This is a genomic window from Micromonospora sp. NPDC126480 (assembly GCF_040302465.1).
Classification (GTDB): Bacteria; Actinomycetota; Actinomycetes; order Mycobacteriales; family Micromonosporaceae; genus Micromonospora.
The window spans coordinates 1-54,088 of sequence record NZ_JBEORU010000018.1 but is presented as its reverse complement, the minus strand read 5'-3'; the positions used below and the strand labels follow the sequence as shown (position 1 = coordinate 54,088).

General features: G+C 72.1%; 60 protein-coding genes and 2 pseudogenes (1 of these 62 cut by a window edge). 38 read left to right on the top strand and 24 right to left on the bottom strand.

All coding sequences use genetic code 11. From position 1 onward, the window contains the following. Window positions 1-465 carry the 3' portion of a DUF402 domain-containing protein gene (locus ABTW87_RS18130; RefSeq protein WP_350651976.1) on the top strand. It extends 42 nt beyond the left edge of the window, so only the last 465 of its 507 coding nucleotides appear in the window; its start codon lies off the left edge, out of view; the stop codon is at window positions 463-465. A gap of 18 nt (window positions 466-483) precedes the next feature. Here the strand turns inward: ABTW87_RS18130 and sigJ are convergent, their stop codons facing one another. Beyond that, complete coding sequence (sigJ, locus tag ABTW87_RS18125) at window positions 484-1,440, bottom strand: RNA polymerase sigma factor SigJ (protein WP_350651975.1); 957 nt, start codon at window positions 1,438-1,440, stop codon at window positions 484-486. Window positions 1,441-1,676: 236 nt separating this feature from the next. Here sigJ and ABTW87_RS18120 point away from each other — a divergent pair, with 236 nt between their 5' ends. The 3 genes from ABTW87_RS18120 to ABTW87_RS18110 all read left to right on the top strand — a co-directional run bounded on the left by ABTW87_RS18120 (window position 1,677) and on the right by ABTW87_RS18110 (window position 4,379). Then, entirely contained in the window at window positions 1,677-2,612 is a 936-nt protein-coding gene (locus ABTW87_RS18120) for a PPK2 family polyphosphate kinase (protein WP_350651974.1), read from the top strand. 131 nt (window positions 2,613-2,743) lie between these two features. Further along, window positions 2,744-3,370 carry a DUF47 domain-containing protein gene (locus ABTW87_RS18115; RefSeq protein WP_350651973.1) on the top strand — a complete coding sequence of 209 codons (627 nt, stop codon included), beginning with the start codon at window positions 2,744-2,746 and terminating at the stop codon, window positions 3,368-3,370. A gap of 4 nt (window positions 3,371-3,374) precedes the next feature. After that, the gene (locus ABTW87_RS18110; protein WP_350651972.1) at window positions 3,375-4,379 is read left to right on the top strand and encodes an inorganic phosphate transporter; all 1,005 of its coding nucleotides are present in this window, start codon (window positions 3,375-3,377) and stop codon (window positions 4,377-4,379) included. Between the two features lie 71 nt (window positions 4,380-4,450). Here the strand turns inward: ABTW87_RS18110 and ABTW87_RS18105 are convergent, their stop codons facing one another. Continuing rightward, window positions 4,451-5,419: a Gfo/Idh/MocA family protein gene (locus tag ABTW87_RS18105; RefSeq protein ID WP_350651971.1), complete on the bottom strand. Its 969-nt coding sequence runs from the start codon at window positions 5,417-5,419 to the stop codon at window positions 4,451-4,453. A 71-nt stretch (window positions 5,420-5,490) separates the two neighbouring features. Here ABTW87_RS18105 and ABTW87_RS18100 point away from each other — a divergent pair, with 71 nt between their 5' ends. Beyond that, window positions 5,491-6,417, top strand: coding sequence for an NUDIX hydrolase (locus ABTW87_RS18100; RefSeq protein ID WP_350651970.1), 927 nt, complete (start codon window positions 5,491-5,493; stop codon window positions 6,415-6,417). A 111-nt stretch (window positions 6,418-6,528) separates the two neighbouring features. Here ABTW87_RS18100 and ABTW87_RS18095 read toward each other — a convergent pair whose 3' ends face one another. Continuing rightward, window positions 6,529-6,879: an ArsR/SmtB family transcription factor gene (locus ABTW87_RS18095; protein WP_350651969.1), complete on the bottom strand. Its 351-nt coding sequence runs from the start codon at window positions 6,877-6,879 to the stop codon at window positions 6,529-6,531. 62 nt (window positions 6,880-6,941) lie between these two features. Here ABTW87_RS18095 and ABTW87_RS18090 point away from each other — a divergent pair, with 62 nt between their 5' ends. The 7 genes from ABTW87_RS18090 (at window position 6,942) to ABTW87_RS18060 (ending at window position 13,600) form a co-directional block, all read left to right on the top strand. Then, window positions 6,942-8,093: a flavin-containing monooxygenase gene (locus ABTW87_RS18090; RefSeq protein WP_350651968.1), complete on the top strand. Its 1,152-nt coding sequence runs from the start codon at window positions 6,942-6,944 to the stop codon at window positions 8,091-8,093. Window positions 8,094-8,191: 98 nt separating this feature from the next. Next, window positions 8,192-8,836, top strand: a complete 645-nt coding sequence (gene phoU / locus ABTW87_RS18085) for a phosphate signaling complex protein PhoU (RefSeq protein ID WP_350651967.1) — start codon at window positions 8,192-8,194, stop codon at window positions 8,834-8,836. A 195-nt stretch (window positions 8,837-9,031) separates the two neighbouring features. Next, the gene (locus ABTW87_RS18080) at window positions 9,032-9,994 is read left to right on the top strand and encodes a PstS family phosphate ABC transporter substrate-binding protein (RefSeq protein WP_350651966.1); all 963 of its coding nucleotides are present in this window, start codon (window positions 9,032-9,034) and stop codon (window positions 9,992-9,994) included. 1 nt (window position 9,995) lies between these two features. Then, on the top strand, window positions 9,996-10,943 hold the full coding sequence (gene pstC / locus ABTW87_RS18075; protein ID WP_350651965.1) for a phosphate ABC transporter permease subunit PstC: 948 nt from the start codon (window positions 9,996-9,998) through the stop codon (window positions 10,941-10,943). Further along, on the top strand, window positions 10,940-11,860 hold the full coding sequence (gene pstA, locus ABTW87_RS18070) for a phosphate ABC transporter permease PstA (protein ID WP_350651964.1): 921 nt from the start codon (window positions 10,940-10,942) through the stop codon (window positions 11,858-11,860). The genes pstC and pstA overlap by 4 nt, the downstream gene beginning before the upstream one ends. 8 nt (window positions 11,861-11,868) lie before the next feature. Next, window positions 11,869-12,789, top strand: coding sequence for a phosphate ABC transporter ATP-binding protein PstB (pstB, locus tag ABTW87_RS18065; protein ID WP_350652040.1), 921 nt, complete (start codon window positions 11,869-11,871; stop codon window positions 12,787-12,789). Between the two features lie 58 nt (window positions 12,790-12,847). Then, on the top strand, window positions 12,848-13,600 hold the full coding sequence (locus ABTW87_RS18060; protein ID WP_350651963.1) for a winged helix-turn-helix transcriptional regulator: 753 nt from the start codon (window positions 12,848-12,850) through the stop codon (window positions 13,598-13,600). Here the strand turns inward: ABTW87_RS18060 and mshD are convergent. The 3 genes from mshD to ABTW87_RS18045 all read right to left on the bottom strand — a co-directional run bounded on the left by mshD (window position 13,581) and on the right by ABTW87_RS18045 (window position 16,242). Further along, window positions 13,581-14,504 carry a mycothiol synthase gene (gene mshD / locus ABTW87_RS18055; protein ID WP_350651962.1) on the bottom strand — a complete coding sequence of 308 codons (924 nt, stop codon included), beginning with the start codon at window positions 14,502-14,504 and terminating at the stop codon, window positions 13,581-13,583. The genes ABTW87_RS18060 and mshD overlap by 20 nt on opposite strands. Window positions 14,505-14,528: 24 nt before the next feature. After that, window positions 14,529-15,395 carry a polysaccharide deacetylase family protein gene (locus ABTW87_RS18050; protein ID WP_350651961.1) on the bottom strand — a complete coding sequence of 289 codons (867 nt, stop codon included), beginning with the start codon at window positions 15,393-15,395 and terminating at the stop codon, window positions 14,529-14,531. Window positions 15,396-15,522: 127 nt separating this feature from the next. Then, a complete protein-coding gene (locus ABTW87_RS18045; RefSeq protein WP_350652039.1) occupies window positions 15,523-16,242 on the bottom strand; it encodes a winged helix-turn-helix transcriptional regulator in 720 nt (239 codons plus the stop codon). A 242-nt stretch (window positions 16,243-16,484) separates the two neighbouring features. On the opposite strand from ABTW87_RS18045, the gene ABTW87_RS18040 reads away from it, so the two are divergent. The 5 genes from ABTW87_RS18040 (at window position 16,485) to ABTW87_RS18020 (ending at window position 19,864) form a co-directional block, all read left to right on the top strand. After that, window positions 16,485-17,480 carry a hypothetical protein gene (locus ABTW87_RS18040; RefSeq protein WP_350651960.1) on the top strand — a complete coding sequence of 332 codons (996 nt, stop codon included), beginning with the start codon at window positions 16,485-16,487 and terminating at the stop codon, window positions 17,478-17,480. A 70-nt stretch (window positions 17,481-17,550) separates the two neighbouring features. After that, on the top strand, window positions 17,551-18,336 hold the full coding sequence (locus ABTW87_RS18035) for an LmeA family phospholipid-binding protein (protein ID WP_350651959.1): 786 nt from the start codon (window positions 17,551-17,553) through the stop codon (window positions 18,334-18,336). A 64-nt stretch (window positions 18,337-18,400) separates the two neighbouring features. Continuing rightward, on the top strand, window positions 18,401-18,478 hold the full coding sequence (locus tag ABTW87_RS18030) for an Ms5788A family Cys-rich leader peptide (RefSeq protein WP_311202345.1): 78 nt from the start codon (window positions 18,401-18,403) through the stop codon (window positions 18,476-18,478). A gap of 212 nt (window positions 18,479-18,690) precedes the next feature. Further along, a complete protein-coding gene (locus tag ABTW87_RS18025; protein WP_350651958.1) occupies window positions 18,691-19,539 on the top strand; it encodes a sulfurtransferase in 849 nt (282 codons plus the stop codon). A 1-nt stretch (window position 19,540) separates the two neighbouring features. Beyond that, window positions 19,541-19,864, top strand: coding sequence for a DUF1416 domain-containing protein (locus tag ABTW87_RS18020; RefSeq protein WP_350651957.1), 324 nt, complete (start codon window positions 19,541-19,543; stop codon window positions 19,862-19,864). Between the two features lie 63 nt (window positions 19,865-19,927). Here ABTW87_RS18020 and ABTW87_RS18015 read toward each other — a convergent pair whose 3' ends face one another. Together ABTW87_RS18015 and ABTW87_RS18010 are read right to left on the bottom strand one after the other, a co-directional pair. Next, on the bottom strand, window positions 19,928-20,185 hold the full coding sequence (locus tag ABTW87_RS18015; RefSeq protein ID WP_350651956.1) for a hypothetical protein: 258 nt from the start codon (window positions 20,183-20,185) through the stop codon (window positions 19,928-19,930). Then, the gene (locus ABTW87_RS18010) at window positions 20,182-20,496 is read right to left on the bottom strand and encodes a DivIVA domain-containing protein (RefSeq protein ID WP_502891603.1); all 315 of its coding nucleotides are present in this window, start codon (window positions 20,494-20,496) and stop codon (window positions 20,182-20,184) included. The genes ABTW87_RS18015 and ABTW87_RS18010 overlap by 4 nt, the downstream gene beginning before the upstream one ends. Before the next feature lie 196 nt (window positions 20,497-20,692). On the opposite strand from ABTW87_RS18010, the gene ABTW87_RS18005 reads away from it, so the two are divergent. Continuing rightward, a complete protein-coding gene (locus ABTW87_RS18005; protein ID WP_350651954.1) occupies window positions 20,693-20,932 on the top strand; it encodes a winged helix-turn-helix domain-containing protein in 240 nt (79 codons plus the stop codon). A 3-nt stretch (window positions 20,933-20,935) separates the two neighbouring features. Here the strand turns inward: ABTW87_RS18005 and ABTW87_RS18000 are convergent, their stop codons facing one another. Further along, a complete protein-coding gene (locus tag ABTW87_RS18000) occupies window positions 20,936-21,580 on the bottom strand; it encodes a class I SAM-dependent methyltransferase (protein ID WP_350651953.1) in 645 nt (214 codons plus the stop codon). 210 nt (window positions 21,581-21,790) lie between these two features. Between ABTW87_RS18000 and ABTW87_RS17995 the strand changes: the two genes are divergently transcribed. Together ABTW87_RS17995 and ABTW87_RS30235 are read left to right on the top strand one after the other, a co-directional pair. Beyond that, window positions 21,791-22,090, top strand: coding sequence for a type II toxin-antitoxin system Phd/YefM family antitoxin (locus ABTW87_RS17995; protein ID WP_350651952.1), 300 nt, complete (start codon window positions 21,791-21,793; stop codon window positions 22,088-22,090). Continuing rightward, window positions 22,087-22,251: pseudogene (locus ABTW87_RS30235) on the top strand (type II toxin-antitoxin system RelE family toxin); the annotation flags it as partial. The gene ABTW87_RS17995 and the pseudogene ABTW87_RS30235, both read left to right, overlap by 4 nt. Before the next feature lie 179 nt (window positions 22,252-22,430). On the opposite strand, the gene ABTW87_RS17990 reads toward ABTW87_RS30235, so the two are convergent. After that, a complete protein-coding gene (locus tag ABTW87_RS17990; protein ID WP_350651951.1) occupies window positions 22,431-26,801 on the bottom strand; it encodes a S8 family serine peptidase in 4,371 nt (1,456 codons plus the stop codon). Between the two features lie 258 nt (window positions 26,802-27,059). On the opposite strand from ABTW87_RS17990, the gene ABTW87_RS17985 reads away from it, so the two are divergent. Continuing rightward, window positions 27,060-27,515, top strand: coding sequence for a winged helix-turn-helix domain-containing protein (locus tag ABTW87_RS17985; protein ID WP_350652038.1), 456 nt, complete (start codon window positions 27,060-27,062; stop codon window positions 27,513-27,515). 118 nt (window positions 27,516-27,633) lie between these two features. Here the strand turns inward: ABTW87_RS17985 and ABTW87_RS17980 are convergent, their stop codons facing one another. Continuing rightward, window positions 27,634-28,260, bottom strand: a complete 627-nt coding sequence (locus ABTW87_RS17980; RefSeq protein ID WP_350651950.1) for a hypothetical protein — start codon at window positions 28,258-28,260, stop codon at window positions 27,634-27,636. Between the two features lie 313 nt (window positions 28,261-28,573). On the opposite strand from ABTW87_RS17980, the gene ABTW87_RS17975 reads away from it, so the two are divergent. Then, a complete protein-coding gene (locus ABTW87_RS17975; RefSeq protein ID WP_350651949.1) occupies window positions 28,574-29,380 on the top strand; it encodes a hypothetical protein in 807 nt (268 codons plus the stop codon). 126 nt (window positions 29,381-29,506) lie between these two features. On the opposite strand, the gene ABTW87_RS17970 is transcribed toward ABTW87_RS17975, so the two are convergent. Both ABTW87_RS17970 and ABTW87_RS17965 read right to left on the bottom strand, forming a co-directional pair. Continuing rightward, on the bottom strand, window positions 29,507-30,244 hold the full coding sequence (locus ABTW87_RS17970) for an AfsR/SARP family transcriptional regulator (RefSeq protein WP_350651948.1): 738 nt from the start codon (window positions 30,242-30,244) through the stop codon (window positions 29,507-29,509). Window positions 30,245-30,383: 139 nt separating this feature from the next. Further along, window positions 30,384-30,605 (bottom strand): transposase, encoded by a 222-nt coding sequence (locus tag ABTW87_RS17965; RefSeq protein ID WP_502891608.1) that lies wholly within the window; start codon window positions 30,603-30,605, stop codon window positions 30,384-30,386. Between the two features lie 392 nt (window positions 30,606-30,997). On the opposite strand from ABTW87_RS17965, the gene ABTW87_RS17960 reads away from it, so the two are divergent. Next, window positions 30,998-31,846, top strand: coding sequence for a hypothetical protein (locus ABTW87_RS17960; RefSeq protein ID WP_350651946.1), 849 nt, complete (start codon window positions 30,998-31,000; stop codon window positions 31,844-31,846). 15 nt (window positions 31,847-31,861) lie between these two features. On the opposite strand, the gene ABTW87_RS17955 is transcribed toward ABTW87_RS17960, so the two are convergent. The 3 genes from ABTW87_RS17955 to ABTW87_RS17945 are packed head-to-tail and all read right to left on the bottom strand — an operon-like array spanning window position 31,862 to window position 34,718. Then, window positions 31,862-33,919: an amylo-alpha-1,6-glucosidase gene (locus ABTW87_RS17955; protein WP_350651945.1), complete on the bottom strand. Its 2,058-nt coding sequence runs from the start codon at window positions 33,917-33,919 to the stop codon at window positions 31,862-31,864. Further along, complete coding sequence (locus tag ABTW87_RS17950) at window positions 33,916-34,296, bottom strand: SCP2 sterol-binding domain-containing protein (RefSeq protein WP_350651944.1); 381 nt, start codon at window positions 34,294-34,296, stop codon at window positions 33,916-33,918. Before ABTW87_RS17950 ends, ABTW87_RS17955 begins: the two co-directional genes overlap by 4 nt. Before the next feature lie 47 nt (window positions 34,297-34,343). Next, a complete protein-coding gene (locus ABTW87_RS17945) occupies window positions 34,344-34,718 on the bottom strand; it encodes a DsrE family protein (protein WP_350651943.1) in 375 nt (124 codons plus the stop codon). A 13-nt stretch (window positions 34,719-34,731) separates the two neighbouring features. Between ABTW87_RS17945 and mtfM the strand changes: the two genes are divergently transcribed. Both mtfM and ABTW87_RS17935 read left to right on the top strand, forming a co-directional pair. After that, entirely contained in the window at window positions 34,732-34,836 is a 105-nt protein-coding gene (gene mtfM / locus ABTW87_RS17940; protein ID WP_350651942.1) for a small membrane protein MtfM, read from the top strand. Beyond that, window positions 34,833-35,426, top strand: coding sequence for a heme-binding beta-barrel domain-containing protein (locus ABTW87_RS17935; RefSeq protein ID WP_350651941.1), 594 nt, complete (start codon window positions 34,833-34,835; stop codon window positions 35,424-35,426). Before mtfM ends, ABTW87_RS17935 begins: the two co-directional genes overlap by 4 nt. A gap of 2 nt (window positions 35,427-35,428) precedes the next feature. On the opposite strand, the gene ABTW87_RS17930 is transcribed toward ABTW87_RS17935, so the two are convergent. After that, complete coding sequence (locus tag ABTW87_RS17930) at window positions 35,429-36,295, bottom strand: aminotransferase class IV (RefSeq protein WP_350651940.1); 867 nt, start codon at window positions 36,293-36,295, stop codon at window positions 35,429-35,431. 112 nt (window positions 36,296-36,407) lie between these two features. Here ABTW87_RS17930 and ABTW87_RS17925 point away from each other — a divergent pair, with 112 nt between their 5' ends. The 4 genes from ABTW87_RS17925 (at window position 36,408) to ABTW87_RS17910 (ending at window position 39,949) form a co-directional block, all read left to right on the top strand. Next, a complete protein-coding gene (locus tag ABTW87_RS17925) occupies window positions 36,408-36,836 on the top strand; it encodes a Fur family transcriptional regulator (protein WP_350651939.1) in 429 nt (142 codons plus the stop codon). After that, the gene (ygfZ, locus tag ABTW87_RS17920; protein WP_350651938.1) at window positions 36,833-37,942 is read left to right on the top strand and encodes a CAF17-like 4Fe-4S cluster assembly/insertion protein YgfZ; all 1,110 of its coding nucleotides are present in this window, start codon (window positions 36,833-36,835) and stop codon (window positions 37,940-37,942) included. The genes ABTW87_RS17925 and ygfZ overlap by 4 nt, the downstream gene beginning before the upstream one ends. A 111-nt stretch (window positions 37,943-38,053) precedes the next feature. Next, the gene (locus tag ABTW87_RS17915; RefSeq protein ID WP_350651937.1) at window positions 38,054-38,896 is read left to right on the top strand and encodes a beta-keto acid cleavage family enzyme; all 843 of its coding nucleotides are present in this window, start codon (window positions 38,054-38,056) and stop codon (window positions 38,894-38,896) included. A 93-nt stretch (window positions 38,897-38,989) separates the two neighbouring features. Beyond that, window positions 38,990-39,949, top strand: coding sequence for an asparaginase (locus ABTW87_RS17910; RefSeq protein ID WP_350651936.1), 960 nt, complete (start codon window positions 38,990-38,992; stop codon window positions 39,947-39,949). A gap of 26 nt (window positions 39,950-39,975) precedes the next feature. Here the strand turns inward: ABTW87_RS17910 and ABTW87_RS17905 are convergent, their stop codons facing one another. After that, window positions 39,976-40,773 (bottom strand): alpha/beta fold hydrolase, encoded by a 798-nt coding sequence (locus ABTW87_RS17905; RefSeq protein WP_350651935.1) that lies wholly within the window; start codon window positions 40,771-40,773, stop codon window positions 39,976-39,978. A gap of 113 nt (window positions 40,774-40,886) precedes the next feature. Between ABTW87_RS17905 and ABTW87_RS17900 the strand changes: the two genes are divergently transcribed. The 6 genes from ABTW87_RS17900 (at window position 40,887) to ABTW87_RS17875 (ending at window position 45,933) form a co-directional block, all read left to right on the top strand. Then, the gene (locus tag ABTW87_RS17900) at window positions 40,887-41,549 is read left to right on the top strand and encodes a helix-turn-helix domain-containing protein (RefSeq protein ID WP_350651934.1); all 663 of its coding nucleotides are present in this window, start codon (window positions 40,887-40,889) and stop codon (window positions 41,547-41,549) included. Beyond that, on the top strand, window positions 41,546-42,274 hold the full coding sequence (locus ABTW87_RS17895; protein WP_350651933.1) for a hypothetical protein: 729 nt from the start codon (window positions 41,546-41,548) through the stop codon (window positions 42,272-42,274). The genes ABTW87_RS17900 and ABTW87_RS17895 overlap by 4 nt, the downstream gene beginning before the upstream one ends. A 69-nt stretch (window positions 42,275-42,343) precedes the next feature. Next, window positions 42,344-42,661, top strand: a complete 318-nt coding sequence (locus ABTW87_RS17890) for a DUF2516 family protein (RefSeq protein WP_350651932.1) — start codon at window positions 42,344-42,346, stop codon at window positions 42,659-42,661. Further along, window positions 42,658-43,545, top strand: a complete 888-nt coding sequence (locus ABTW87_RS17885; protein WP_350651931.1) for an alpha/beta fold hydrolase — start codon at window positions 42,658-42,660, stop codon at window positions 43,543-43,545. The genes ABTW87_RS17890 and ABTW87_RS17885 overlap by 4 nt, the downstream gene beginning before the upstream one ends. 11 nt (window positions 43,546-43,556) lie before the next feature. After that, entirely contained in the window at window positions 43,557-44,294 is a 738-nt protein-coding gene (locus ABTW87_RS17880; RefSeq protein ID WP_350651930.1) for an alanyl-tRNA editing protein, read from the top strand. Window positions 44,295-44,457: 163 nt separating this feature from the next. Next, window positions 44,458-45,933 (top strand): PhoX family protein, encoded by a 1,476-nt coding sequence (locus tag ABTW87_RS17875; protein ID WP_350651929.1) that lies wholly within the window; start codon window positions 44,458-44,460, stop codon window positions 45,931-45,933. A 131-nt stretch (window positions 45,934-46,064) separates the two neighbouring features. On the opposite strand, the gene ABTW87_RS17870 is transcribed toward ABTW87_RS17875, so the two are convergent. After that, window positions 46,065-46,757 carry a nucleotidyltransferase domain-containing protein gene (locus tag ABTW87_RS17870; protein ID WP_350652037.1) on the bottom strand — a complete coding sequence of 231 codons (693 nt, stop codon included), beginning with the start codon at window positions 46,755-46,757 and terminating at the stop codon, window positions 46,065-46,067. A gap of 76 nt (window positions 46,758-46,833) precedes the next feature. Between ABTW87_RS17870 and ABTW87_RS17865 the strand changes: the two genes are divergently transcribed. Continuing rightward, window positions 46,834-47,754: an SDR family oxidoreductase gene (locus ABTW87_RS17865; RefSeq protein WP_350651928.1), complete on the top strand. Its 921-nt coding sequence runs from the start codon at window positions 46,834-46,836 to the stop codon at window positions 47,752-47,754. On the opposite strand, the gene ABTW87_RS17860 is transcribed toward ABTW87_RS17865, so the two are convergent. The 5 genes from ABTW87_RS17860 to ABTW87_RS17840 form a co-directional block, all read right to left on the bottom strand. Beyond that, window positions 47,745-48,731 carry a helix-turn-helix transcriptional regulator gene (locus tag ABTW87_RS17860; RefSeq protein ID WP_350651927.1) on the bottom strand — a complete coding sequence of 329 codons (987 nt, stop codon included), beginning with the start codon at window positions 48,729-48,731 and terminating at the stop codon, window positions 47,745-47,747. The two genes, ABTW87_RS17865 and ABTW87_RS17860, sit on opposite strands and share 10 nt — an antisense overlap. Before the next feature lie 69 nt (window positions 48,732-48,800). After that, window positions 48,801-49,442, bottom strand: a complete 642-nt coding sequence (locus ABTW87_RS17855; protein WP_350651926.1) for a response regulator — start codon at window positions 49,440-49,442, stop codon at window positions 48,801-48,803. Continuing rightward, a complete protein-coding gene (locus tag ABTW87_RS17850) occupies window positions 49,439-50,725 on the bottom strand; it encodes a sensor histidine kinase (RefSeq protein ID WP_350651925.1) in 1,287 nt (428 codons plus the stop codon). Before ABTW87_RS17850 ends, ABTW87_RS17855 begins: the two co-directional genes overlap by 4 nt. Further along, window positions 50,722-51,471 (bottom strand): ABC transporter permease, encoded by a 750-nt coding sequence (locus ABTW87_RS17845; protein ID WP_350651924.1) that lies wholly within the window; start codon window positions 51,469-51,471, stop codon window positions 50,722-50,724. Before ABTW87_RS17845 ends, ABTW87_RS17850 begins: the two co-directional genes overlap by 4 nt. Then, window positions 51,468-52,376 (bottom strand): ABC transporter ATP-binding protein, encoded by a 909-nt coding sequence (locus ABTW87_RS17840; RefSeq protein ID WP_350651923.1) that lies wholly within the window; start codon window positions 52,374-52,376, stop codon window positions 51,468-51,470. Before ABTW87_RS17840 ends, ABTW87_RS17845 begins: the two co-directional genes overlap by 4 nt. A gap of 149 nt (window positions 52,377-52,525) precedes the next feature. On the opposite strand from ABTW87_RS17840, the gene ABTW87_RS17835 reads away from it, so the two are divergent. Then, entirely contained in the window at window positions 52,526-53,308 is a 783-nt protein-coding gene (locus ABTW87_RS17835) for an EI24 domain-containing protein (protein ID WP_350651922.1), read from the top strand. 2 nt (window positions 53,309-53,310) lie between these two features. Next, window positions 53,311-53,827 (top strand): annotated as a pseudogene (locus ABTW87_RS17830) (O-acetyl-ADP-ribose deacetylase). Window positions 53,828-54,088: the final 261 nt, after the last annotated feature.

The window sequence follows — 54,088 nt, the reverse complement described above, 5'->3', positions numbered from 1 at the left end:
GGCAGCGCCCACCGCGACTACCCGGCCCGCCGGCTGACCGAGGACGACCTCGGCGTCTGGCTCGGCGTGACCGCCGGCACCCCGTCGGTCTACCACGGCCGGCCCTCGGTCGAGCAGATTCCGTTCGTCCTGCTGGTGCCGCACCACGCCTGGTGGACGGGCATGTTCAACCCGCCGCCCCGCACCAGCGAGGTCTACTGCGACATCGCCAGCCCGGCCCGCTGGGAGGACGACGAGACCGTGCACCTGGTCGATCTCGACCTCGACGTGGTGCGCCGGCGCGGCACCGGCCTGGTCGAGCTGCGGGACGAGGACGAGTTCGCCGATCATCGTGAGCGGTTCGGCTACCCCGACGAGGTGGTCACCGAGGCGCACGCGGCGGCACGCTGGCTGTTCGACGCGCTCGGCGACGGCACCGAGCCGTTCGCCACGTCGTACCGGAAGTGGCTGGCCCTGGTGGTCTGAGCCGCCCGCCGGCGCCGCTCACCAGCGCGGTGGCCAGGCGTCCTCCGGTCCGAGCGGCGGCAGGTCACCGAGCTTGTCCGGGTTGAGCTGGTTGAAGATGCCGGTCACTCGGCCGTCGGCGACGGCGAGCGCGCTGACCAGCCGCAGCGGACGGCCGTCGCGGAACACCGTCTCCATCTGGAACCCGAGCACACCGTCGACGAGCACGGGGCGGGCCCGCAGCGTGCCGCCGTAGCGGCCGGACTGGCCGAACAGGCCGAGGACGAAGCGGCCCACCTTGTCGGCGCCGTACACCGGGTTGCGGCCGGCCGGGAAGTGCCCGCCGCCGTCGCCGATCAGCACGACGTCCGGCGCGAGAACCTTGAGCAGGGCGTCCAGTTCACCGGACTGCGCGGCGGCGGCGAACGCCGCCACCACCCGGCGCTGTTCGGCCGGGTCCGCGGTGTGCCGTGGGGCGTCCGGCGCGCTGACCGCCCGGCGGGCGCGGGACGCCATCTGCCGGGCCGCGACGTCGGTGGTGCCGAGCACCTCGGCGACCCGCGCGAACGGCACGGCGAAGACGTCGTGCAGCACGAAGGCGACCCGCTGTTCCGGGGTGAGCCGTTCCAGCACCACCATCAGCGCGCTGCCCACCTGGTCAGTGCGGACCGCCCGCTCCGCCGGGTCGGGCGCGAAGCCGTCGCCGGAGGGCGCCGGCGTCACCAGGGGCTCCGGCAGCCACTGGCCCGGGTACGCCTCCCGGCGTACCCGGGCGGAGCGCAGCACGTCGAGGCAGATCCGCGCGCAGGTGGTGGTCAGCCAGGCGCCGAGCTGGCGGATCTCGGCGCGGGCCGCCGGGTCGGCGAGGGCGGCGGCGTACCGCAGCCAGGTCTCCTGCACCGCGTCCTCGGCCTCGCTGCGGCTGCCGAGCATCCGGTACGCGACCGCGGTCAGCCGCCCCCGCTCCGCCTCGAACTCCGTCACCAGATCCGCCACGCGCCGCTCCTCCCCGCCCAGGCACAGATCCTCCCGCCCGGGCACAGATCCTCCCCGCCCACCGGACGCCTCGACCGCCCCGAACGTGACAGGTCCCGCGCACCCTACCGCCGATCATGGAGTCGTGGTGCTGCCAGAAGCCGCAGAAGCGAGCATATCGCCCACCACCACTCCATGATCGACGGGGCGGGGACGCTCGGCGCGCGCGGGGCGGTCAGGTGGGTGAGGATGCGGGGGTGGACGGTGACGGTGCGGGTGGTGGGACGGTGGTGCGGCCGGTCGGTGGCGGGATCGGGGAGTTGCTCCGGCTGCCGCCGGGCGGGCCGGTCGACCTGGGCGCGATCGATCCGGGGGCGACGCCGGGGCTGCCCGGCGGTGACGTCACCGGGGAGCGGCGCAAGGCGTGGGCCCGGGCGCAGGTGGGGCTGCTCGGTGCCGAGCTGGGCCGGCAGCAGGAGATGCTCTTCGCCAACGCCAAGGCGGGGACCTCGACACGTCGGGTGCTGCTGATCCTCCAGGCGGTGGACTGCGGCGGCAAGGACGGCACGGTGAAGCGGGTCGCCGGTGCGTTGAACCCGCTCGGCCTGCACCTGCGCTCGTTCGGCCCGCCCACACCGGAGGAGCTGCGGCACGACTTCCTGTGGCGGATCCGCCGGGCGTTGCCGCCGCCCGGGTACCTGGGTGTGTTCAACCGCTCGCACTACGAGGACGTGCTGGTGGCCCGCGTCGAGTCGCTGGTGCCGGAGGCGATCTGGCGCGACCGGTACGACGAGATCAACGCGTTCGAGCGGGAACTGGTCGACAGCGGCGTGAGCCTGGTCAAGGTGCTGCTGCACATCTCGTACGCCGAACAGGGCCGGCGGCTGCTGGAGCGGCTGGACGACCCGCGCAAGCACTGGAAGTACGACCCCTCGGACATCGACGCCCGGGCGCGCTGGGACGACTACCGGGCCGCGTACGCGGAGGCGCTGAGCCGGTGCGGCACGGACGTCGCGCCCTGGTTCGTGGTGCCGGCGGACCGCAAGTGGTACCGGGACTGGGCGGTCGCGCACCTGCTGAGGGAGACGTTCGACACTCTTGCTCTCGGGTATCCGCCTGCCGGTTTCGACGTCCGGCGGGAACGGGAGCGGCTGCTGGGGTCTGTGCAACGGATGAAGGTGAACGGAAGGTGAACGACCAGTAAATGCAGTCTGGCCACTGGTGGGCCGGCGAATTCCCCGATCTGGCGGCACCTAGCATTCCCACTCGGGTCACCCGACGGGGCGGCCGCCACCCCTTCCACCGACACGACGAGGTCCGTGCTGTGAAGTTTTCCTTCCGCCCGAACGAGGGCGCCTTCTACGAGCTCTTCACCAGGGCCGCACAGAACCTGGTCAAGGGCACCGAGCTCCTCAACGAGCTGGCCCTGCCCGGCGTGGAGGTGCAGTCGGTGAGTGAGCGGCTCACCGAGGTGGAGCACGACAGCGACCAGATCACGCACGAGCTCTACAAGAAGATCAACTCCACCTTCATCACGCCGTTCGACCGGGAGGACATCTACCGGCTCGGGTCGCTGCTGGACGACGTCATGGACCACCTGGAGGCGGTCGGCAACCTGCTCTACCTCTACGGCCTGACCAAGCTGCCGTCGCTGCCCCGGGAGATGCACGAGCTGGTGAACGTCCTGGACCAGCAGGCGAAGCTGACCGCCGAGGCGATGCCCCGGCTGAGGTCGATGAAGGACCTCGAGGACTACTGGATCGAGTGCAACCGGCTGGAGAACGACGGCGACCAGGCGTACCGGATGCTGCTGGTCCGCCTCTTCTCGGGCGAGTACGACGCGCTGACCGTGCTGAAGATGAAGGAGGTCGCCGACGAGCTGGAGGCCGCCTGCGACGCCTTCGAGCACGTGGCGAACACCGTCGAGACCATCGCGGTCAAGGAGTCCTGAACCTGTGAGTCCCGAACTCATCGCCGTGCTGGCGGTGATCGGGGTGGCCCTGGTGTTCGACTACACCAACGGCTTCCACGACGCCGCCAACGCGATCGCGACAAGCATCTCCACCCGGGCGCTCACCCCCCGGGTCGCCCTGGCCATGGCGGCGGTCGGCAACTTCATCGGCGCGCACTTCGGCGCCGAGGTCGCCAAGACCGTCGGCAGCGGCCTGGTCGAACTTCCGACCGGCGTGTCAAGCCTCGGCATCGTCTTCGCCGGCGTGATCGGCGCGATCACCTGGAACGTCATCACCTGGTACTTCGGCCTGCCGTCGTCCTCGTCGCACGCGCTGATCGGCGGCCTGGTCGGCTCGACGATCGCCGCGGCCGGCACGGTGCTCTGGACCGGTATCGGCGAGAGCGTCATCATCCCGATGATCCTGTCGCCGATGGTCGGCTTCCTGCTCGGCTACATCGTGATGATCGCCGTGCAGTGGATCTTCCGGAAGGGGCACCCGGGCAAGCTCAACCGGGGCTTCCGCTGGGCGCAGACGGCCTCCGCCGCGGCCATGTCGGTCGGTCACGGCATGCAGGACGCCGCCAAGACCATCGGCATCGTGGTGCTCGCCCTCTACGTCGGCGGCTTCCAGGACGACCCGACCTTCATCCCGGAGTGGGCGTTCTGGACCTCGGCAGCGGTCCTCGCCGCCGGCACGTACGCCGGTGGCTGGCGGATCATCCGCACCCTCGGCCGGAAGATCATCGACCTGCGGCCGCCGGAGGGCTTCGCCGCCGAGACCGTGGCCAGCTCGGTGCTCTACTTCAACGCGCTGGTGCTGGGCGCCCCGATCTCGACCACGCACACGATCACCTCGGCGATCATGGGTGTGGGCGCCACCAAGCGGCTCTCGGCGGTCCGCTGGGGCGTCGCCGGCAATATCATCGGGGCGTGGATCCTGACCTTCCCCGCCGCCGGCTCCATCGGCGCCCTGATGTACTTCCTGTCCCGCCCCTTCTTCAGCTGAGGTGTAAGGAAGGGCCCCTTGTTAACGCCTGGCGTTGTACAAGGGGCCCCTCTTAACACCCCACCGCGCGCTCACACGTACTCGACGCCGATCTGCGCCCGGATCCCGTCCAGCAGGGCCATCACCTCCAGCGTCGCCGAGTGCGGAACCAGCCGGCTCTCCAGCCGACCCTCGGCGAGGCAGCGCTGCACCTCGACGGCCTCGTACTGGTAGCCGTTGCCGACCAGTTCGGTGGTGAGGACCTCCGGCTCCGCACCCGGCCGGTGCAGCGTCGCCGAGCCGGGACGGTAGAACGGCTCGGGCAGGTCGATCCGGCCGCCGGTGCCGGTGATCGAGGCGGTCAGCGCCGTCGCGCCGACGATGCCGCAGCTCAGCGTGGCGACGGCGCCGGAGTCGTAGCCCAGGATGATCCCGGTGTTCTCGTCCACCCCCTCGGGGCTGATCTTTGCCCAGGCATGCACGTGGTCGGGCATCCCGAGCAGCAGGTGGGCCAGGCCCAGCGGATACACCCCCAGGTCCAGCAGCGCCCCGCCACCGAGGGCACGCGCCCGCATCCGGTGCTCCGGGGGGAACGGGCCGGCCGCGCCGAAGTCGCCCCGCACGCTTGTCACCGTGCCGATCGCCCCCTCCGCCACCAGCTCGCACACCTGCCGGATCAGCGGGTTGACCCGCATCCACATGGCCTCCATCAGGAAGACCCCGGCGGCGTGGGCGGTCTCCACCAGCTCCCGGCTGGTGGCCAGGTCGAGGGTGAACGGCTTCTCCAGCAGCACGGCCCGGCCGGCCCGCAGGCAGGTCAGGGCCGCCTCGTGGTGGGCGGCGTGCGGGGTGGCGACGTAGACGACGTCCAGGTCCGGGTCCGCGGCCAGTTCCGCCCAGGAGGCGTACGCCCGGGGTACGCCGTGCCGGTGCGCGAACCGCTCCGCGCTCTCGGCGGTACGTGAGCCGACCGCTACCAGTTCGGCGTCGGGCACGAGCTTGAGGTCTTCGGCGAACCGCCCGGCGATGTGTCCGGTGGCCAGGATGCCCCATCGAGTCATGCCGGTCACGCTAGCGAAAGATCACCGGGGAGCCGGCTGGCGTACCGGCAACCGGGAACTACGCTCGCCGCATGACGATCGACTCCGAGGGCTTCCCGGCCCCGCCGGCCCTGGTCGAGCACGCCCGCCGGTTCCACGCCGAGGGCGCCGTCCCCGCCGTTCCCCGGGTCGCGGCGACCGTGCTGCTGCTCCGGCCGGCCGGCGAGGCCGCCCCGGCAGTCGCCCCGGCAGCCGGCCCGGGTGCCTCGGCGGGCGGCGGGGCGGTCCCGGCGGGCGGGGCGGCAGCCACCGGCCGGGACGGCTTCGAGGTCTACCTGATCCGCCGGGTCGCCGCGATGGCCTTCGGCGGCATGTACGCCTTCCCCGGCGGCGGGGTGGACCCGTCGGACTCGCAGGCCCACGTGGGTTGGGCCGGACCCACCCCGGCGGAGTGGGGCGCCCGGCTGGGGCTGGCGTCGGAGGCCGCCCAGGCGGTGGTGTGCGCCGCCGCGCGGGAGGTGTTCGAGGAGGCGGGTGTGCTGCTCGCCGGCCCCGACGCCGGCACCGTGGTCGGCGACGTGTCCGGGGACGACTGGGAGGCGGCCCGGGTCGCGCTGGAGCGGCGGGAGGTGGGTTTCGCCGATCTGCTGGCCGACCGCGGGCTGACCCTCCGGTCGGACCTGCTGCTGCCGTGGAGCCGGTGGATCACGCCGGAGTTCGAGCCGCGCCGCTTCGACACGTACTTCTTCGTGGCCCTGCTGCCGGCGGGGCAGCGGACCCGGGACGTCTCCGGTGAGGCCGACCGGACGCTGTGGGTCGAGCCGGCGGACGCCTGTGCCCGGGCCGGCGCCGGCGAGCTGACGATGCTCCCGCCCACCCTGGTCACCCTGGGCCAGGTCGCGGCCTGTGGCGACCTGGCGGGTGTCACGGGCGCCGCGTCGGGACGGGACGCGAGCACCCCGGTGACCCCAAGGCTGGAGGCGGCGCCGGACGGGCACATGCGGTTCGTGCTGCGCTGACGCCGAAGGGCGTCGAGGCGGTCCGCCCGATCCGGGACGAGATCCGGGACCGGGCCCGGGCGCTGGTGCGCGACCTGGTCTGCGAGTCGGGCCAGGCGTGACCGGTGCCGGTCAGCAGCAGGTGCTCAGGTAGGACTGGAGGTCGGTGAGGGCGGCGACGGCGCCGTCGCGGTCGGCCCGGTAGAAGACGGTCTTCCCCGCGCGCCGGGAGGCGACGATGCCGCCCCGTCGCAGCAGGGTCAGCTGCTGTGAGGCGGTGGCCTGGCTGATGCCCGTACGCTCGGCCACCTCGCCGACGGACAGCTCGGCGCCCGCGGCGAACAGCATCATGATCCGTTGCCGGGTGGGGCTGCCGAGCGCCTTGAGGAACTCGTGGGTCTGCGGCGTCAGCCCGGGCGTGGCCGCGATCGGGCGGTCTGCCGGGGTGGTCCCCGTCGACCGGCCGCGTGCCGTGTCGTTCATCCTTCCAGCCTTCCGCATCACAGTCATATTGTCATTCAACGAAACAACAATATGATGCGGTCATGAAGACGTCCACCGAGCCCGTGGTCATCGTCGGTGGCGGGCAGTCCGGCCTCGCCGCCGCCCAGGCCGCCCGATCCCTCGGCCTGCGGCCCGTCATCCTCCACGCCGGCGCAACACCGGTCGGCTCCTGGCCGGACTACTACGACAGCCTCACCCTCTTCTCCCCGGCCCGCTACAGCACGTTGCCCGGGATGCCGTTCGACGGGGACCCGGACCGTTACCCGGCCCGCGACGAGGTGATCGCCTACCTGAGCCGGTACGCGGCCGCCCTCGACGTCGACATCCGTACCGGCGTCCGGGTCACCGCCGTCGAGGCGTACGCGGGCGGCGGGTTCCTGGTCCGAACGGGCACCGGGAAGGAGATCCTGGCGGGGGCGGTCGTGGCGGCGAGCGGCTCCTTCGGCAACCCGTACGTGCCCGACCTGCCCGGCCGGGCCGCCTTCGCCGGCGACCTGCGGCACGTCGCCGGCTACCGCCGGCCCGACGCCTACGCGGGGAAGCGGGTGATCGTCGTCGGCGCCGGCAACTCGGCCGTCCAGGTCGCCCTCGAGCTCGCCGCGCACGCGCAGGTCACCCTCGCCACCCGGGAGCCCGTCCGGTTCCTGCCACAGCGGGTACGCGGTCGGGACCTGCACGAGTGGCTGCACCGGACCGGGCTGGACCGGCTGCCGAGCGCCGTCGTCACCCGGCTCGTCCGGCACGCCGCGGTGCTCGACGCCGGGGAGTACCGCCGAGCCCTCGCATCCGGCCGGATCTCCCGGCGCGAGATGTTCACCGCCTTCACCGCCGAGGGGGTCGTCGGGCGGGACGGCAGCGTCGAGCCGGCCGACGCGGTCATCTTCGCGACCGGCTACCGCCCGGACCTGGCGTACCTTGATCCGCTCGGTGCCCTCACGCGCGGCCTGCCAAGGCAGGTGGGCGGCCTCTCCCGCGCCCGCCCGGGGCTGGCCCACCTCGGGTTGGAGTTCCAGCGGTCGTTCGCCTCGAACACCCTGCGCGGCGTCGGGCGGGACGCCGCCCACGTCGTGCGTGCCCTCGCCGCGCACCTCGCCGGCCGGCGCTGGCCCGTCCCCGTCGCACCTCCGGCGCCGGGCGGTGGGCCGGGCGAGCGGTCCGCCCGTGATTCGGCCCGCCTGCCCCGAAACCGGTAGGTTGCAGTCCATGCCGACAGGGCCGGCCATCGTTCGCCCCGGCGTCCGAGGCGGGGAACGGCAGGCGGGGCCACTGGTCAGCCGGGGGAGGGCACGCCATGAGCCGGAGCAGCTACGACGAGCAGCTCGACCGGCTGACTGGTGCCCTGGCGACGATGAGCCGGGAAGCGGTGACGGCGATCCGCGGCGCGGGAAGGGCCCTCCTCGACGTCGACCGGGACGCGGCCGAGGCGGTCATCCGTGACGACGTGACTCTCGACGAGCTGCGCCGGGACGTCGAAGCGACCATCCCGGAACTGCTGGTGCGGCAGCAACCCGTCGCCTCGGACCTGCGGCTGGTGCTGTGTGCGATCCGGATCTCCGGCGATCTCGAGCGGATGGGCGATCTGGCGGTGCACATCGCCAAGATCGTGCTGATGCGGCACCCGGTCACCGTCGTCCCCCCGCCGGCCACGGCGGTGCTGACCGGGATGGCCGAGGCGGCGGCGCGGATCGCGGAGAAGGTCAGTGTCGTGCTGGCCACCCGGGACCCATTGGACGCCATGCAGCTCGGCCTGGACGACGACGAGGTCGACACCGCCCAGGCGCGGCTGCTGTCCCAGCTCGTCTCCGGTTGGCCGTACGGGGTGGAGAACGCCATCGACCTCGCCCTCGTCAGCCGGTACTACGAGCGCTACGCCGACCACGCCGTCAACGTCGCGCGACAGGTTGTCTACCTGGTCACGGGCACGATCCGGCTCTGATTGGCCCTTCGGTAACGGACATCGGGGTCGCTGCCACCCCCAAGCATCACAATTCCGGGTTCCACGGCCACGCGCCGAGCTGCGGAGTTCATTTGTCGTTCACTCAGCGCCGGTCGACCGGCTACCTCGGCCTCCTAGCTTGACTTTCCGTACGGCCCGGTCGGGCTGACGCACCCCTATAGAGAGGCTTACCTGGTGAACCGCAACGTGCTTTCGCGGCGCGTCCTCGCCGGCGTCGCGCTCGCCGCGCTCGCGCTTGCCGGCTGTAGCAACAACGCCGAGAACAACGACGCCACCGGCGGCGAGAAGCTCTCGGGTGAGGTCAAGGTCGACGGTTCCAGCACCGTCGCTCCGCTGAGCGAGGCCGCCGCCACCTTCTATGGTGAGAGCCAGAGCGGTGTGAACGTCTCCGTCGGCACCTCGGGGACCGGTGGTGGCTTCGAGAAGTTCTGCAAGGGTGAGACCGACATCTCCGACGCCTCCCGTCCGATCAAGGACTCCGAGAAGCAGGCGTGCGAGGCGGCCGGCATCAAGTACAAGGAGCTCATCGTTGCCAACGACGCCCTCACGGTGGTCGTCAGCAAGGACAACAACTGGGCCGACTGCCTCACCGTCGACCAGCTGAAGAAGATCTGGGAGCCGAACTCCAAGGTCACCAACTGGAACCAGGTCGACCCGAAGTTCCCGAGCGAGCCTCTGAAGCTCTTCGGCCCGGGCACCGACTCCGGCACGTTCGACTACTTCACCGACGAGATCAACGGTGAGGAGGGTGCCAGCCGCACCGACTACACCGCGTCGGAGAACGACAACGTGGTCGTGCAGGGTGTCGCCGGCACCAAGGGCGGCCTGGGCTACTTCGGGTTCACCTACTTCGAGGAGAACGCCGACAAGCTCAAGGCGCTCAAGGTCGACGGTGGCGCCGGCTGCGTCGAGCCGAGCCTGAAGACCGCGCAGGAGAACAGCTACAAGCCGCTGTCCCGGCCGCTGTTCATCTACGTCAGCGACGCAGCGGTGAAGAAGCCGCAGGTCGCGGACTTCGTGAACTTCTACATCGAGCGGATCGACGACATCGTCAAGGAGGCGAAGTACGTCCCGCTGACCGAGCAGCAGAAGGGCACCCTCAAGTCCGAGTTCGACGCCCTGAAGACCGCGGTCTGACGTGACCACCAGCACCTCGAACGCCGGTTCCGCCGCAGGCAGCGCCCTGCGGCGGGGCCGGCGCCGCCCCGTTGACAGCATCGTCAAGGTCCTGCTCGTCGCCGCGGCGCTGGTCTCGGTCGTGACCACCGTCGGCATCGTCATCGCCCTGGTGCAGCCGACGATTGAGTTCTTCCAGCAGGTCAGCATCGTCGAGTTCGTCACCGGCACCAGTTGGACGCCGACCTTCGCGCAGAAGGCGTACGGCGTGCTCCCGCTGGTCGGGGCGACGCTCGTGGTGACCGCCATCGCCCTGGCCATCGCCGTGCCGCTCGGTCTGGGCTCCGCGATCTACCTGTCCGAGTACGCCAACCCGCGTACCCGCAAGGTGCTCAAGCCGATCATCGAGCTGCTCGCCGGCGTGCCGACCGTCGTGTACGGCTTCGTCGCGCTCTTCGCGCTCAATCCGCTGCTGCAGAAGTGGTGGCCTACCGACAACGGGCCGGCCTTCCAGAACCTGCTCATCGCGGGCATCGCGATGGGCATCATGATCGTGCCGACCATCGCCAGCATCTCCGAGGATTCGATGGCCGCCGTGCCACGGAGCCTGCGCGAGGGCGCGTACGCGCTGGCCTCGACCAGGATGCAGGTGTCGACCCGGGTGGTGGTGCCGGCGGCGATCTCCGGCATCGTGGCGGCGATCGTGCTGGGCATCTCCCGCGCGGTCGGCGAGACGATGATCGTCACGATCGCCGGTGGCCTGACCTCCGACCGGATCGTCCTCAACCCCTTGGAGGGGGCCGCGACGATGACGGCGTTCATCGCCAACATCTCCTCCGGCGACATCCCGGTCGGCTCCCTCGACTACGACTCGGTCTTCGCCGTCGGCGCGCTGCTGTTCCTCATCACGTTCGCGCTCAACGCGGTGTCGATCCGCATGGTCCGTCGCTTCAGGGAGGTCTACGAGTGAGCGCCCCGACCCTCACCACCGACACCCGGCCGGATCCCTCCGCGCCGGGCAGTGCGCTGACCCAGCGCCGCAGCCGGCCTGGGGAGGTCGCGTTCCGGTTGGCCATGCAGGCGTGCCTGGTGATCGCCTTCGGTGTGCTGGCGGCCCTGCTCGCCTGGGTGCTCGTCAAGGGCTGGAACCGCCTGGACTCCCGCCTGTGGACGGAGATGCCCACCGGCCTGGTCAGCCGACTGGACGGTGCCGGCGTGCAGTCCGCACTGGTGGGCACGCTCTGGATCATCTCGCTGGTCGCGGTGATCTGCCTGCCGATCGGCATCCTGTCCGCCATCTACCTTGAGGAGTACGCGGACAACACCCGCTGGTACAACCGCCTGCTGGAGCTGAACATCCAGAACCTCGCGGGCGTGCCGTCGATCATCTTCGGCATCCTCGGTCTGGGCATCATCGCCCGGACCCTCGGCCTCGGTTTCACCATCATCACCGCCGCGATCGTGCTCTCGCTGCTGGTGCTGCCCGTGGTCATCATCGCCTCCCGCGAGGCGATCCGCGCGGTGCCGCAGTCGATCCGGCAGGCGTCGTACGCCCTCGGCGCGTCCAAGTGGCAGACCGTGTACCGGCAGGTGCTGCCGTCGGCGGTCCCGGGCATCGCCACCGGGTCGATCCTGGCCCTGTCCCGGGCGATCGGTGAGGCCGCCCCGCTGATCGTTCTCGGCGCGGTCACCTTCATCACCTTCAATCCGGATGGGTTGGACAGCCGCTACACCGCGCTGCCGATCCAGATCTACACGTTCATCACCCGCTCCCAGGCGGAGTACACCGAACTCGCGGCCGGGGCGATCGTCCTGCTGCTCGCGATCGTGCTCGCGATGAACTCGATCGCCATCTTCGTCCGCAACCGGTTCGAGAAGCGCTGGTGAGCACGTCGATGACCTACCAGCCGCTCCACCGTCGCTCCCCGCACGATTCAGAGGTGACCACCGTGAACCACCCCGACACCACCACCCGTCCCGGGGTCAACATCGCCGGGACGGGCGCTCAACGGACCGGGATGCGGCAGCCCGACGTGGCGGCCCCGGTCATGGAGCTGTCCGGCGTCAGCGTCTACTACGGCGAGTACGAGGCCGTGCGTGGCACGTCGATGCCGATCCAGGAGAAGCAGATCACGGCGATGATCGGGCCCTCCGGCTGCGGAAAGTCGACAATCCTGCGGTCACTCAACCGGATGAACGACCTCATCCCTGGCGCCCGGGTCGCCGGCTCGGTCACCTACCACGGCCAGGACCTGTACGCCAAGGACGTCGACCCGATCGAGGTCCGCCGCCGCATCGGCATGGTCTTCCAGAAGCCCAACCCGTTCCCGAAGTCGATCTACGACAACGTGGCCTACGGCCCGCGGGTCACCGGCATGAAGGTCGCCAACATGGATGACCTGGTGGAGAAGGCGCTGCGAGACGCTGCGCTCTGGGACGAGGTCAAGGACAAGCTCAAGACCAGCGGCCTGGCCCTCTCCGGTGGTCAGCAGCAGCGGCTGTGCATCGCCCGGACGATCGCCGTCCGCCCCGAGATCATCCTCATGGACGAGCCCTGCTCGGCGCTCGACCCGATCGCCACGGCGAAGATCGAGGATCTGATGTTCGAGCTGTCGGACAACTACACGATCGTCATCGTCACGCACAACATGCAGCAGGCCGCCCGGGTCAGCCACTACACCGCGTTCTTCACCGCGGAGGTGGACGAGAGGCAGGAGCGCCACGGTCGCCTGGTCGAGTTCAGCCAGACGGGCAAGCTGTTCACGAACCCGGCGGACAAGCGCACCGAGGACTACATCACGGGCCGCTTCGGATGATCGACGGGCCCCCGGCCACGGCGGTCGAGGGTTTGAAGTTGAACCGGAGCCGGTGCCGATGAACAACCTCGTCGGGATCACCAAGGGCGACATCCGATCCGACGGGCGCTTCGTGCTGCTCGTCGTGGACGACGACGAGACGGTGGGAGCCGAACTGGTCGGACATCTGGCGACACATCGCGTCCACGGCCATCACTTCCCGCACGCCGCGGAGGCGTTGTTGGCTGCCGGTGCTCTTCAGCCTGACGCCGCAGTCGTGGCCGCCGGGCTGACAACGATGACCAGCACCGAGCTGGTCCGCCTGCTGGCCGGGCGGGCCGGCATCCCGACCGTCGTCGGGGTCGGGGACGAGGACGGGGCGGTGGTGGTCGCGGCGCTCAAGGCTGGTGCGACGGCCTGCGTGCGGCGTCCATACCGGGCCGACGAGGTGATGCCGATTCTGCGCGCGATCAGGCCGGAGACCGCCGGTAGCCTCGATCCACCGATCGAACTCGGCGGCCTCCGAGCGGATCCGGCCACCTACGAGGTCACCCTGCACGGGCGGCCACTGGCCCTGCCGCTGAAGGAGTTCAAGCTCCTCTACTTCTTCATGACCCACGCCGACCGGACCGTCACGCGGGAGCAGTTGCTGTCCGCAGCGTGGGGCGGCTCGACCGGTGACACCTCGAACACGCTGACGGTGCACGTCAAGCGCCTGCGTAAAAGGCTCATGACCGACGCCCGGCATCCGTTGATCGTGACCGTCCGAGGGCTGGGCTACCGCTTCGTGCCGGGGGCGGTGGCGGCGCCGGTCAGTCCAACCGGTAGTTGACGTGCGCGGACCAGCGGGCGAAGCCGAGCCGCTCGTACAGGGCCACCGCCGCGACGTTCGACTCGTCGACGTAGAGCATCACCCGGTCCAGCCGCCGCCGGTCCCGCAGGTACGCCAGGCCGGCGGCGGTCAGCGCCTTGCCGAGCCCGCCGCCGTGCGCGCCGGGGTCGACGCCGAGCACGTACACCTCGCCGATGCGGCCGGAGCCGGGGCGCTCGTGGACCTTGGTCCAGTGGAAGCCGATCAGCCGCCCCGCCGAATCGACGGCGAGCAGGAAACCGGCCGGGTCGAACCACGGCTCGTCGAGGCGTACTCGCAGGTCGGCGGCGGTCCACCGGCCCTGCTCGGGGTGGTCGGCGAACGCCCGGGCGTTGAGCGCCAGCCAGGCGTCGTCGTCCGCGCCGGGCCGGTAGGCGCGCAGTGTCACCCCGTCGGGCAGGCGTGGCTCGGGGATCGGGGCGGTGAGCGGGCGGCGTAGCTGCCACAGCACCCGGGCCCGGCGGAAGCCCAGGTCCACCGCGAGGGCGGCGGCCGACGGGTGGTCGCCGTGTGCCCAGGCGCGCAGCGGACCGGTCGCGGTCGCCAGCACCCCGCGCGCCAGGGCACGTCCGGTCCCCCGCCGGCGGTGGGCGGGGTGGACCACCAGCTCCACCCCGATTCCGCCGGCCGGGTCGGTGGTGTCCAGGTGCGCGTACCCGGTCAGGGTGCCGTCCTCGGCGCGGGCCGTGAGGTGCGCGGCCGGCGCGTCCGGGTCGCGGAGCCGCAGCAGGGTGTGCTCGTCGAACGGGTCGGCGCCGTCGGCGTCACCGGCGGCCCGGGCGAGGGCCAGCACGTCGGTGATCTCCGCGGGGCCGAGTCGGTCGGCCCGGAGCACCCGGTCGCTGGTGGGTTCGGCGCTGCTCATCGGCTCACCGTAGCCCGCCGCCCGTCACGTCGTGCCGGGCGGCAGCGCCTCCACATGGAACCGGCTGGTGAGGTCCGGCAGGATCCGGTACAGCGCGTCCACCGTGCCCTGCCGGTCACCGCCGGCGTCGTGCAGCAGCACGACCGCGCCGGGTTCCACGCCGGTGAGCACCGTCGACGCGATCCGGCCGGCGCCGGGCGCGCGCCAGTCCGCCGGGTCGACCGTCCAGTGCAGCGGCGTCATGCCGAGCTCCCGGGACACCGCAACCACCGCGTACGTCCATGCCCCGCCCGGCTGCCGGTAGTAGGCGATCGGCGCGTCCGGCACGGCCGCCCGGATCGCCTCGCTGGTCCGGAGGAGGTCGGCCTGGATGCGCTCCCGGGACCGGGAGCCGAGGGCCACGTCGTGGTTCCAGGAGTGGTTGCACAGGGTGTGGCCGTCGGCCACGATCGCCCGGATCAGGTCGGGGTGGGCGCTCGCCATCTCGCCGACCACGCAGAAGGTGGCCGTGACGTGGAACTCCCGCAGGATCGCGAGGACCTGCGGGGTGTACCGGGGGTCGGGCCCGTCGTCGAAGGTCAGGGCCACCGTGGAGGTTCCGGTGGTGCTGCGGGCACCGTAGGTGGCGATGCCGTTCACGACGGTCGGCTCGGGGCTGGGCTCCGGGTCGGGGCTCTGCCCGGTCCCGGCCGGGCCGCGCCCGTCCGGCCCGTCCGTGCTGCGGGCGCGCTCCTGGTCGGCGTAGTGCGGGCCGGTGGCGGCGGTGGTGACCCCGGCGGGCGGCCGGTCCGGCACCAGGCTGCGGCCGATCGCGTACGCGGAGCCGAGCAGCGCGATGAGCACAAGCGTCACGGTGCCGAGGGACCGGGCGGCCGGCGACAGCCGCTTCATCCCGCCCACCCGTGCCGAACAGTCGCCCCCGTGGTCATTGCACGCACCGTCGCCCCCTCCGCCCCGTTGCCGGCAATCAGAATAGAGCCGGCCACCTGGGCAAAAAGGGCGAATAGGTGAGGACAGATCAGACGGTGACCGGTGCCGGCTCCGTATCCGGAAGCGACCGCGACGGCGGTACGACGAACTTGTAGCCGACCTGGCGGACGGTGCCGATCATTGACTCGTACTCCGAGCCGAGCTTCGCCCGCAGCCGCCGGACGTGGACGTCCACCGTGCGGGTGCCGCCGAAGTAGTCGTACCCCCAGACCTCGCGCAGCAGCTGGTCCCGGGTGAACACCCGGCCCGGGTGCTGCGCCAGGAACTTGAGCAGCTCGAACTCCTTGTACGTCAGGTCCAGCGGCCGGCCCTTGAGCTTGGCGGCGTACGTGTCGGGGTCGATCGTCAGCTCGCCGGCCCGGATCGAGCCGCCGGTGCCCGCGATCGCGTTGCTCAGCCGGCCGACGGCCAGGCGCAGCCGGGCCTCGACCTCGGCCGGGCCCGCCGAGGCGAGGATGACGTCGTCGACGCCCCAGTCGGCGTTCAGCGCGATCAGGCCGGCCTCGGTGACGACCGCGACCAGCGGCACGCCGAGCCCGGTGGCGTGCAGCATGCGGCAGGTCGCCCGGGCCTCGCTCAGCTCGGAGCGGGCGTCGACAAGCACCGCGTCCGGGCTGGGGCCCGCGACCAGGGTGCGCACGTCGCGTGGCGCGGTGCGGACCGAGTGCGGTAGCAGGTCGAGTGCCGGCAGCACGGCCGACGGTTCACCTGCGCGCGCCGTGACCAGCAGCAGGATCTCCACGATCACCTCCGTCCCGGCGGCGTGGTGGCCGCGCGACCAGCGGCGCACTCCTCGCGGGTGGCGCTGGGAAACTGCGTGGGTCCCGGCGTCGCTGACGGGCGGGTAACGGCTTGAGCGTAACCGATCGCCCCGGCTGAGCCTTCCAGTCGTTTCCTGTTTGCCCGTTGTGCCCTTGATCGCGGCGCAGGTTTTAACGTCGCCGAAACCGTGCCCTCCATGCCGGCCGCCGGGTCTGGCACGATCGGTGGGTGTTTCCCTCCAGCACGCCTGAGACCGGCCCGTCGACCACGCCGCGACCCGGTGACGACGAGGAGCGGCCGGAACGCGGCGGCCCCCGCCGGGCCCGGCGCGACGGTGAGCCGGGGCGCCGCCCGGTGCTCGACCCGGGCGACGAGAAGGACGAGGTCGCGACCCCGCCCGTCGAGGTGCGGCGCTCGCTGTCGTTGAGCGTCGCCGGCTTCGCCGCGCTGCTCGGGACGGGTCTCGTGCTGGCGGCGCAGACAAGCGGCCCGGGCCACCGGTTGCCGTTCGCGGCGGTGGTCCTCGGAGTCCAACTGCTCGCCGTGCTGGCCTGGACGATGGCCGCCCGGCCGCCGGCACTGGCGGTGGTGGCCGGGGTCAGCGCCGTCGCCGCGGTCGCCGCCGACACCGTCGCGGTGCGGAGCGGCGAGGCCCGGCTGATGCCACTCCTGCAGGTGTTGCTGGCCGGCCTGGTGGCCGCCGTCCTCGGCCAGTTGGTCCGCCGGGTGGACCGGGTACGGGTCACCGACTCGCTGCGCGGAACCGCGTTGATCGTGGCCGGCGTGGTCGCGTTCGGCACGCTCATCGTGCTCAGCCGGATCCCGGGCGGCACCCAGGCCAGCACGGTCTGCCTCGCCGCGGCCGGCGTCGCGCTCACCGTCGCGCGGTTCACCGACGGGTTCGCCGCCTGGCCCCGGCTGGCCCCGCAGGTGCCCCGTGGCGCGGCCGGCGTGGTCGGCGGCGCGATGGTCGGCACCCTGGTCAGCGCGGTCCTCGGCAGTTACCTGGTCGCCCCGTTCACACCGACCCGCGCCGCGATCATGGGCCTGGTCGCGGCCGTCGCCGCCGTCCTGGCGGACCTCGCCGTCGGGTACGCGGAGGCGGGCCGCCTGATGGCCGGTGAGCAGCCCACGATGTGGGTGGCCCGGCACATGCAGGGGCCGCTCGCCGGCTTCGCCCTGGCCGCGCCGGCCGCGTACGCCATGTGCAAGTTGGTGCTCTGATTGAGATCTCGCCCGTTCGGGTAGGACGGCTGTGCCGCGACGCGGCACCGGCTGGACGACAGGAGGCGCCGTGACGCAGGAGTACGCGTACCAGGATCGGCCCCGGCGGCGGGGACGTCGGGCTCTCGTCGTCCTCGTCGTCCTGCTCCTGGTCCTGGCCGGGCTCCTGGCGGTGGCGGACCGGGTCGCGGCCGGGATGGCCGAGCGGACGATCGCCGACCAGGTGCGGCAGGAGATCGCCAAGCAGGACGCCCAGTCCTCCCCGCCGGAGGTCGAGGTGGCCGGCTTCCCGTTCCTCACCCAGGTGCTCGACGGCCGGTACGAGCGCATCTCGATCGGGCTGCGCGAGGTGCGGGGACCGGTGCAGGGTGACGTCGTGGCACTGCCCACCCTCGACATCGACGCCCGCAACGTGACCGCCTCGCTGGACACCCTCCGCTCCGGGCAGGGCGAGGTGGTCGCCGAGACCGTCGACGGCACCGGCATCATCAGCTACGACAGCCTCGCCGCCCTGCTGGACCGCGAAGGGCTGCAACTCGGTGAGCGGGACGGCCGGCTCGCGGTGACCGCTCCGGTCGACATCCTGGGGCAGCGGCTGACCGTCACCGGCGCCGCCGACATCGAGGTCAACGAGCAGGGCGAGGTGGGGCTGCGGTTCAACGACCTGACCGCCGAGGGGCTGCCCAACGTGCCGCTCGCCCGCACCCTGCTCAACAACTACGCGCAGAGCATCTCGATCGACGTGCCCCTGCCGGAGCTGCCGTTCCAGCTCACCGTCCGGGAGGTCCGGCCGTTGCCGGAGGGGCTCCAGGTCGCCGCCGAGGCGGCCGACGTGCCGATCAACGCGGTGAGCTGAGCCACGTCCCGGATGCTGGTCGGCGCGGTCACACCAGGCGGGATCGCTGGTAGGCTCCCTGGCCATGGGGACGCTCCTCACCAAACGGCGCGCGGTCGACCTGTGCCGCGTGGCCACCTGCCTGTGTCGCCCCGTCATCTGACGGCGGGGCTGTCCTCGGCCGCCTGAGCGGCCTTCCGGCACTTGGGTCTGCGTACCCTTCCGGTGCTCCCACCGCAACGCCCGGCAGCGGCGCCGTCGCACGAACCCGTGAATCCGTTTCAAGAAGCCATGGGTCCCGCGCGCGGAGCGCCACCGACACTTATCGTTGCCCGCGCGCTGGCTCACCATCCATCCTCACCAGGGAGTGATCTGATGAGTCGCGACACCGCACTCGTCTCGGCCGACTGGGCCGAGAAGAACCTCGACGCCCCGGGCGTCGTCTTCGTCGAGGTCGACGAGGACACCTCGGCCTACGACGCGGGCCACCTGCCCGGCGCGATCAAGCTCGACTGGAAGACCGACCTGCAGGACCCGGTCCGCCGGGACTTCGTCAACAAGACGCAGTTCGAGGCGCTGCTCTCCGAGCGGGGCATCGCCAACGACGACGTCGTCGTCCTCTACGGCGGCAACAACAACTGGTTCGCCGCGTACGCGTACTGGTACTTCAAGCTCTACGGGCACGGTGACGTCAAGCTGCTCGACGGCGGCCGCAAGAAGTGGGAGCTGGACGCCCGCCCGCTGGTCAAGGACGCGGTGTCCCGCCCGGCGACGCAGTACGTGGCGCAGGAGCCGGACAACACCATCCGGGCCTTCCGCGACGAGGTCGTCGCCGCCATCGGCACGAAGAACCTGGTCGACGTGCGCAGCCCCGACGAGTACGCGGGCCGGCTGCTCGCCCCCGCCCACCTCCCGCAGGAGCAGGCACAGCGCGCGGGCCACGTGCCCACCGCGCTCAGCGTGCCGTGGTCCAAGGCGGCAAACGAGGACGGCACGTTCAAGTCCGACGACGAGCTGCGCAGGATCTACGCCGAGGCCGGGCTGGACGACGGCAAGGAGACCATCGCGTACTGCCGCATCGGCGAGCGCTCCTCGCACACCTGGTTCGTGCTCCAGGAGCTGCTCGGCCACCGCAACGTGAAGAACTACGACGGTTCCTGGACCGAGTACGGCTCGCTGGTCGGTGTGCCCGTGGCGCTCGGCGACGAGCCGGGGGAGGCCTGAGATGACCGCTCCCACCGCCGCCGGCTGCGCCGCCCCCGACCAGGCCGCCCCGCTGCCCGCCAGCCTCGACCTGGAGAAGGAGACCGTCATCACCGGTGTCGTCAGCTCCGCCGAGGGCGAGCCGGTGCCGGGCGCGTACGTCCGGCTGCTCGACTCCACTGGTGAGTTCACCGCCGAGGTGGTCACCTCCCCGGCCGGGCAGTTCCGCTTCTTCGCGGCCCCCGGCTCGTGGACGCTGCGGGCGCTCTCCCGCCACGGCAACGGCGACACCGCCGTGACCGCCGCCAGGGGCATCAACGAGGTGGCCGTCACGGTCGCCAACTGACCCACGCTCTGACCGGCTCGCGGCCCGCCACCCCGTTTCCGGGGCGGCGGGCCGCAGCCGTCGTCAGGAGCAGCCGCCGTCGTGGCCGGGCGCCAGCAGGCAGCGCCGGCCGGCGGCCATCAAGCGATCGCAGAAGACCTCATGGTGTACGTCGGGTGCGCCGTCCACGGACACCGTCGTCTCCCCGGTCACCAGTTCGGGCACGAAGTCGAGGGAACGGGCGAACGCGCGGGCGAGATTGTGGGCCGCAATCGGGCCGGCCGCCCGGATGGTCAGGTGGACGACGAAGCGCGGGCGGTCCTCGACGTGCGGGGCGGTCACGCCCGCACACCCGGCGTGAACCGGGACTGCCAGTCGCGCAACGCCCGCTTGATGCGGATGTTCTCGTCGCGGGTGCGTCCCAGCTCGGCGTGCAGGGCGGCCAGGTCGTCGGCGACCCGGCGGAGGAACAGCTCCACCTCGGTCGCGTCGACACCGCGCCGCACCCGCGCGAACTGCCGCTCCCGCACCTGTCCCGGGCTCAACGGCCGGTACGCCGCCGACCGGTAGTGCCCGCCCGCGTTGCCGGTTCCGACCGGCACCGGAGCCCTGTTTCGGCGAAAGCGTCGGAACGGGTTGCGCACGTCGACCACCTCTCCCGAGCGACCGGTGGGCCGGGGTGAGCCTGTCGTGCCCACCCCGACCGGGGGATCGAGCCCTACTCGTTGCCACGCGAGGAGCGCTCGCCGCTCAACTTATATGAGGAAGGCAAGGTATGCAAGGAAGGGATGGAGCTTGTCGCCCTTGTCTTCCTCGTGATCGAATCGGAGGTGCCACGCGAGGAGTGACATGCCAGCGACACCGGACTACATCCGGATCTCCGACGAGATCATCGCCGACGTCAGGTCGGGCAGGTACAAGGCGGGGGACAAACTGCCCTCGATTGCTCAGCTCTGCGAGCTGTACCGCGTCAGCCCGTCCACGATCCAGCTCGTCAACGTGCGGCTGGAGGCGTTGGGGGTGATCGACCGACGGCAGGGCAAGGGCATCTTCGTGACCGATCCGAAGACGTGGCTCCGTAAGCCGTAAGGCTCACTCGGCAGCCGAGGGCGGGCGGCGCAGCGTCAGCGACTGGAACCGGTAGCCGCGGCCGGTGTCGACGGGGTGGAAGTCGACGACGCTGAACCGCGCGTCGACGGCGAAGCCGAGCAACTGCTCGTCGGTGCGCCACGAGAAGAAGCGCGGTGGCACGTGCTCATCGCCGTCGATCGGGCCTTCAACGCTCTCGTTCCCGCCGTACACGCCGACGAAGAACAGCCCGCCGGGGCGCAGGACCGCCCGGACCGCCGCCAGGACCGCGGGCAGGTCGCGGTTGGGCACGTGCAACAGGCAGTTCATCGCGAACACCGCGTCGAACGATCCGGGCGGGAAGTCCAGGTGCAGGAAGTCCCTGACGTGGGCCTCGATGCCCTTGGCCCGGCAGTGCTCGACCATCGCCGCCGACAGGTCGGCCGCGACGACGGCGAAGCCCTCCGCCTGGAAGTAGGCGCTGTCCTGCCCGGTTCCGGCGCCGATCTCCAGGAGCCGCGCGCCGGGTGCCAGCCGCTGCCGGAACGCCTGCCGCTCCGCCAGCTTCCACGGCTCCTTGCGCTGCCCGTCACGCCAGCCCGCGCGGGCGTCGTACGCCGCCCGCAACGGACCGAGCACCTCGTCGTACCGAACACCCATACCGACCATTGTCGACGGGCGCCGGCGACCGCGCCGCCCCGCGCCGCCTCCTCAAGATCCGCACAACTTCGGGGAAGATGCTGCCTCGATCACGCGCGAGGCAGCATCTTCCCCGAAGTTGCGGCGGACGAGTGCGGCGATGATCGAAACCCATCTGAGGTTGGCGGCCCTGCTTCTCATCGCGAAGATCAAAGGGTACCGCATGGTACAGTTCGACCCATGGCAAGGATCACGCTGCGAGAGTTCCGCGATGGCGCGGGCCGGGTGCTGGACGGGGTTGAGCGCACCGGGGAGCCTGTCATCATCACCAAGTACGAACGGCCTGTAGCCGTACTGGTCGGCATCGACGAGTGGGAGGAGATCGAAGCGTTCCGGGACCGCAGGGACGCTGCGGTGATCGCTCGTTCCCGTGCCGAAGGTCAGTTCGTGCCGCTGTCGGCGGCCCTGGAGGCGCTCGGGGTCGATCCTCGTGAGGTGGAGGCGCTGCTGGCCGACAGGGCCGGCGGTGAGGCGGCGTGAAGGTTCAGATCGACCGGGACGTGCTGGTCTGGCTGCACAAGCAGCCACGCAACGTCTTCCTGACCGTCCTGAGCGCGATCCTCGGCCTGGTCTCCGATCCTGCGCCGGGCACCGCAAGGACGTCTACTCGTAAGCCGCCCGGGCCCGGCGGCCTTATCCGGCCGCATCGGGCTCAAGGTCAAGGGCCACCACTCCCCGGGTGGGTAGGACGCCGCGGTTGTGCGATTGAACCGAGAGAGGTGGCCCCCCGTAGCTCGGCGCTCATCGGTGGTGATCCCGATGATGACCGGCGGGCATAGTGGTGGCCGGCGGTCCCGGAGGGCCGCCGGCCACCACTACCTCAGATGCCCGTTGCCCTGGTGCAGGCTGTCACCGGGTCCAGGCTGAAGTCGAGGGTGCCGACGAAGCCCGCCTCGACCCGGGTGCGCTGCACCTCGGGGATCCAGCCGTCCTTGGCGACGATCACGTCGTAGCGGCCCTTGGGCAGCCACCACGCGTACCGGCCCTGACCGTCGGCGGTGAGCGTGTAGCCGGCGCTGCCGCCGACCAGGTTCACCCGCACCGTCGCCGGTACGCCGACCGTCACCCCGCCGCAGGTCACCCCGGTGACCGTGCCCTGGAGCTTGCCCCAGCTCGCCGGCGGCGACACGTTCATCTCCACCTTGACCGGCGGGACCGGGTACGGCACGTCGGCCGCGAAGGCCAGCTCACCCGCGTACCGTCCGGGCTGCGCCACGCCGGCGGCGGCCGTCGCCGCGAGCGTGACGGTCACCCGGCGGGACTCGCCCGGCGCCAGCGTGAAGCTGGCGGGCGAGGTGGTCAGCCAGGGCAGGTCCGCCTCCTCCGCGCACTGTTCCAGGCCGCCGAGCCGCTCGCTCTGCACGGAGCCGACGAACGAGGTGGGCGAGCCGCCGATCCGGTACGCCCCGCACGCGGCGGCGCCCCGGTACCGGGAGAACTCGGTGTTCGGCAGGTTCTGCCAGCTACCGGTCGTCGGGTCGTACCCGACCGTCCGGTTGGTCACCGCGGTCGACCCGCCGGTGATTCCGCCGGCCAGCACGAGCATCCCGCCGGCCGACGCGTACTGCGAGCCCCACAGGTCCAGAGGCAGGTCCGCGATCCGGGTCCAGGTGTCCGCCGCCGGGTCGTACCGGTAGGCGTCGGTGTAGTCGCTGCCGCCGGTGCCGCCGGCGCAGTACACCTGGGCCCCGATGCCACCGCAGCTCAGCCAGGCGACCGGGTGCGGGTAGGGCGCGCCGGTGGTGAAGCTTCCGGTGTCCGGGTCGAACACCACGAGCCGGTCGGTCTCCGCGCAGGCCCCGTCGGTGCAGCCGCCCACGAGGTAGACCTTGCCCCCGGCGACCGCCGTTCCGGCTGCCGCGACCGGCGTCGGGTTGGTCGCCCCGGGGACGGTGCTCCAGGTGCCGGTGGCCGGGTCGAACGCGTCCACCGTGGCGACGGTGTCCTCGTCGGCGCCCCAGCCGCCGATCACGTAGATCTTGCCGTCCATCGCGGCCACGCCCGGCTTCGAGCGGGCGCCCGGCAGGTCCGGCAGCCCGGTCCACGCGTCGGTGTCCGGGTCGTAGACCCAGGCCTTCCGCTCGGCGGCGGTGCCGCTGCCGCCACCGATCGAGTACACCTTGCCGTCCAGCCAGGCGGCGGAGTTGTCGAAGACCGCCGTGGGCAGGTCGGCGATCCGGGTCCAGGCGTCGTCCGCCGAGGTACCGACCTCCGGCGTGCCACCGCCGTACGCGGTGCCGGTGCGCGCCTTGCTGATGCCCTTGAGCGTGACCTCGCGCAGCGGCGCGCCCTTCCGGTTCAGCAGTTCGAACCGGCCGGCCCGCTCCAGCACCTCGACGGTCGCCGGCGCGGTGCCGGTGTTCTTCACCGTCACCCTCGTGCTGCGGGTGCTGCCGTACGGCTGGTGGGACTCCACCTGGGTGGGCGTCACGGTGAGGCGCCCGGCGGCCAGCGCGAAGTCCGCCCGCCGCACGTCGTCGGCGACGACCGTGACGTCCCGGGTGACCGGCGGGTACGGCGTCCGGGCCGCGGTGAACGGGTGGGTCCCGGTGAGGCCGGAGAAGAGCCAGTAGAAGCCGTCCGGCTCGTTGGGGTCGTCCGGCGTGGCGGCCGAGACGCCCTTGTCGGCGGGCTGGTCCACGCTGGTCACGGTGACGCCGTTGAGCGGCGTGCCGGTGTTGCGGTCGGTGGTCGTGCCGACCACCAGACCACCGGGCACCGGGGTGCAGTCCCGGTTGACCAGGGCGACGTCGTCGACCTGCCACCACCAGGCGAACGTGCCCTTGAAGCGGAACCGGATCCGGACGTCCGCGGCGCCGGCCGCCGCGGTCAGCGGTACCTCCTCGACCCGCGGGCCGCGCCGGCTGGCGGTCTGGTGCCAGACGTTTGTCCAGTTCGCGCCGCCGTCGGTGGAGACGTCGATGTCGGCGGTGTCGGTCACCCCGACGGCCCGCCAGTCACTGCGGAATCGCAGCACCGGCGCGGGCGCCCCGGACAGGTCCACCGCCGGGGTCACCAGGTCGGTGTCCTGGGTGTTGCCGGAGCCCAGCGCGTCACTGTCGATGATCGCGAAGCCGCCGGTGCCGCCGGTCAGGTTGCCCCGGTTGCCGGGGTCGTCGAACGCCCAGCCGCCCTTGTCGGTCCGGTTGACCACGGACCAGCCGTCCGGCGTGGACGTGCCGTCGAAGCTCTGCGACAGCAGCGGGGCTCCGAAGCTGCCGGTGTAACCGGCGGCGGTGCAGGCCGGCTCGACCGGGACCGCCACGTCGACCGTGGTGGCGTCGGCGCCGACCGGAACCTCCCGGGTGACCGTGCGGTAGCCGGGGTAGCGGGCGGTGACGGTGATCCGGTACGTGGCGTCCCCGGCCACGGTGACCGACCAGCGCCCGGTCACCGGGTCGGTGAAGACCGGGCCGCCCGGCCGGCCGGCGACGTCGACGCGGGCGTAGAGCGGCCAGCCGTGCCCGGACCCGTCGGTGACCCGGCCGCCCAGCGTGACCGTCGGGCTGGCGACCAGCGCGAAGTCCCGGGTGACCGCCGCGCCCTCGGCGACGGTGACGGTGGCCGACTGGCTCGCGAAGCCGTACGCGGTGACCGTCACCGTGGTCTCGCCGGCCGGGACGGTCAACGCGTACCGGCCGTCGGGGCCGGTGGTGACGGTGCGGGTGCCGTCGCCGACGGTCGCCCCGGCGACCGGGTCGCCGTCGGCGGCCGCGGTCACCGTGCCGGTGACCCGTCCGACCGCGCCGCGCGGGGCGGTGCGCACCGCCTCGTACGCGTCGAGGCGTCCCTCGCCGAAGACGTTGTTGTCGGCGGCGGTCCCGCCGCAGGCGGTGGCGTCGACGTCGCGCGCGGTCAGGTCCAGCAGCGCCTCGGTGGCGGCCAGGTCCCCGCGCAGGCTGGGCGCGGCCGACCAGACCAGTGCCACCGTGCCGGCGACGTGCGGTGCGGCCATCGAGGTGCCGTTGAACGCGGCGTAGCCGCCGCCGGGCACGCTGGACCGGACCGCCACACCGGGGGCGGCGATGTTCGGCTTGAGCGGGTCGGTGCCGGAGCCGCGACCGGAGAAGTTGGCGATGGTGCCGTTCGACGCGTACGCCCCGACCGCGTACGAGGTCTCGTAGTCGCCGGGGGAGCCGGCGCTGCCGCAGGCCGGGCCGTCGTTGCCGGCGGAGAAGACCGGGAAGATGCCGGCGGCCCGCCAGGCGGCGACGGTCTGCTGGTACCAGGGGTCGTCCCCGTCACCGCCCCACGAGTTGTTGACGATGTCCGGACGCAGGTCGGGCCGGGGGTTCTGTCCGTTCAGGTCGGTCGGGGCCAGGATCCACTGGCCGGCGGCGAGCAGCGACGCGTCGGAGCAGGTGTTCGTCTCGCAGCCCTTCGCGGCCATCCAGCGGGCGCCCGGGGCGACACCGATCTGGTTGCCGGCCCCGTCGTCGCCGACCATCGTGCCCATCACGTGGGTGCCGTGGTCGTTGTTGTCGCAGGGCGCCGGGCTGGGGCAGACGCCCGCCGGGTCGTACCAGTTGTAGGCGTGGTCGAAGCTGCCGCCGAGGTTGCCCCGGTAGGAGCTGACCAGCGCGGGGTGGTCGTACTGCACGCCGCTGTCGATGTTGGCCACCACGACGCCCTCGCCGCGGTCGCCGAACTCGTCCCACACCCGCGGTGCGCCGATGTCGGTGAGGCCCCACTCGACCGCGTTGGTGCCGGCCCGGCCGGCCGGGGCCGGCGTCGGCCGGACCAGCGGGTAGCTGCGGGTGGGCTCGATGCGGGCGACCTCGGGCCGGCGCGCGATCTCGTCGATCAGGGCCCGGTCGCCGCGGACGCGGAGGGCGTTGGCGATCCAGTACGACGTGTGTTCCGCCTTCCGCGCGTCCAGCAGCTTCCGGAGGTCACGCTGGGTGCGTTCGGCGGTGCCGGTCAGCAGCTGGTGCACGGCCCGAGCCCGGCCGTCGGCGTCCCGCAGCTTCGCGGTGTCGGCCAGCGGTGCGGTCTCCCGCAGGTACACCAGGAACGTCGTGCTGCCGGTGGCGGTGAGCCCGTCGAGCAGGCCCGGCGCGACGGTCGCCCGGGCCGGTGTGCCGGCGGGCGACGCGGCGAGCGCGGGCTGGGCGGTCAGCCCCAGCACGAGCGCGCCGAGCGCGACGGCGACCCGCCAGAGGCGGGGCCGCGCGGATGGTCGTACGAACACTGTTCCCTCCCCACGTTCCGCGGATCCGGTCGGTTCCGGCCCCGCGAAAGCCATGCTCGTGGGATTACAGACCACGATCAATGAAATGTTTCGGTCAGTACCTGGTCAGTGACGGGGCGCGATTCTGACCGATACGCTGACCCACGGGCGCCCGTCGATGTCGTCGACGGGTGGGGGCTTTTCACGTCAGCGCGGACGGCCCGGGGAGGCAGCGTGTCCGGTGGGGGAGTTCCGATCTTCGTCTGTGTCAGTCCCGACGTGGCGGTGCGCGAGCACGTGCTGCGCCGGCTCGACGGGGTGGGCCCGGTGGTGAGCTGCGCCGACCTCGCCGAGCTGCGGGCGATGCTCTTTCCGGAGCCGTCCGCCGACCTGCCACCGGCCACCACACCGGCGTCGGTGGAGCCGCCGGTGCGCTGCGGTGAGCTCGTCGTCGACCGGCCCGGTCACCTGGTGACCTGGCGTGGCCGACCGCTGGCGCTGACCCGCACCGAACGGGAGCTGCTGGCCCGGCTGGTGAGCCCGCCGGTCCGGGTGTGGAGCTACGAGCGGCTCTTCGCCTCGGTCTGGGGCGGCGCCTATCTGGGCGACACGGCGATCCTGCACTCGGCCATGAAGCGGCTCCGGCACAAGCTGCGCCTGCTGTCCGGCGGCCCCCGGGTGCAGACGGTGCGCGGGGTCGGCTACCGACTCGTCTGCACCCCGGAGAGCGGGTGAGGACAGGCCCTGCTCGACGCCGGGCAGCTCGGAAAGGGTCAGGGTCGCCACTCACACCGACCGCACGCGCAGGCTGCCGCGCGCCAGCCGGTGCAATCAGGCCCTTGGACGTCGAAGATCAACTTAACCCCGCCAGGCTGGCCGCGATCGACAAGAGAATCGCCCATATCAAGCCGATTCCCCCGCCCAGCGGCGCTCGTTCGGTGCGTGGCGGCCAGGACCGTGGCCGCCAAACCGGTTGCGGTTCCAGCACGAGGTAGAGCAGAACGCCCACCTGGCCGACGGTGAATAGCCAGAACCACGCCCAACGATTGGCGTATCGATGGTGGGCGCTGAAAAGCATGATCAGGAACGTCCCGAACCAGGCGGCCACAGTTGCTGCCTGGAGCGGTTCCCAGGCGACCTCGGCTGGCCACCAGCCGGGCTCGTGGTCTTCGCGGATGCTTACCGGCACGTGATGACCTGACGCGCGGATCTGGCGGTCCAGCCACGCTAGCGCCGCATCGCTCCGCGGAGCGACGGCGGACGGCTGCTCGCCGCCCCCCGTCAACGACATTAGTGACGTCGTACTCCACCGCCACCAGCCGTTCGCCCACCGGACCCTGCCGTCGCCGCGGTCGTAATCCAGATAGGTGACCCGACCTGCGGCGAGATCTGCGGCCAGATCCGGCTCGGACCGCTCCGCCGGGCGGACCGAAGCCACGACGGCGACCGCGCCGACGAGAAGGACCAAGAGCAGAAGCACGCGGGACGCGGCACTGGCCCAATCGCCAGACCGCCAGCCGCGGGCGGCTGGGGGCCCGGCACTTGAAACTGATTCGGATGCGACCACGGCGACCTCCGACCACGTGCGCAGGCTGATCAAGAGTGTGTCACATAAACGGCTCCCGGCGGCCAGGGTCCCTGCCTCGCGACGCGGATGCTCGGTACCTCGATCGTCAGTGGCTGCGGTTGAGCCGAGCGCGCATCGTGTTGGTCGCGGACCCTGGGCAATATACACGCCCTATACCAACATCGAGGACTGTCACCATGGCCAAACACAACTACGGGGAGGATAAATGGCTTTCAGATTTGCGCGAGCAGGTGTGGTAACTGCCGTCACCGCAGCGATCGTTGCGCTTGCGGCACCCCCTGCTAGCGCCTACACCTCTGACGATCTCTACCTCTTCAGGTCGTCCAACGACTGCCTGTGGGGACAGGCCGTAGTCGACTGGAAGGGCACCGCCGGCATAGCATCGGATGTGGCGAACGTCTCCTCAAGCTGGGCTTGGTATCCGCCAATGTACTGTGCCTGGCTGTACGATCGGCCGGCTGGATGGCTGGCGACATCGATTCAGAACTGGAAGTGGAACGGCAGCAGCTGGTACCTGTGTAGAGATAGCGGGTTCCTGTACAACCGTTCCCAGTCGGCCTCCAATTCCTACACGTGGAAGCTAGGCATCGCCTGTGGCACCGGCTGGTCGGGCACTATGGGTCAGGTTTTCGTTTGGCGGGATAATAGTTGGCAGGGTGGCTCGGTGTGGTCCGGCGCCGAGCGCTTTACAATCATCTCAGGAGCCGGAACCAACAACGCCGACGCCGCCGACGTGCCTCCTCTGCCCGCTTGGGTCATGCCTGATGGAACTGTCGATGTCGCTAAGCTTCCCGAGACGGTTGGCGTGGTCGGGCCTGATGGCAGGCCTACCGGTCAAATCGTGAATCCGAAGGAGTTGGCGGCGCCGCCCTTGCTCTCGACTGCCCCCGGCCCGCGCGTCGATCCGCCCGGCGTCGTCCGGACCTCTAACACCGTCGTGCCAGAGAGTGGCCCGCAGTATACCGTTGAGAAGGTGACGTTGACGGACGTGTACCGAGGGCGCCTCGGTTAGGCCACGGTCCGTGGATTTAATCGCGCTTGGTCGACGTTTCCCCGGTATCCGACCGGATACCGGGGAAACGTCGGGACCAAAGGTACCGGTATGCCCGCTCTCAGGTCGCGTAGGTGAAGGAGATCGCTAACTTGCCCCGCGAAGAATGTCCCGGTGCACTCGCTGTAGCTTATCTCCCGGCTCGATCCCGAGTTTCTCGCAGAGCAACTTGCGCGTCTCACGGAAGATCTGAAGAGCGTCTGCCTGTCGACCAACTCCCTGGAGCGCGGCCATGAGATGGGCTCGTATCCCCTCGTGATACGGGTGCTTAAGTTTCAGTCTTGTTAGTGGGTCGATTACATCTGCGTGCCGTCCTAACAGCAGTTCCGCCTCCGCCCATTTTTCATAAGTGGTGAGATGCAGTTGGTCCAACCGTGCAATCTCATTGGCGATGAACTCGCACTCGGCAAACTCTGCGAACGCATCCCCTCGCCACAGATCTAACGCGGCCCGCAGGAGGTTGGCTGCTGATTCGGGACAGGCGTTGTCCAGCGCTCGCCCTCCCTCTTCGGTCAAAGCCTGAAAGCGCCTCGCATCAAGGGCTGCATCCCTGGCAATCACATAGCCACCCAAGCTGCTCGTGATCGCCGCAGTTCCGAGTGCGTGGCGTAACCGATGCACGTACAGTTGGACGTTGCGTCGTGCTGACGCCGGTGGATTAGCGTAACCCCAGACGGCGTCGATGAGCTTCTCGGTCGAGACGGCCTGCCCGGACTGCGCCAGTAACACCGCGAGTACAAGTCGTGGCTTGTGCGCCGTGTCGATAGAGACGGGATGGCCGTCGGAAGTAACCTCGAGTTGTCCTAAGACGCGAAACTCCAGCAATGATCAGGCCCCTTCCCCGTAGTCAGTGCAGCTGATCGTTCGACGCCTGTGCATGTCGTTAATATCAAAGATTGCCATGAACGGCAACGTCAAATATGAATCGACACCTAAATCGACGATTGACGGACCTAGTGCCCCGTCATGCAGCCTGGAACGGGTAATCCGGGTGGCGGATCTTGGATCCGGTGGCGAATGCGGTTTTCGGCTTCGCGTGCTGGTTGCGCCAGCGGATGTAGTCGCCGATGGCGGCGTCCTGTTCGGCGTGGCTGCGGTGGTCGGTGCCGTTGAGGGCGAAGTACCGGACCGCGGCGAACTCGGCTTCGATCCAGTTCAGCCAGGACGCGTAGGTCGGTAGGAACACCAGGTCGACCTGGTTGGCTGCGCACCAGGCGCGGACCTCGGGGTGCTTGTGCGGGTCTATCCACCGGCCACCACCTCCCATAAACGTCGGGAGACAGCCTGACTGACAGGTCCTCGAAAGCGATGGATTACACGATCAACGTTCAAAGACGCGGCACTAGCCGGGCAGCCGGGCGGAATGCAGTCAGGCACTCTGGGCATATCGCGCATAGCGGCATTGCTAAAGGACGTGGCTCGCCCTTAATGATCAGCCTGGGTTACGGACGGTCGAAGCCCGCGTTGTCAAACAGCACTACTGGCCGGAAGGCGCCAGTGCAGCACCGGCCGGAGGGTCGACAACGGCCCCGTGGACCGCTCACGCAACGGCCTGGGGCTGCGTGACACGATGGCGCGGTGAACGCCGTCCACCCGGGGTGCGCCGCGCCGTCCGGTCCCGAGCGCCCGCGGCGCCGCTCGCGCGCACTGCGCTGGCTGCTCGTCGGGACGGCCGTCTGGGCGGTCCTGCTGACGGCGCTGACCTGGTGGTCGGTCCGCACCGACGAGCCGACCGTGCGCGAGCAGCGCAGCATCGGCCAGGCCGCGCCGGTGGTCGACCGGGCGATCGGCCGGATCGTCGCCGCGCTCGACGGCACGGCGTGGGCGATGACCCCGGCGCGGGCCGAGAAGGGCTGCCGGGTAACCCCGCTCAGCGACGGCACCGAGCTGACCCGGGGGGTGGACGTCCTGGTCGCCGAGGGCGGTGAGCGGGCGGTGCTGGACCGGGTCGCCGACGCGCTGCCGGACAGCTGGCGGGCCGGCGTGCGGGACACCTCCGACGGCCCCTTGCTGCGGGCCGACGCCGGCGAGTTCGTCCTGGTCGAGGGGGAGGTGGCGGACCCCGGCCGGGTCCGGTTCACGGTGGTGACCGGCTGCCGCCCGGGCGACGTCGAGTTCGCCGACCTGCTGATCGGACACCCGCCGGGCCCGGCCCTGGAAGCCGCGCTGCGGGCGCTGGGCCGCCCGGTTCCCGACCACGCGGACCGGATCGCGGTGACCTGCCCCGGCGGTGCGAAGGCGTGGACCCAGCGGGCGGAGGCCGGCCCCGGGCCGGAGACGCTGGATGCGCTGGCGCCGCCGGCCGCCGGCGCCGTCCTCGTCGACACCCCCGAGGTGTACGCGTACCGGAGCGGTGCGGACGTGGTGGTCGCCGACGCCACTGGCGATCAGCTTCAGCTGGCGGTCTCCACCGGCTGCGCCGGCTGACGCGGCTGTCCCCGGTCAGTGCCCCCGGCTGGAGTCGTGCGGGGTGCGGCTGCGGCCCAGGGCGTCGACGCGGCCCCAGCGCCCGGGGATGTCCAGCAGCTCGATGCGGCCCATGCCCTCCGGCACGTGCGGGTCGATGATCAGGTGCTCGCCCTGCGGCTCCAGGCCGAGCATCACCCGGAGCAGCAGCAGGGGGGTGCCGGCGGACCAGGCCTGCGGGCTGCACGCGGTCGGGTACTCGACCGGGAACTCGGTGAGCCGCCGCTCGTAGCCGGCGAACGCCTCGGGCAGTCGGCCGGCGAAGAACCGGGACGCGGCCAGCATCGACTCGCAGATCGTCGCGGCCTCCTCCCGGTAGCCGTACTTCCACAGCCCCCAGGCGATGATCGAGTTGTCGAACGGCCACACCGTCCCGACGTGGTAGCCGATCGGGTTGTACCGGCCCTGGTCGTCGGCGAGCGTACGGACCCCCCACCCGGAGAAGAGCCGGGGACCGAGCAGGTGCTCGGCGACGTGTCGGGCGCGTGACTCCTCGACGATCCCGCTCCACAGCAGGTGGCCGATGTTCGAGGTGAGCGAGTCCACCTGCCGCCCGTCGGCGTCCAGCGCCAGCGCGTAGTACTCCCGGTCCGGGATCCAGAAGTCGCGGTTGAACCGCATCTTGAGGTCGGCGGCCTCCCGCTCCAGCCGGTCGGCGTACTCGGGATCGTTCCAGAACGTGCGGGCCAGCCGGGCGCCCCGCAACTTCGCGTCGTACGCGTACCCCTGCAGCTCGCAGGTGGCCCGGGGAAACTCCGGAAGGCGGCCGTCGCGGTAGGAGACGCCGTCCCAGGAGTCCTTCCAGCACTGGTTGCGCAGCCCGTTCTCCGGGTTGCGGGTGTCGTACCAGAGGTAGCCGGTGCCGAGCAGGTCCCCGTACGTGTCGATCCAGGCGAGCGCGGCCCGGGCCGACGCCTCCAGCCGCATGACGAGTTCGCGGTCGCCGGTCCACCGCTCGTACTCGTCGAGCAGGATCACGAAGAGCGGGGTGGCGTCGGCCGAGCCGTAGTAGGGGGAATGCGGCTGCTCCTCGAAGCCGGCGGTTTCGCCGTAGCGCAGCTCGTGCAGGATCTTGCCCGGCTCCTCGTCCCGGAAGTCGTCCAGCCGGTACCCCTGCAGGCCCGCGAGGACCAGCATCGTGGACGGGATCAGCTCGGGCAGGAACGGCACCACCTGCAGGGAGGTGAGGATGCTGTCCCGCCCGAAGAGCGTCATGAACCAGGGCAGCCCGGCGGCCAGCAGCCGGGCCCCGAGGGTGAGCGACTCGTACCGGAGGGCGGCCAGGTCGTTGAGGCTGCGCCGGTACGCCGTGGCCAGTGGTTCGCAGTCGCAGGCGAGTTTCGGCGCGCGCTCGACGAACGCGTGCTGCTCGGCCTCGATGGCGGTCGCGTCGCGGGTGCCGCTGAACGACGGCAGGCTCTGCCGGATGTCCTCGCCCCGGGCGCCGTAGACGATGGTGGACACGTGCAGCGCGGTGGTCCACTCGCCGTGCGGCGGGACGTGGATCCGGAACGTCATCCCGGACACGTCGATCTCGCCGGGGCTGCTCGTCTGGATGATCGTCTCGCGGTGGAACGCCTCGCGCCGGTAGCTGAGCCGCAGCTCGTTCTCGCCGACCGTCGCGGTGGTACGCCCGTGCTTGCTGCGGACGTTCTTGATCTCGAAGATGTCGGCGAAGTCGGCGGTGATGTCGAGCCGGAGGTTGAAGTCCGCCGCCTCGCCGCCGTGGTTCAGGACGGTGAGTTCCTCGGTGATGCTGGCGCCGATGGCCCGGCTGCGGATCACCGACACCTTCGCGTCCAGGTAGTGCGTGGGCTCGCCGGGCACCAGGAAGAACCGGGTCCGGTACGACAGGGCGTCGTCCACCGACAGCGCGGTGAGCCGCTCCCCGTCCAGCGTCAGCAACCAGGTGGACACGAACCGCGTGTCGAAGGAGAAGAGCCCGGTGGGGAAGTCCAGCGCCGGCTCGATGTCACCGCGACGGTCGCTGACCAGGAAGGTGTTTCCGTCCAGGATGCTGATCAGCGGCCTCACCGCAGCCGTCCGACCTTCTCCCGGGCCACCGCGCGCGGATCCCGGGTGCCGGGCCGGGTCGGGAAGAAGCGCCGGAAGGCCAGGAAGAGCACGACATTGCCGCTGAACGTGCACTCGTTGCGCAGCACCGCGGAGATGCTCTGCGCCTGACCGGTCACGAGCCGGTCGAAGAGGTCCTCGCTGCTGTACCAGATCGCGTCGGCGGGGCCGCGCTGGCGGCTCACCTCGATGGCGCCCGGTTCCATCCGGACCCGCCAGTGCTCGGTCCGGTTGCCCAGGGAGAGGTCGATCTGGAGGGTCCCCCGGACCAGGCCGCGCAGGATCTCCGGGGCTTGCATCGGCAGTGATTCGAAGAACCGCTCCGTCGCCTCGGTCACATTCCGAATCGTAAGCATTGGCCCGACTTGCCGGGCCGGTTCCGCGGCTAGTAGACGAGCGCGCGCGCGTCCTCGGCCATCACTTCCTCGACGAAGACCGCCGCGCCCGCGATCCGGACGCCCGGCAGCACGTCACCGGGGCCGATGTCCCGCCGCGCCGCGCACTGCGTGCAGGCGGTCACCCTGCCCGTCGTGAGGATCACGTGCAGCAGCTCGGCGAGGGGAGCGGAGTGCGGCAGCTCGAACTCCTGGGCCCGTCCGGGGAGGGCGAACCAGGTCGACTCGCCGGTCAACCAGAGCGAGACGTCGACTCCGGCGGCCGCCGCGGTGGCCGCGACCGTGAACGCCTGCGCGCACCGCTCGGGGGCGTCCACGCCCGCGGTGGCCTTGACGACGAGGGTGCGCGTCATGGGGCCCAGCATAGGATGGTCGCCGATGGTCACCGAGACAGGGTTCGTCAGCCTGCTGGTCGCCGGCCTGGGCGCGCTCGCCGGCGGCCTGATCTACGTTGCCGTACGCATATCGAGAGGACGTTGGTGAGCGACGAGAACCCGTTGCAGCCGCCCCCGTGGCTGAACGCGCCGCCGGTCGACCCGTACCCCTACGAGGAGAGCCACGACCTGCGCGTCGGCCCGAAGCTGCACCCGACGCTGGACGGCCTGCTGCCGTACGTCGGGGTGTGGCGTGGCCGGGGCCGGGGCGGCTTCCCCACCATCGAGGACTTCGACTTCGCGCAGGAGATCCGGATCAGCCACGACGGCCGGCCGTTCCTGTTCTACGAGTCCCGGGCCTGGATCCTCGACGAGCAGAGCCGGCCGGCCCGCCCGGCCGGCCGTGAGGTCGGGTGGTGGCGGCCGGTGCTGGCCGGCGACCGGGCCACCGACGAGTTGGAAGCGCTGATGACCGTCCCGACCGGGGTGATGGAGCTGCACATCGGCAAGCGCACGGGCACCCGCATCGAGTTCGTCACCGACGCCGTGGTGCGCACCGCCACGGCGAAGGAGGTCACCGCCGGGCACCGTCTCTTCGGCATCGTCGAGGGCGCCCTCCTGTACGCGCAGGAGATGGCCGCCGTCGGCCACGGTCTCTCCCCGCACCTGTCCGCCCGGCTGATCCGGGTCGGCGGCTGAGGTCAGGCCCTGTCCCGCCCGGCGGGCGGGGCGGGGAAACCCAGCAGGGCCTGCAACCGGCCGGTCCACTCCGACCGGGGCCGCTCGGCGCCGTCCAGGGCCCGGACCTCCACCAGACCCCGGATCGACGAGCTGAACCACACCGCGTCGGCGGCGTGCAGGCCGGCCGGGGTGACCAGCCGCTCGTCCGCCGCCAGCCCGATCTCGACGGCGTGGGCCAGCAGCCAGGCGACAGTGGTGCCGGGCAGGATGCCGGTGTCGGCGGGCACGGTGCACAGCGTGCCCCCGGCGAGCCACACGACGCTGGCGGTCGGCCCCTCCAGCGCGTACCCGTCGGAGGAGACCCAGAGCACGTCGTCCACGCCGGCCCGAGTGGCCCAGCGGCGGGCGGCGGTGCTCACCGCGTACGAGGTGGACTTGATACCGGCGGGCAGCCAGTCCAGACCGGAGCGGGCCCGGGCCGGGACGCCCAGGGGCAGCGTGGCCACGGTGATCCCGTCGCGGCGCGCGGCCCGGGCCGACGCCGGCACCGGTGCCAGCGTGGCGTAGACGGTGGGTGGCCCGCCGCCCTCCGGCCCCCGGGTGCAGACCAGCCGCAGCGCCCCCTCGACGTCGGCGGGCCACCCGTCGCAGACGTCGTCGAGCAGCGTGACCAGGGCCTCGACCGGGGGCAGGGCCAGCTCCACCGCCTTGGCGGCCCGGGCCATGCGCTCCAGGTGCGCCTCCCGCAGCCACGGCCGGCCGGAGCGCAGGTGCATCGTCTCGAAGAGGCCGTCGCCGCGCAGGACGCCCAGGTCGTCGCCCCGCAGCACCGGCTGCGTGGCCGGCACCCGGCCGTGCCCGAGCACCCCGATCCTCGCCGCCACCATGACCGCCGAGCATAGGGCCTGTGCGGGGGTCGCGGCCCGCGCCGGGACGCCGGAACCCGCGGTACGCCACGCGGTGGGGCCGGCGCGCGCGGGAGCGAACTATGATCGGACGGTGTCCGAATCCTCCCTCGCGGAACTGCTCCGGGCCCGTGGCCTGCGGCTGACGGCGCAGCGGCAACTCGTCCTCCAGGCTGTGCTGGACCTGGGCCACGCCACGCCCGAGCAGGTCCACACGGCCGTCCGGGAGGTGGCCGCGGGAGTCAACATCACCACCATCTACCGCACGCTGGAGCTGCTGGAACGGCTCGGCCTGGTGACCCACACCCATCTCTCGCACGGCTCGCCGACCTACCACGCGGCGGGTGAGGACCAGCACGTGCACCTGGTCTGCCGGGAGTGCGGCGGGATCGACGAGATCGATCCGAGCCTGCTGCGCCCGCTGGCCGACCAGCTCGCCGCGCAGCGGGGGTTCCGGGTGGACATCGGCCACGTCTCCCTCTTCGGCGTCTGCGGCCGCTGCGGAAACGGGGACCAGGAATGATCGACATCGCGGGCGCGGTGGCCGTCGAGAGCATCGACGAGGCCAGCCGGGACCAGCCGGAGCCGGCGCACGCCGCGGCCGGCGTGCGGTCGGTGGCGGCGCACTACGGTGATCCGCTGCGCGAGCAGCGCACGCTGGACACGGCGGTCGGCCTGGTCGACCGCTCGCACCGCGGCGTGATCGCGGTTTCCGGCGAGGACCGGATCGGTTGGCTGCACACGCTCACCAGCCAGCATCTGGCGCAGCTGACCGCCGGCCAGGGCACCGAGCTGCTGGTGCTGTCCCCGCACGGGCACGTCGAGCAGCACGCGATGGTCGCCGAGGACGGCGAGACCACCTGGCTGGACACCGAGCCGGGCGCCACCGAAGGGCTGCTCGCCTACCTGGAACGGATGCGCTTCTTCAGCAAGGTCGAGCCGCGGGACGTGACGCCGGATCGCGCCCTGCTCTCGCTGGTCGGGCCCGAGGCGCCGGCCGCCGTGGCGACGCTCGGCGTGTCCGGCCTGGCCGCGCCGGACGTGATCGAGGTGCCAGGTCCGAAGTTCCGGGCCGGCTCGGTGCCGTCGCGGCCGTCCGTCCGCTACGACGTCCGCCCGCTGCCGACCGGCGGCTGGGCCCGTCGCGTCCCGCTCGGCGTCGACCTGCTGGTGCCCCGGCCGGCGATGGAGCAGGTGGTCGCCGAGCTGCGGGGCGCGGGGGTGCCGGTCGCCGGGCTCTGGGCGTACGAGGCGGTGCGGGTGGCCGCCCGGCGACCCCGGGTCGGGGTGGACACCGACCACCGGACCATCCCCGCCGAGGTGGACCTCGTCGCGCCGGCCGTGCACCTGGAGAAGGGGTGCTACCGGGGCCAGGAGACGGTCGCCCGGGTGCACAACATGGGGCGTCCGCCGCGCCGGCTCGTACTCCTGCATCTGGACGGGGTGACCACCGACCAGCCGCCGGCCGCCGGCACGCCGGTGACCCTGGACGGCCGGGCGGTCGGCTTCGTCGGCACCGCCGTGCACCACCACGAGCTGGGTCAGGTGGCCCTGGCGGTGGTCAAGCGCAACGTTCCCGACGACGCCCGCCTCCTCGTCGGCGAAACCGCCGCCGCAATCGACGTGTAAGGAAGGGCCCCTTACTAACGCCTCCGGTAGAGGAAGGGTCCCTTCTTAACACCCCTTGCGCCGGAAGACTTCCTGTCGACCGCCCCGGACCCGGCCGTCTAGGATCCGGGCATGACGACAGGGACGTTGATCACGGTTGCCCCCACCGGCGCGGAGTCGATCAAGGCCGAGGTGCCGGCGCTGCCGGTCACGCTCGACGAGCTGCTGCTGACCGCGAAGGAGTGCGAGGCGCTCGGGGCCGCCGTGATCCACGTCCACATCCGCGACGACGAGGCGCGGCCGACCCTCGACCAGGGCCGGCTGCGCGACACCGTGGCGGCGCTCCGGGAGAGCACCGACCTGGTCGTGCAGCTCTCCTCGGGCGGCGCGGTGACCGACCCGGAGGCCGACCGGCTCGCGGTGCTCGACGCCGGCCCGGACATGGCCTCCTGCACGATGGGCACGGTCAACTTCGGCGACGACGTCTTCCTGAACCGCTGGGAGTTCATCGTCGAGCTGCACACCCGGATGCAGGAGCGGGGCATCGTCCCCGAGTACGAGATCTTCGACCTCGGCCACCTCACCGCCCTGCAGCGACTCCTCGGCAGGTACGGCCTGCCGGCCGGCGGGCACGTCCACGTCGACTTCGTCATGGGTGTCCCGGGTGGCATGCCCGGTACGACGGCCACCCTGGTGGCCGCCCAGCAGATGCTGCGCGACCTGCCGGAGGGGACGACGTTCGCGGCGACCGGCATCGGCCGCACCACCATCCCGGTCCTGCTGGCCTCCCTGTCGGCCGGCGGGCACCTGCGGGTCGGCATGGAGGACACGGTGACGTACGCCAAGGGCCGTCCGGTCGAGTCCAACATGCAGCTCGTCGCCCGCGCCGTCGGCTTCGCCCAGCTCGCCCAGCGCCCGCCGCTCACCACCGCCGAGGCCCGGGAGCTGCTCGGCGTCACCGCCGCCCGGCGGTAAGCGGCGCCCGGCCGGACGCCCCTGTACGCCCGGAGGTCGAAGACCTGCTCACCCGCCCGACGACCGTGATCGGCGGGCGGTACCGTCCACGTCGTGGGAAAGACGTACGAGGGCGGTGCGCCGCTCGCCGAGGTGGTCCGGTCGGGTTTCGTGGAGGGCGTGCACCGCGGATCGGTGGTGGTGCTCGACGCCGCCGGCACGCCGGTGGTCGCCGTGGGGGACGTGTCCTCGCCGGTCTTCCCTCGCTCGTCGAACAAGCCGATGCAGTCGGTCGGCATGATCCGCGCCGGCCTGCCGCTGACCGACCCGGCGGACCTGGCGCTGGTCTCGGCCAGTCACGCCGGCGAGGAGTTCCACCTGGCGCGGGTGGGCGCGCTGCTGGCGCGGGCCGGGCTCGACGAGTCCGCGCTGCGCTGCCCGCCCGACCTGCCGGTGGGGGACGACGCGCGGGCGGCGGTGCTGCGGGCCGGCGGCGGACCCACCCGTACGCAGATGAACTGCTCCGGCAAGCACAGCGGGATGCTGCTGACCTGCCGGGCGGCGGGCTGGCCGCTGGACGGGTACTGGCGCCCGGAGCATCCGTTGCAGCAGCGCCTGCGGGCGGCGGTCGAGGAGTTCACGGGTGAGCCGGTGGCGGCGACCGGGGTGGACGGTTGCGGCGCGCCGGTGCTGGCCGTGTCGCTGACCGGCCTGGCGGCGGCGTACCTGCGGCTGGTGCACGCCGAACCGGGTTCGGCGCCGCGGACGGTGGCCGACGCGATGCGGGCGTACCCCGAGATCGTCGGCGGCACGCAGGCCGACGACACCCGGCTGATGCGCGGGGTGCCGGGGTTGCTGGCGAAGGTGGGCGCCGAGGGGGTGATCGCCGCGGCGGTCCCCGGGGTCGGTGCGGTCGCGTTGAAGATCGACGACGGTGCCGGCCGGGCCCGGATGCCGGTGCTGGTGTCGGCGCTGCGCCGGCTCGGCGTCACCGGGCCGGTGCTTGAGGAGTTCGCCGAGGTGCCGCTCTTCGGCGGTGGCCTCCCGGTAGGGGCCGTCCGCCCGGTCTGGTGACTCCGATCCCACCCGGCGAGGCGGGGTCAGGGCAGGAAGTCGAGCAGGGCGGCGTTGACCTCGGCCGGGCGTTCCAGCGGGAGCAGGTGGGCGGCGTCCGGGATGTCCGGAAGGCGGATCGCCCGCGGTGCCTCGGCGGCGATGCGGTCGGCCAGGCGGTTGATGTCCGGCACGTCGGCGGCTCCGGCGGTGACCAGGACCGGCATCCGCAGCTCGCCGAGCCGGCCGATGGCGGGCGGGTCGAGGTCGACGCCGTCCACCGCGCTGAGCGCCTGCTCGGCGGCGAGCGCGCGCCGGTCCAGTTCGTGCGCGAAGGCGATCAGAGCGGGATCGACGTCCTCCGGCCGGCGGGCCGGGCCGACCACCCAGAACCGCACCTCGGCCGCGGCGTTGGCGTCCAGGTCGTCCGGGTCGACGTCGCCGATGAGCATGTCCCAGAGGTCGTGGAACTCGTCGGACCACTCGTGACCGGAGACGGCGCTGCCGAGGAGGGCCAGCGCGGTCACCCGGTCCGGGTGCGCGAGCGCGGTGTCGACCGCGACGGCGCCGCCGAACGAGCAGCCGACCAGGGCGGCGCGGTCGAGGCCCAGCGCGTCGAGCAGCCCGACGACGTCCTGGTGGTTGGCGAAGGGCGTCGGTGGCAGCTCGGACTCGCCGTAACCGCGCAGGTCCAGGGCGATCACCCGGTGCCGGGCAGCCAGGGCGTCCACCTGCTCGCGCCACATCCGCCGGTCGGCGATCCCCGCGTGCAGCAGGACGACCGGTGTGCCAGTGCCCCGGTCGTCGTACGCGAGCCGGGCGCCGTTCACGTTGAGCTCAGTCATCCCGCCGCACGCTAGAGACCGGTTGCCGGGGTCGCAACCCGATTGCTGAGACCTTGCTAACTACGGCAAGCGCTTTGCTTGCAGGAGTTAGCAGGGCGCGCTAGCGTCGAGGTATGGCCAGTGGTAAAGACCTTCCCGACGTCGGCGGGTTCATTCGTGACCTGCGCCGGAACGCGAAGATCTCGCTCCGGCAGCTCGCCGAGCAGGCGGGGGTCAGCAACCCCTACCTGAGTCAGATCGAGCGTGGCCTGCGCAAGCCCAGCGCGGAGGTGCTCCAGCAGCTCGCCAGCGCGCTCCGGGTCTCGACGCCGGCGATGTACCTGCGCGCCGGGCTGCTCGACGACAAGGAGGGGCAGGGCGTCCTGGCGGCGATCGCCGTCGACCCCGACCTGACCATGGCGCAGAAGCAGTCGCTCACCCAGATCTACGAGACGTTCCGCCGGGAGAACACGCGGCTCGCGGAGGCGACCGCGGCGGCCGCCGGCCCGGCGGAGGCCGGCCCGGCCGCACCACCCGGCCCGGCCGCACCACCCGGCCCGGCCGCACCACCCGGCCCGGCCGGGACCGGCCCGGCAACGCCACCCGGATCGGCCGCCGACCTGGCCAACGCCGCCGCCACCGGCCCGACGACGACCGAGGGCACGCCGACCGAGGCGGTGCTCGAGTCGGTCGCCGTCACGGAGTCCGGTCCCGCTCCCGCCCCGACCCCCGAGAAGAAGGCCGCCCGCAGGGCGACCCCGACGGCCGCCGACGCGGCCGAGGAGGAGAAGTCATGACCACCCAGCCGAAGACCAGCCGCATCCCCGCCCCCCTCTACGCCGCCGCCGGCGCCGGCGAGCTGGCGTACGAGCAGCTGCGCAAGCTCCCGGCCGTGGTGAGCGACCTGCGCAACAAGGTCGCCGCCGAGAACGGTGTCGAGCTGCGCCAGAAGGCCAGCGAGACGCTGCGGACCGCGACGCTGACCGCCGGCACCCTGCGCCAGCGGGCCGCCACCGACCTGGACCTCCAGAAGCTGCGGGAGGCCGCTGACCTCAAGCGCGTCCGCGAGGCGGCCGACCTCAACCGGCTCAGGGAGATCGCCGACCTGGACAAGCTGCGCGAGGCGGCCGACCTGGACAAGCTCCGCGAGGCTGCGGTCCGCAACGCGGCCGTGGTCGTCGCCGGCGCGCACGCCGCGCAGGAGCGGGCGCTCGCCGCGTACGGCCGGCTCGTCGCCCGTGGCGAGCGGGTCGTCGGCGCCGGTGTGCTGGAGGCCGCGGAGACGTTGAACACCGACATCGAGACGACGGAGGCCGGGTCCGCCGTCGAGGCCGCGCCGGCCGCGGTGAAGGCCGAGACCACCGAGGTGCCGACCCCGGCCGAGGTCGCCGAGATCGCCGAGGCCAAGCCGGCCGCGGTCAAGAAGCGGGCGACCCGGGTCACCAAGGCCACCGCCAAGCCGGCCACCCCGTCGGCGAAGCTGCCGCGCGCCACGAAGCGGACCCGTCCGGCCGCCGAGTGACTCGTCGCCGGCGACCCCGGAAGGCGTCCTGTCGGACGTTTCCGGGGTCGCCGGCATAAGCTTGCCGACATGGCCAACGCCGCGCCGCTCTTCGCCTTCGCCATCCGCGACGTGATCGAGCTGATCCTGCTCGCCTTCGCACTGATCGTCCAGGGGGTGGCCCTGGTGCACGCCATCACCCAGCGCTCGGACGGCTTCCCCGCGATCGGCACCCTGCCGAAGGGCGGCTGGGTCGCCATCCTCGCGGTCTGTCTCGTGTTGACGCTGCTCGGCTTCGGCCCGATCAGCCTCTTCGGCCTGATCGGCATCGCCGCCGGGCTCATCTACCTGCTCGACGTCCGGGTCGGCCTGCGCGACCTGAGCGACGGCCGCGGAACGTCCTGGTGAGAGGTTTCCGCTGGCCGCCACCGCCGGACGGCGGTCCCCGCACCTGGGGTCCCGGCCCGGGTGCCCCGCGCACCGGCCGGCCGGCCCTGCCCGAGCCGGAGACCGAGCTGGTCGCCACGCCGCACGGTGTCCAACTGGAACAGTTGGTCACCGGCGCCGGTGACCCGGTCACCGTGTTCGCCCACGGGCTGGGCAACGGCATCGCCACCACCCGCCCGTTCGGCAGCGGCGTCGTGGGGCGCAAGCTCTTCTTCCAGTTCCGCGGTCACGGCCGCTCCGACGCGCCGCCCGGCCCGTGGAGCTACACCGACCTTGCCCGGGATCTGCGGGCGGTCGCCGACCTCGGCGGCGCGACCCGGGCGTTCGGCGCGAGCCTGGGCGCGGGGGCGCTCTGCCGGCTGCTCGCCGAGAGCCCGGAGCGGTTCGGAAAGCTTGTCTTCTTCCTGCCGGCGGTGCTGGACCGCCCCCGTGGCGAGGTGGCCCGGGCCCGGCTGACCGCACTGCTCGAGGCGGTCGAGAGCGGCGACGCGGCCACGCTCGCGGACGTCGTGCAGGTGGAGCTGCCGCCGGCCGTGCGCAACACGCCGGCCGGCTGGGCGTACCTGCGGCAGCGCCTCGACCAGTTGCTGCGCGACGGTCTCGCGCCGGGCCTGGCCAGCCTGCCGGACTCGGTGCCGCTGAGCGACGCGACCGCGCTGGCCGCCGTCACGGCGCCGGCCCTGGTGATCGGGTGCGCCGACGACGACCTGCACCCGGTGGAGGTCGCCGAGCAGCTCGCGGCGGCGCTGCCCGGGGCCACCCTGCACGTGTACGACCGGCCGGGCGTCCTCTGGACCGAGCGCGCCGACCTGCGGGAGCGCGTCTCCGCCTTCCTCAACGAGTAACCTGCGCTGTCATGGGCGTCACACACCACGGCCGCACGCACCGGCTCGACCTCGCCGACCCGACCCTGCGCGAGTGGGAGTGCACGGTCCTGTTCGCTGATGCCGAGCAGGGCATCGTTCTCGACCGTTCGGCCTTCTACCCGGGCGGCGGCGGCCAGCCACCGGACCACGGCGTCCTGCTCTGGCAGGGCGTGCAGACCCGGATCGTCGGCACCCGCAAGGGCGACGATCTCTACCTGATCCCCGCCGAGGGTGATCCGCTGCCGCCGGCCGGCACGACGGTCACCGGCGCGGTGGAGGACCAGCGGCGCACCCGGCTGATGCGTACCCACTCCGGCCTGCACGTGCTGTGCGGCGTCGTCTTCCGGGACTTCGGCGCGCTGGTGACCGGCGGCAACATGGAGCCGGGCGAGGCCCGGATGGACTTCAACCTTCCCGAGGTGCCGGCCGACTTCAAGAGCCGCATCGAGGAGCTGGTAAACGCCGAGGTCGTCGCCGACCGGGCGGTGGCGGTCCGGGTGCTGCCCCGGGCGGAGGCGCTCGCCCTGCCGGACATCATCCGCACCCAGTCCAACCTGATCCCGCCGGACGAGCAGGAGGTGCGGATCGTCGACATCGTCGGGTTGGACGTGCAGGCCGACGGTGGCACGCACGTCGCCTCCACCGCCCAGATCGGCAAGGTCCAGGTGGTCAAGGTGGAGAGCAAGGGCCGCGCGAACCGCCGGGTCCGCGTCCGCCTGGTCGACTGACCAGGGTACGTGGCGGCGCCGCACGCCCGGTGCCGGTGATGCCCGGCCTCGACGCAGTGACAATTGCCGAAAGGTTGCCATGTGGTGAACAGGTGACGAGGATCTCCGAAGGATCGGTCCCGGCCTCGACGAACGAGGCCCCGGCGACAAAGGAGTCCCCCCGATGCCTGATCTCAACCGGCGTACCCTGCTGCGCGGCGCGGCCGCCGCGGCCGGCGGCGCCGTGCTCGGCGGCCCGTTCCTCGGTTTCGTGGCGCGGGGCGAGGCCGGCGCGGCGGGCCGGCGCCCGGCCCCCCGCCCGACCCTCGGGCCGGTGCCCGACCTGCGCGACGGCACCGTCCGCCTGCACCTGCCGCAGGGCTTCCAGTACCGCTCCTTCCACGACACCGAGTTCCCGGTGGTGCTCGACGACGGCACCCGCCTGCCCGGCCGGCACGACGGCATGGGCGCCTTCCGTGGCCCCCGCGGCACCATCCGGCTGGTCCGCAACCACGAGGTGAACAACCCCGGGCCGGCCTTCGGCGACGCCTCCGCCGCGTACGACCCGATGGCGCAGGGCGGCACCACCACCGTCGAGGTGACCCGGTACGGGGAGGTCCGTCGCTCCTGGACCAGCCTGAACGGCACCATGATGAACTGCTCCGGCGGCGTGATGCCCTGGGGCAGTTGGATCACCTGCGAGGAGACCGTCAACGGGCCGGACGTCGGCCCGGACTTCACCGGCACCTCCAACGTGCCGCTCACCCAGCCGCACGGCTTCATCTACGAGGTGCCGGTCGACGGCCGATCGGACCGGACGCCGATCACCGCGGCCGGCCGGTTCGCCCACGAGTCGGTGGCCTACGACCCGCGCGGCGGTCACCTGTACCTCACCGAGGACAACTTCGGCTTCCCGTCCGGCTTCTACCGCTACACGCCGCCCCGGCACCCGAGATCGTGCGGGCGGCTGCTGGACGGCGGCCGGCTGCAGATGCTGGCCGTACGTGGCCGGCCCAACCTGGACCTGGCGGCGGCGCAGCGGCGGCACGCGACGTACCCGGTGATGTGGGTGGACATCGACGACCCGGCGCCGCGGTTCCCGTACACCCCCGGCGAGGTCGCACCGACCACCAACGACCAGGCCCTGACGTACGTCTCGCGGCAGGGCTGGGAGCGGGGCGCCGCCTACTTCTCCCGGCTGGAGGGATCGGCTTACGACGACGGGGTCGTCTACTTCACCGCCACGCAGGGCGGGGGCCCGGCCGAGACGTCGACCGGTCCGATCGCCGACGGGTACGGCAACGGGCACGGCCAGGTGTGGGCGTACGACTGCCGGGCGCAGGTGCTGCGGCTGGTCTACGAGTCGCCGGGGCCGGACGTGCTGGACTTCCCGGACAACGTGACCACCAGCCCGCGCGGCACCCTGGTGGTCTGCGAGGACAACGTCAACGACAACTACCTGCGCGGGCTGACACCCCGGGGCGAGCTGTTCGACATCGCCCTGAACCGGCTGGTCAGCAGCACCGGCGCGGACCGGTCCAACGACGAGTTCGCCGGTTCCACGTTCAGCCCGGACGGGCACACCCTGTTCGTCAACATCCAGGCGAGCCGGGGCATGACGTTCGCCGTCTGGGGCCCCTGGTCCCGCATCGGAGTTTGAGTTCAGCGGTGACCCGGGGGCCCGGGCCCGGCCGTGGGCCCGGGCCCGAGGGTGTCGCGCCGAGCACTCTTCGGTCGGCGGCAGCACCGATCGGCTGGGATCCCGGCCAGCGGCCGCGGGGCCTCGGCGCGTCAGCCGCCCAGGCTGGCAGGCAGGTGGGCGGCACGGACGGCCAGCAGCCACCGCTCCACCGTCGGCTCGTCCGGCCGGTCCGGCAGCGGCGTCCGGATCCGGCCGAAGTCGCGCTCGGCCTCGGCGAGCAGGTCCCGGGCGGCCGCCAGGTCACCGCCGGCCACCCGCTCGCCGAACGACCGGAACCACTCCGGGTCGGCCAACCGGATCTCCAGCACCCCGGTGGCGTAGAGGTGGCGGCCCTGATGCATCAGCCGGGCCAGGTGCCGGGCATGCTTCGCGGTCCGCCGCCGCACGTCCGACGAGAACGTCCCGTCGCCGCGCGACTCCAGTTTCCGGAACTGCCGCGAGGCGTACCCGAGGAAGGCGTCGCGGACCCGGGGCGCGGACAGGAAGGCCGAGCGGATCGCAACCAGCCGCTCGCCGAACTCCGTCCGGGTCTCGTAACAGTCGTCCGGCAGCCACATCAGCTCGGTGGCGGTCGGGTTGCCGCTCAGCGCCAGCCTCGCGTACTTCCCGGCCTCGTGCAGGGTGACGTCCGGGCCGGTGGTGACCACCGACTCCTTCGGCGGGTGCAGGCCGTGGAACGCCACCGTGGGCGCGGCGAACACACCGATCCGGTCGACGTCCGAGCCGGGCCGGGCCAGCCCGTACGCGACCGAGCCGACGATCCCGGAGAGCAGGAGTTGCATGTCGGCGAGCATGACGTACGACACGCGGTCGCGAAACCGGACTTCGGTTGTCAGGTTTCCCGGTCAGAGTGGACGCATGACGACGAAACCGCTGACAGGAAGGGTCGCCCTGGTCGCCGGCGCGACCCGGGGGGCCGGCCGGCAGATCGCGGTGCAGCTCGGCGCGGCCGGGGCCACGGTGTACGCGACCGGGCGCAGCAGCCGCTCCGCCGGCCGCTCGGAGCTGGACCGGCCGGAGACCATCGAGGAGACCGCCGAGCTGGTGACGGCGGCGGGTGGCACCGGCATCGCCGTCCGGGTGGACCACCAGGTCGCCGACGAGGTCCGCGCGCTCGTCGAGCGGATCGACGCCGAGCAGGGCCGGCTCGACGTGCTGGTCAACGACATCTGGGGTGCCGACCCGCTGATCACCTGGGAGAAGCCGGTCTGGGAACAGCGGCTCGACGAGGGTTTCCGCACCCTGCGACTGGCCGTGGACACGCACATCATCACCAGCCACTTCGCGCTGCCGCTGCTCATCCGCCGGCCCGGCGGGCTGGTCGTCGAGGTCGGCGACGGCACGAAGGCGTACAACGACACCCACTACCGGCTGTCGGTCTTCTACGACCTGGCGAAGGCGTCGGTGAACCGGCTCGCGTACGTCTGGGGACACGAGTTGAAGCCGCACGGCGGCACCGCCGTCGCGCTGACGCCGGGCTGGATCCGGTCCGAGGCGATGCTTGAGCACTTCGGCGTCACCGAGGAGAACTGGCGGGACGGCGCCGCAAAGGACCCGCACTTCCTCATCTCGGAGACGCCGGCCTTCGTCGGGCGGGCCGTCGCCGCGCTCGCCGCCGACGAGGACCGGGCCCGCTGGAACCAGGCCTCCGTCTCGGCCGGCGAGCTGTCGCAGGTGTACGGGTTCACCGACGTCGACGGCAGCCGGCCGGACGCGTTCCGCTACCTCACCGAGGTGGTGGAGACGGGCAGGCCGGCCGACGTCACGGGCTACCGCTGACCGGGCGTGACGCGGTACACCTCGGCGGACCGCCGGGCGGCGTCGACCATCAGCTTCCGCAGGTCCGGCGGGTCGAGCACCTCCACCTCCGGGCCCAGCGACAGCAACTGGGAGTACGCGACCTCGACGGACTCGACGGGCAGCCGGATGACCACCCGGCCCTGCCCGTCGGGTTCGCCCGCGGCGGCGAGCGCCTCCTCGTACACGAAGGGGGCGTCGGCGAGGTGCCGGAGCCGGCGCAGGCCGACGGGGCTCAGCCGGAGCGTCACCTCGGCCCGGAGCATCGTGCGCAGGAAGACCTCGGCCTGCTCCCGCCAGTAACCGGCCAGGTCGAAGCCGGTGTCCCGGTCGAAGGTCTCGCCGCTCACCTCGACGTGGGTGACCCGGTCGACCCGGTAGGTGCGGTACGCGCCACCGACCCGCCCGACGAGATACCAGACGCCGTTCTTGAGAACCAGCCCGTACGGGTGCGCCTCCCGTTCGACCTCGCGGTCGCCGCGCCGGTAGCGCAGCCGGACCACCCGGTCCCGCCACACCGCGCCGGCCAGCTCGCTCAGCCACGGGGGCGGCCCGCTCTCCCGGAACCAGCCCGGCACGTCCAGGTGGAACCGCTGCCCGGTGCGGGCCGGCGCGTCCCGCAGGCTCGGCGGGAGCGCGGCGAGCACCTTCAGCTCGGCGGACGCCACCGCGTCGGCCAGCCCCATGTCCCCGGCCGGCCCGGGCAGCCCGGCCAGGAACAGCGCCTCCGCCTCGTCCCGGGTCAGCCCGGTCAGCCGTGTGCGGTAGCCGCCCAGCAGCCGGTAGCCGCCGGCGCGCCCCCGGTCGGCGTAGACCGGCACGCCGGCGGCGGAGAGCGCCAGCACGTCCCGGTAGACGGTGCGCTCGGAGACCTCCAGCTCGCGCGCCAGCTCCGCCGCCGTCATCGTCTCCCGCGACTGCAGCAGCAGCACCAACGAGATCAACCGAGCCGCCCGCACCCACCCATTGTGTAAGGAAGGGCCCCCTGTTAACGCCTGCGGTAGTGGAAGGGCCCCTTCTTAACAGGCTCACCGCCCGCCCGGCGTGAGCAGCCCCCGGTCGTACGCGGCGGCCACCGCGGCCGCCCGGTCGTTGACGCCGAGCTTGGCGTACAGGTGCAGGAGGTGGGTCTTCACGGTGGCCTCACTGATGAACAGCCGGGCGGCGGCCTCCCGGTTCGAGGCGCCCTTCGCCACCAGCGTGAGCACCTCCAGCTCGCGCTGGCTCAACGGGTCCCCGGCCGGCTGCCGCAGCCGCCCCATCAGCCGGCCGGCCACGGACGGGGAGAGCACCGCCTCGCCCCGGGCGGCCGCCCGCACCGCCCGGACCAGCTCCTCGCGGGGCGCGTCCTTCAGCAGGTAGCCGGTGGCACCGGCCTCGATCGCCGGCAGCACGTCGGCGTCCGTGTCGTACGTGGTCAGCACCAGCACCTTCGCCGGGTTGTCCGAGCGGAGCAGCCGGCCGATCGCGGTCACCCCGTCCATGCCGGGCATCCGCAGGTCCATCAGCACCACGTCGGGTCGGCTGTGCTCGGCCAGGGCGAGGGCCTCGGCGCCGTCCCCGGCCGCGCCGACCACCTCGAAGCCGGGGTCCCCGGTGAACATGCCGCGCAGGCCGTCGCGCACGACCGGATGGTCGTCCACGATCAGCAACCGGATCGGGCTGGTCAACCGGCACCTCCGGCGAGTGCCGGCACGGACGCCGAGACGGCGGTGCCGCCGCCCGGCTCGCTCTCCACGGCCAACTCGCCGCCGACCCGGGCCACCCGCTGCCGCATCACGGTCAGCCCGAAACCGCCGTCGGTGCGACCGGTCGCGGGCGGGTCGGTGACCGAAAACCCCACGCCGTCGTCGCGGACGTCCAGCGTCACCACGTCCCCCATGTACGACAGGGTCAGGCCGACCCGGGACGCCCCGGCGTGCCGGGCCACGTTGGCCAGCGCCTCCTGGGCGGTGCGCAGCAGGGTCACCTCGACCTCGGGGTGCAGCGGGTGGGCGTCACCGGTCACGTTGACGTCGGCGCGTACCTCGTTGATCGTCGACCAGCGTCGGGCCAGCTCGGCCAGTGCGTCCGGCAGCCGGGCCGTCTCCAGCGCCTCGGGCCGGACCGCCCGCACCGAGCGGCGGGCCTCGGTGAGGCTCTCCCGGGCCAGGGCGACCGCCGTGTCCACGTGCCGCTGCCAGTCGGCGCGCCGGTCGCGGGCCTGTCCGGCGGCCTCCAGCTGGGTGATGATGCCGGTGAGGCCCTGGGCCAGGGTGTCGTGGATCTCCCGGGCCATCCGCTGCCGCTCGTCGGTCACCCCGGCCTCCCGGGCCTGGGTGAGCAGCTGGGCGTGCAGCCCCTCGTTCTCGCGCATCGTCTCGGCCAGCCGGCGGTTCGCCTCGGCCAGCTCCTCGACCAGCCGCTTACGGTTGGCGTTCTGCCGGTCGGCGACCGTGCCGAACCAGCTCACCCCGCCGGCCACGCCCACGTTGAACAGCACGAGGACCGACCAGAGCACCCAGTGGTCCGCCGACGAGGGCAGGCCGCCGCCCTGCGCGGTGCCGATCAGCACACCGGTGGCGGCCACGCCGACGAACCGCCACCGGCCGTGCAGCACGAGGAACGCGTGCAGGAAGCCGACCCAGGCGAAGAACCCGTACCAGGGGCTGCTCAGCACCAGCAGCGCGGCGAACCCGATCAGCCCGGCGTAGTAGAGGCCCATCAGCCCGCGCCGGCTGATCCACCTGGGGTGCAGCGCCATGAACCAGGCGATCCAGCCCGCCGCCAGCGCGGCGACGACCGGATGGGGCAGCACCGTGATGCCGCCGGCGGCCGGAGCGGCCGTGGCGAGCACGAAACCGACCACCAGCCCGACGTACGGCAGCGCGCGGTAGACACCCGGCTCCCGGGCCTCCCAGGCGGCCAGCCGGTCGACCTGCTCGGCGGTGCCGGCCATCGGACCCTCGCTCACTCCCAGCGGAACAGCTTCGCCGCGGCGGAACCAGCGACCACGGCGACCGCCGCCATTATCGCCAGGTGCAGCGGCCGCGGCGCGTCCGCGGTCCAGGCGTCGAGCAGCGCCTGTACGCCCGGTGGCGTGTAATCGCCGATCCGGACCAGGAGGTCCGGCAGCAGGAACCGGGGCACGTAGACCCCGCCGAAGAACATGACAAGCATGAACAGCGGGACCGCGATCGCCTGCGCGGCCTTGTTCGTACGGGCCACCGCCGCCACCAGCAGCCCCAGCGCGAGCAGCGCCGCCGTGCCGAGGACGAGGGCCAGCGCGAAGCCGAGCGGATGCCGGGGCAGCGGTACGCCGAAGGCGAGCCGGCCGACCACGACGAGCAGCACGGCACTGATCAGGATGGTGGCGAGCGAGATGACCAGCTGGGCGGCGAGCAGCGCGGCAGGGCTGGCGGGCGTGGTGGCCAGGCGACGCAGCACGCCGCGCTCCCGGTACGTGGCCAGCACGGTGGGCAGGATGTTCACCGCGGCCATGGCGAGCGTGATCACCAGCAGCGACGGGGCGAAGTACTGGACGAAGGACAGGCCGCCGAAATCCGGATTCGGCTCCCGCGTCGCCGGGATCAGCCCGAACACCGCCAGCAGCAGGAGCGGCAGCGCGATGGTGATCAGCGGCGCGGCGAAGTCCCGCAGGTAGAGTCTCGTCTCGATCCTGAGGATCTGCCCGAAGGCGTGCATGTCGGTCTCTCTCACTCGGCGGGCCGGTGCCCGGTCAGCTCGACGAACGCGTCGTCGAGAGTGGACTGCTCAAGCCGCAGGTCGGCGGCGATGATCTGATTGCGGGCGAGCACCGAGGTGACCGCGTGCAGCACGTCGCCGGTGCCGGTCACCACCACCTGGCGCCCGGTGCGGTTTACGCCGGTCACCTGCGGCAGGTCGGTGAAGAGCCGGTCGTCCACCGGAGCGGACGGCCGGAACCGCACCCGCTGCTCGGGCGCCACCCGTGACACCAGGCCGGCCGGGCTGTCCAGGGCGACGACGCGTCCCCGGTCGATCACCGCGACCCGGTCGCAGAGCCGCTCGGCCTCCTCCATGAAGTGGGTGACCAGCACGATCGTCACCCCGCTGTCGCGTACCTGCTCGACGAGCCCCCAGGTGTCCCGCCGGGCCTGCGGGTCCAGGCCGGTGGTCAGCTCGTCGAGGATGGCGATCTCGGGCCGGCCGACCAGCGCGAGCGCGATGGACAGCCGCTGTTTCTGGCCACCGGAGAGCTTCTTGTACGCGGTCCTCCGCTTGGTGCCGAGGCCGAGCCTCTCGATCAGCTCGGCGGGATCCGCCGGATCGCGGTAGAACGAGGCGTACAGCTCCAGCGCCTCGCCGACCCGTAGCAGGTCCGGCAGTTGGCTCTCCTGGAGCTGCACCCCGACCCGCTGCCGGAGCCGGGCCGCGTCCCGGCGCGGGTCGAGCCCCAGGACCGACACCCCACCCCGGTCGGGCACCCGGAGCCCGGCGACGCACTCCACCGTCGTGGTCTTGCCCGCGCCGTTCGGGCCCAGGATGCCGAAGATCTCCCCGGCCTCCACCGTGAACGACACGTCGTCCGCGGCGACCACATCGCCGTACCGCTTGTGCAGGTTGGTCACCTCGATGACCGGCATGGACGTCGCCTTCCGCCGCGCTTCGTGCGTACCGGTCGAGGATCGCCGCCGGAACGCGGCGGCGGATCGACCACGCGGTGATTATGACGACGGGCGCCGGTTGACCCCCGCGATCCACCAACCGGTTGATGCGGACCTAGGCTTCGGACGTGACCGCATCCCGTGACGTGACCGGAGCCGCGGGCCGTTTCCTCGGCGGTGTCGGCCTGTTCCTGCGCGGCGTCGGCGTCTACGTCCGCAGTCCCGGGCTGATGCTGCTCGGCGTCGTGCCGGCGCTGATCTCCGGTGCGCTCTTCGTCACCGCGTTCGCCGCGCTCGTCTACTTCGTGGACGACCTGGCGGCCGTGCTGACGCCGTTCGCCGACGGCTGGTCCGCCACCTGGCGCGACCTGGTCCGGCTGGTCGCCGGGCTGGCGCTGCTCGGGCTGGGCGGCCTGCTCGCGGTGGTCGCCTTCACCGCCGTCACCCTGGTGATCGGGGACCCGTTCTACGAGAAGATCTCCGAGCGGGTCGAGGAACGCCTCGGCGGCACACCCGGCGCCGTCGACGTGCCGTTCTGGTCGTCGCTGCGGCGCAGCGCCGTCGACTCGCTGCGGCTGGTGGGGTTGTCGGTGCTGTTCGGCGTACCCCTCTTCGCGGCCGGTTTCATCCCGGTGGTGGGTCAGACCGTGGTGCCGGTCCTCGGCGCGGCCGTCGGCGGGTGGCTGCTCGCCGTGGAGCTGGTCGGCGCGCCCTTCTACCGGCGGGGGCTGCGGCTGCCGGACCGGCGTGCGGCATTGAAGGCGGACCGGCCGACGACGCTGGGCTTCGGGATGGCGGTCTTCGTCTGTTTCCTGATCCCGCTGGGCGCGGTGCTGCTCATGCCGGCGGCCGTCGCCGGGGCCGCGCTGCTGGCGCGCCGTACGCTGGGCCAGCCGATCACGGAGGGCTGACCGTGGAGATCACTCTGGTCGAGGGCGACATCACCGCAGAACGCGTCGACGTCATCGTCAACGCCGCCAACTCCTCGCTGCTCGGTGGTGGGGGAAGTGGACGGTGCCATCCACCGGCGCGGTGGCCCGGCGATCCTGGCCGAGTGCCGGGCGCTGCGCGCCTCCAGGTACGGCCGGGGCCTGCCGACCGGGCAGGCGGTCGCGACCACGGCGGGTGACCTGCCGGCCCGGTGGGTCGTGCACACCGTCGGGCCGGTGTGGTCCGCCACCGAGGACCGGTCGGCGTTGCTGCGCGACTGCTACGCGAACAGCCTGCGGATCGCCGACGAGCTGGGCGCGTCGACAATGGCGTTCCCGCTGATCTCGGCCGGCGTCTACGGCTGGCCGGTGGAGGACGCGGTCCGGCAGGCGCTGTCGGTGCTGCGGCCCGCGACACCGGCGCATGTCGGAGAGGCCCGGCTGGTGCTCTTCGGGGCCGACACGTACGCCGCCGCCCGGCGGGTCGCCGACGAGGCCTGACCGCGGGCGACTGCCGTGCGGCGGCGGCCGTGCGGCGGCCCCCTGCAAGATCATGCTGGATGTGTGAAGTCAACACCGTTGCGTTTAGCGCCGTGACCGGGAGGCAAGCCCTTTTTCGAAGGTTGTGATGTCGGCGTGGAAGCTGTAGGTCTGTGTGGTTGCGGGGTGGTGGGCGGCGTTCGGGCTGTATTTGCTGGTCGGGTTTTTGCGGGAGCGGGCTTTGAGGCGGGGGCGGCGGCGTGCGGGTAGTAGGTCGGCCAG

What these genes read in the sequence shown, in the direction of transcription:
- ABTW87_RS18060 (WP_350651963.1), top strand. Translation starts at nt 12,848, where the DNA reads ATGAACAACCTCGTCGGGATCACCAAGGGCGACATCCGATCCGACGGG.
- ABTW87_RS17840 (WP_350651923.1), bottom strand. Translation starts at nt 52,376, where the DNA reads ATGCCGGTCATCGAGGTGACCAACCTGCACAAGCGGTACGGCGATGTG.
- ABTW87_RS17880 (WP_350651930.1), top strand. Translation starts at nt 43,557, where the DNA reads ATGGGCGTCACACACCACGGCCGCACGCACCGGCTCGACCTCGCCGAC.
- ABTW87_RS18025 (WP_350651958.1), top strand. Translation starts at nt 18,691, where the DNA reads ATGAGTCGCGACACCGCACTCGTCTCGGCCGACTGGGCCGAGAAGAAC.
- ABTW87_RS18105 (WP_350651971.1), bottom strand. Translation starts at nt 5,419, where the DNA reads ATGACTCGATGGGGCATCCTGGCCACCGGACACATCGCCGGGCGGTTC.
- ABTW87_RS18095 (WP_350651969.1), bottom strand. Translation starts at nt 6,879, where the DNA reads ATGAACGACACGGCACGCGGCCGGTCGACGGGGACCACCCCGGCAGAC.
- ABTW87_RS17915 (WP_350651937.1), top strand. Translation starts at nt 38,054, where the DNA reads ATGACGACAGGGACGTTGATCACGGTTGCCCCCACCGGCGCGGAGTCG.
- phoU (WP_350651967.1), top strand. Translation starts at nt 8,192, where the DNA reads ATGAGCCGGAGCAGCTACGACGAGCAGCTCGACCGGCTGACTGGTGCC.
- ABTW87_RS18100 (WP_350651970.1), top strand. Translation starts at nt 5,491, where the DNA reads ATGACGATCGACTCCGAGGGCTTCCCGGCCCCGCCGGCCCTGGTCGAG.
- ABTW87_RS18090 (WP_350651968.1), top strand. Translation starts at nt 6,942, where the DNA reads ATGAAGACGTCCACCGAGCCCGTGGTCATCGTCGGTGGCGGGCAGTCC.
- mtfM (WP_350651942.1), top strand. Translation starts at nt 34,732, where the DNA reads ATGGTCACCGAGACAGGGTTCGTCAGCCTGCTGGTCGCCGGCCTGGGC.
- ABTW87_RS18020 (WP_350651957.1), top strand. Translation starts at nt 19,541, where the DNA reads ATGACCGCTCCCACCGCCGCCGGCTGCGCCGCCCCCGACCAGGCCGCC.
- ygfZ (WP_350651938.1), top strand. Translation starts at nt 36,833, where the DNA reads ATGATCGACATCGCGGGCGCGGTGGCCGTCGAGAGCATCGACGAGGCC.
- ABTW87_RS17930 (WP_350651940.1), bottom strand. Translation starts at nt 36,295, where the DNA reads ATGGTGGCGGCGAGGATCGGGGTGCTCGGGCACGGCCGGGTGCCGGCC.
- ABTW87_RS17945 (WP_350651943.1), bottom strand. Translation starts at nt 34,718, where the DNA reads ATGCTGGGCCCCATGACGCGCACCCTCGTCGTCAAGGCCACCGCGGGC.
- ABTW87_RS17875 (WP_350651929.1), top strand. Translation starts at nt 44,458, where the DNA reads ATGCCTGATCTCAACCGGCGTACCCTGCTGCGCGGCGCGGCCGCCGCG.
- ABTW87_RS17900 (WP_350651934.1), top strand. Translation starts at nt 40,887, where the DNA reads ATGGCCAGTGGTAAAGACCTTCCCGACGTCGGCGGGTTCATTCGTGAC.
- ABTW87_RS17895 (WP_350651933.1), top strand. Translation starts at nt 41,546, where the DNA reads ATGACCACCCAGCCGAAGACCAGCCGCATCCCCGCCCCCCTCTACGCC.
- ABTW87_RS18030 (WP_311202345.1), top strand. Translation starts at nt 18,401, where the DNA reads ATGGGGACGCTCCTCACCAAACGGCGCGCGGTCGACCTGTGCCGCGTG.
- ABTW87_RS17870 (WP_350652037.1), bottom strand. Translation starts at nt 46,757, where the DNA reads ATGCAACTCCTGCTCTCCGGGATCGTCGGCTCGGTCGCGTACGGGCTG.
- ABTW87_RS18050 (WP_350651961.1), bottom strand. Translation starts at nt 15,395, where the DNA reads ATGAAGCGGCTGTCGCCGGCCGCCCGGTCCCTCGGCACCGTGACGCTT.
- ABTW87_RS17975 (WP_350651949.1), top strand. Translation starts at nt 28,574, where the DNA reads ATGGCTTTCAGATTTGCGCGAGCAGGTGTGGTAACTGCCGTCACCGCA.
- ABTW87_RS17905 (WP_350651935.1), bottom strand. Translation starts at nt 40,773, where the DNA reads ATGACTGAGCTCAACGTGAACGGCGCCCGGCTCGCGTACGACGACCGG.
- ABTW87_RS18005 (WP_350651954.1), top strand. Translation starts at nt 20,693, where the DNA reads ATGCCAGCGACACCGGACTACATCCGGATCTCCGACGAGATCATCGCC.
- ABTW87_RS17865 (WP_350651928.1), top strand. Translation starts at nt 46,834, where the DNA reads ATGACGACGAAACCGCTGACAGGAAGGGTCGCCCTGGTCGCCGGCGCG.
- mshD (WP_350651962.1), bottom strand. Translation starts at nt 14,504, where the DNA reads ATGAGCAGCGCCGAACCCACCAGCGACCGGGTGCTCCGGGCCGACCGA.
- ABTW87_RS17995 (WP_350651952.1), top strand. Translation starts at nt 21,791, where the DNA reads ATGGCAAGGATCACGCTGCGAGAGTTCCGCGATGGCGCGGGCCGGGTG.
- pstB (WP_350652040.1), top strand. Translation starts at nt 11,869, where the DNA reads ATGACCTACCAGCCGCTCCACCGTCGCTCCCCGCACGATTCAGAGGTG.
- ABTW87_RS18000 (WP_350651953.1), bottom strand. Translation starts at nt 21,580, where the DNA reads ATGGTCGGTATGGGTGTTCGGTACGACGAGGTGCTCGGTCCGTTGCGG.
- ABTW87_RS17890 (WP_350651932.1), top strand. Translation starts at nt 42,344, where the DNA reads ATGGCCAACGCCGCGCCGCTCTTCGCCTTCGCCATCCGCGACGTGATC.